At 68.3% G+C, this 57011-nt stretch carries 53 protein-coding genes and 1 tRNA gene (2 of these 54 cut by a window edge); 22 read left to right on the top strand and 32 right to left on the bottom strand.

Going from position 1 to position 57011, the window contains the following annotated elements:
* The 3 genes in view from kdpB to kdpF are tightly spaced (each overlapping or abutting the next) and all read right to left on the bottom strand, a layout consistent with a single transcriptional unit that may run on beyond the window.
* On the bottom strand, window positions 1-1777 hold the 5' portion of the coding sequence (gene kdpB, locus ABD768_RS23435; RefSeq protein WP_425558445.1) for a potassium-transporting ATPase subunit KdpB. 308 nt of this gene lie to the left of the window's left edge; only the first 1777 of its 2085 coding nucleotides appear in the window; its start codon is at window positions 1775-1777; its stop codon lies beyond the left edge, outside the window.
* Window positions 1774-3435 (bottom strand): potassium-transporting ATPase subunit KdpA, encoded by a 1662-nt coding sequence (kdpA, locus tag ABD768_RS23430; protein ID WP_344843992.1) that lies wholly within the window; start codon window positions 3433-3435, stop codon window positions 1774-1776. The genes kdpB and kdpA overlap by 4 nt, the downstream gene beginning before the upstream one ends.
* Entirely contained in the window at window positions 3435-3524 is a 90-nt protein-coding gene (kdpF, locus tag ABD768_RS23425) for a K(+)-transporting ATPase subunit F (RefSeq protein ID WP_344843989.1), read from the bottom strand. The genes kdpA and kdpF overlap by 1 nt, the downstream gene beginning before the upstream one ends.
* 250 nt (window positions 3525-3774) lie before the next feature.
* Between kdpF and ABD768_RS23420 the strand changes: the two genes are divergently transcribed.
* Entirely contained in the window at window positions 3775-4413 is a 639-nt protein-coding gene (locus tag ABD768_RS23420; RefSeq protein ID WP_343981584.1) for a hypothetical protein, read from the top strand.
* On the opposite strand, the gene ABD768_RS23415 is transcribed toward ABD768_RS23420, so the two are convergent.
* Window positions 4410-5243 carry a PhzF family phenazine biosynthesis protein gene (locus tag ABD768_RS23415; protein WP_344843985.1) on the bottom strand — a complete coding sequence of 278 codons (834 nt, stop codon included), beginning with the start codon at window positions 5241-5243 and terminating at the stop codon, window positions 4410-4412. The two genes, ABD768_RS23420 and ABD768_RS23415, sit on opposite strands and share 4 nt — an antisense overlap.
* Before the next feature lie 81 nt (window positions 5244-5324).
* On the bottom strand, window positions 5325-5720 hold the full coding sequence (locus ABD768_RS23410; RefSeq protein WP_343981590.1) for a RidA family protein: 396 nt from the start codon (window positions 5718-5720) through the stop codon (window positions 5325-5327).
* Between the two features lie 116 nt (window positions 5721-5836).
* Between ABD768_RS23410 and ABD768_RS23405 the strand changes: the two genes are divergently transcribed.
* The 3 genes from ABD768_RS23405 (at window position 5837) to ABD768_RS23395 (ending at window position 8245) form a co-directional block, all read left to right on the top strand.
* The gene (locus tag ABD768_RS23405) at window positions 5837-6949 is read left to right on the top strand and encodes a TIGR03118 family protein (protein ID WP_344843980.1); all 1113 of its coding nucleotides are present in this window, start codon (window positions 5837-5839) and stop codon (window positions 6947-6949) included.
* 116 nt (window positions 6950-7065) lie between these two features.
* Window positions 7066-7239, top strand: coding sequence for a hypothetical protein (locus tag ABD768_RS23400; protein ID WP_343981596.1), 174 nt, complete (start codon window positions 7066-7068; stop codon window positions 7237-7239).
* Between the two features lie 7 nt (window positions 7240-7246).
* A complete protein-coding gene (locus tag ABD768_RS23395; protein WP_344843977.1) occupies window positions 7247-8245 on the top strand; it encodes a hypothetical protein in 999 nt (332 codons plus the stop codon).
* On the opposite strand, the gene ABD768_RS23390 is transcribed toward ABD768_RS23395, so the two are convergent.
* From ABD768_RS23390 to ABD768_RS23380, 3 genes are read right to left on the bottom strand one after another with little or no spacing between them, the layout of a single operon-like run.
* Window positions 8235-9113, bottom strand: coding sequence for a GNAT family N-acetyltransferase (locus tag ABD768_RS23390; RefSeq protein ID WP_344843974.1), 879 nt, complete (start codon window positions 9111-9113; stop codon window positions 8235-8237). The genes ABD768_RS23395 and ABD768_RS23390 overlap by 11 nt on opposite strands.
* Window positions 9114-9126: 13 nt before the next feature.
* The gene (locus ABD768_RS23385; protein ID WP_344843971.1) at window positions 9127-9666 is read right to left on the bottom strand and encodes a hypothetical protein; all 540 of its coding nucleotides are present in this window, start codon (window positions 9664-9666) and stop codon (window positions 9127-9129) included.
* On the bottom strand, window positions 9659-10483 hold the full coding sequence (locus tag ABD768_RS23380) for a class I SAM-dependent methyltransferase (protein ID WP_344843968.1): 825 nt from the start codon (window positions 10481-10483) through the stop codon (window positions 9659-9661). The genes ABD768_RS23385 and ABD768_RS23380 overlap by 8 nt, the downstream gene beginning before the upstream one ends.
* A 201-nt stretch (window positions 10484-10684) precedes the next feature.
* Between ABD768_RS23380 and ABD768_RS23375 the strand changes: the two genes are divergently transcribed.
* Window positions 10685-10936, top strand: a complete 252-nt coding sequence (locus tag ABD768_RS23375) for a hypothetical protein (protein ID WP_344843965.1) — start codon at window positions 10685-10687, stop codon at window positions 10934-10936.
* A gap of 45 nt (window positions 10937-10981) precedes the next feature.
* Here ABD768_RS23375 and ABD768_RS23370 read toward each other — a convergent pair whose 3' ends face one another.
* Window positions 10982-11545 carry a cysteine dioxygenase gene (locus tag ABD768_RS23370; protein ID WP_344843962.1) on the bottom strand — a complete coding sequence of 188 codons (564 nt, stop codon included), beginning with the start codon at window positions 11543-11545 and terminating at the stop codon, window positions 10982-10984.
* Entirely contained in the window at window positions 11542-12456 is a 915-nt protein-coding gene (locus tag ABD768_RS23365) for an amidohydrolase family protein (protein ID WP_343981618.1), read from the bottom strand. Before ABD768_RS23365 ends, ABD768_RS23370 begins: the two co-directional genes overlap by 4 nt.
* 148 nt (window positions 12457-12604) lie before the next feature.
* Here ABD768_RS23365 and ABD768_RS23360 point away from each other — a divergent pair, with 148 nt between their 5' ends.
* Window positions 12605-13618, top strand: coding sequence for a LacI family DNA-binding transcriptional regulator (locus ABD768_RS23360; RefSeq protein WP_343981621.1), 1014 nt, complete (start codon window positions 12605-12607; stop codon window positions 13616-13618).
* Between the two features lie 132 nt (window positions 13619-13750).
* Here ABD768_RS23360 and ABD768_RS23355 read toward each other — a convergent pair whose 3' ends face one another.
* Complete coding sequence (locus ABD768_RS23355; RefSeq protein WP_344843958.1) at window positions 13751-15214, bottom strand: GAF domain-containing protein; 1464 nt, start codon at window positions 15212-15214, stop codon at window positions 13751-13753.
* A gap of 123 nt (window positions 15215-15337) precedes the next feature.
* Here ABD768_RS23355 and adh point away from each other — a divergent pair, with 123 nt between their 5' ends.
* Both adh and ABD768_RS23345 read left to right on the top strand, forming a co-directional pair.
* Window positions 15338-16861, top strand: coding sequence for an aldehyde dehydrogenase (gene adh, locus ABD768_RS23350; RefSeq protein ID WP_343981627.1), 1524 nt, complete (start codon window positions 15338-15340; stop codon window positions 16859-16861).
* Between the two features lie 6 nt (window positions 16862-16867).
* A complete protein-coding gene (locus ABD768_RS23345) occupies window positions 16868-17245 on the top strand; it encodes a DUF779 domain-containing protein (RefSeq protein WP_343981630.1) in 378 nt (125 codons plus the stop codon).
* A gap of 58 nt (window positions 17246-17303) precedes the next feature.
* On the opposite strand, the gene ABD768_RS23340 is transcribed toward ABD768_RS23345, so the two are convergent.
* Window positions 17304-17849 (bottom strand): hypothetical protein, encoded by a 546-nt coding sequence (locus ABD768_RS23340; protein WP_344843954.1) that lies wholly within the window; start codon window positions 17847-17849, stop codon window positions 17304-17306.
* Between the two features lie 249 nt (window positions 17850-18098).
* Here ABD768_RS23340 and ABD768_RS23335 point away from each other — a divergent pair, with 249 nt between their 5' ends.
* From ABD768_RS23335 to ABD768_RS23320, 4 genes are all read left to right on the top strand, one after another.
* Complete coding sequence (locus ABD768_RS23335) at window positions 18099-19295, top strand: S53 family peptidase (RefSeq protein ID WP_344843951.1); 1197 nt, start codon at window positions 18099-18101, stop codon at window positions 19293-19295.
* 99 nt (window positions 19296-19394) lie between these two features.
* Window positions 19395-20393, top strand: coding sequence for a hypothetical protein (locus ABD768_RS23330; protein WP_344843948.1), 999 nt, complete (start codon window positions 19395-19397; stop codon window positions 20391-20393).
* Between the two features lie 89 nt (window positions 20394-20482).
* Window positions 20483-23407, top strand: coding sequence for a M36 family metallopeptidase (locus tag ABD768_RS23325; protein ID WP_344843945.1), 2925 nt, complete (start codon window positions 20483-20485; stop codon window positions 23405-23407).
* Between the two features lie 126 nt (window positions 23408-23533).
* Complete coding sequence (locus ABD768_RS23320) at window positions 23534-26404, top strand: M36 family metallopeptidase (RefSeq protein WP_344843942.1); 2871 nt, start codon at window positions 23534-23536, stop codon at window positions 26402-26404.
* 232 nt (window positions 26405-26636) lie between these two features.
* On the opposite strand, the gene ABD768_RS23315 is transcribed toward ABD768_RS23320, so the two are convergent.
* A tRNA-Gly gene (locus ABD768_RS23315) sits at window positions 26637-26710 on the bottom strand.
* Window positions 26711-26945: 235 nt separating this feature from the next.
* On the opposite strand from ABD768_RS23315, the gene ABD768_RS23310 reads away from it, so the two are divergent.
* Together ABD768_RS23310 and dcd are read left to right on the top strand one after the other, a co-directional pair.
* Window positions 26946-27386 carry a MarR family winged helix-turn-helix transcriptional regulator gene (locus ABD768_RS23310; RefSeq protein ID WP_164601271.1) on the top strand — a complete coding sequence of 147 codons (441 nt, stop codon included), beginning with the start codon at window positions 26946-26948 and terminating at the stop codon, window positions 27384-27386.
* Window positions 27387-27544: 158 nt separating this feature from the next.
* Window positions 27545-28120, top strand: a complete 576-nt coding sequence (dcd, locus tag ABD768_RS23305) for a dCTP deaminase (protein WP_344843938.1) — start codon at window positions 27545-27547, stop codon at window positions 28118-28120.
* A 22-nt stretch (window positions 28121-28142) separates the two neighbouring features.
* Here the strand turns inward: dcd and ABD768_RS23300 are convergent, their stop codons facing one another.
* The 5 genes from ABD768_RS23300 to ABD768_RS23280 form a co-directional block, all read right to left on the bottom strand.
* Window positions 28143-29615 (bottom strand): hypothetical protein, encoded by a 1473-nt coding sequence (locus tag ABD768_RS23300; protein WP_344843935.1) that lies wholly within the window; start codon window positions 29613-29615, stop codon window positions 28143-28145.
* Window positions 29615-31183 carry a PQQ-binding-like beta-propeller repeat protein gene (locus tag ABD768_RS23295; protein ID WP_344843933.1) on the bottom strand — a complete coding sequence of 523 codons (1569 nt, stop codon included), beginning with the start codon at window positions 31181-31183 and terminating at the stop codon, window positions 29615-29617. The genes ABD768_RS23300 and ABD768_RS23295 overlap by 1 nt, the downstream gene beginning before the upstream one ends.
* A gap of 119 nt (window positions 31184-31302) precedes the next feature.
* Entirely contained in the window at window positions 31303-31521 is a 219-nt protein-coding gene (locus ABD768_RS23290) for a hypothetical protein (protein WP_343981657.1), read from the bottom strand.
* 50 nt (window positions 31522-31571) lie between these two features.
* Complete coding sequence (locus ABD768_RS23285; RefSeq protein WP_343981660.1) at window positions 31572-32399, bottom strand: DUF4097 family beta strand repeat-containing protein; 828 nt, start codon at window positions 32397-32399, stop codon at window positions 31572-31574.
* A complete protein-coding gene (locus ABD768_RS23280; RefSeq protein WP_344843929.1) occupies window positions 32396-33154 on the bottom strand; it encodes a hypothetical protein in 759 nt (252 codons plus the stop codon). Before ABD768_RS23280 ends, ABD768_RS23285 begins: the two co-directional genes overlap by 4 nt.
* Before the next feature lie 122 nt (window positions 33155-33276).
* Here ABD768_RS23280 and ABD768_RS23275 point away from each other — a divergent pair, with 122 nt between their 5' ends.
* Entirely contained in the window at window positions 33277-34071 is a 795-nt protein-coding gene (locus ABD768_RS23275) for an SDR family NAD(P)-dependent oxidoreductase (RefSeq protein WP_343981666.1), read from the top strand.
* Here the strand turns inward: ABD768_RS23275 and ABD768_RS23270 are convergent.
* From ABD768_RS23270 to ABD768_RS23255, 4 genes are all read right to left on the bottom strand, one after another.
* Window positions 34068-34841 (bottom strand): hypothetical protein, encoded by a 774-nt coding sequence (locus ABD768_RS23270; RefSeq protein ID WP_344843926.1) that lies wholly within the window; start codon window positions 34839-34841, stop codon window positions 34068-34070. The two genes, ABD768_RS23275 and ABD768_RS23270, sit on opposite strands and share 4 nt — an antisense overlap.
* Window positions 34841-35578, bottom strand: coding sequence for a hypothetical protein (locus tag ABD768_RS23265; protein ID WP_344843923.1), 738 nt, complete (start codon window positions 35576-35578; stop codon window positions 34841-34843). Before ABD768_RS23265 ends, ABD768_RS23270 begins: the two co-directional genes overlap by 1 nt.
* A 2-nt stretch (window positions 35579-35580) precedes the next feature.
* Window positions 35581-36411: an SCO4651 family lipoprotein gene (locus ABD768_RS23260; RefSeq protein WP_344843920.1), complete on the bottom strand. Its 831-nt coding sequence runs from the start codon at window positions 36409-36411 to the stop codon at window positions 35581-35583.
* Between the two features lie 110 nt (window positions 36412-36521).
* On the bottom strand, window positions 36522-38672 hold the full coding sequence (locus ABD768_RS23255; RefSeq protein ID WP_344843917.1) for a (Fe-S)-binding protein: 2151 nt from the start codon (window positions 38670-38672) through the stop codon (window positions 36522-36524).
* Between the two features lie 188 nt (window positions 38673-38860).
* Here ABD768_RS23255 and ABD768_RS23250 point away from each other — a divergent pair, with 188 nt between their 5' ends.
* Window positions 38861-40774 (top strand): protein-arginine deiminase family protein, encoded by a 1914-nt coding sequence (locus tag ABD768_RS23250; protein WP_344843914.1) that lies wholly within the window; start codon window positions 38861-38863, stop codon window positions 40772-40774.
* Between the two features lie 48 nt (window positions 40775-40822).
* On the opposite strand, the gene ABD768_RS23245 is transcribed toward ABD768_RS23250, so the two are convergent.
* Both ABD768_RS23245 and ABD768_RS23240 read right to left on the bottom strand, forming a co-directional pair.
* Entirely contained in the window at window positions 40823-41593 is a 771-nt protein-coding gene (locus tag ABD768_RS23245) for a DUF4097 family beta strand repeat-containing protein (RefSeq protein ID WP_344843911.1), read from the bottom strand.
* A 36-nt stretch (window positions 41594-41629) separates the two neighbouring features.
* Window positions 41630-42316: an SDR family oxidoreductase gene (locus ABD768_RS23240; RefSeq protein WP_344843908.1), complete on the bottom strand. Its 687-nt coding sequence runs from the start codon at window positions 42314-42316 to the stop codon at window positions 41630-41632.
* 125 nt (window positions 42317-42441) lie between these two features.
* Between ABD768_RS23240 and ABD768_RS23235 the strand changes: the two genes are divergently transcribed.
* A complete protein-coding gene (locus tag ABD768_RS23235; protein WP_344843904.1) occupies window positions 42442-44925 on the top strand; it encodes a polysaccharide lyase family 8 super-sandwich domain-containing protein in 2484 nt (827 codons plus the stop codon).
* Here the strand turns inward: ABD768_RS23235 and ABD768_RS23230 are convergent.
* Together ABD768_RS23230 and ABD768_RS23225 are read right to left on the bottom strand one after the other, a co-directional pair.
* Complete coding sequence (locus ABD768_RS23230; RefSeq protein ID WP_343981693.1) at window positions 44903-45355, bottom strand: hypothetical protein; 453 nt, start codon at window positions 45353-45355, stop codon at window positions 44903-44905. The genes ABD768_RS23235 and ABD768_RS23230 overlap by 23 nt on opposite strands.
* Before the next feature lies 1 nt (window position 45356).
* Complete coding sequence (locus ABD768_RS23225; RefSeq protein ID WP_344843901.1) at window positions 45357-47027, bottom strand: DUF8094 domain-containing protein; 1671 nt, start codon at window positions 47025-47027, stop codon at window positions 45357-45359.
* Between the two features lie 138 nt (window positions 47028-47165).
* Here ABD768_RS23225 and ABD768_RS23220 point away from each other — a divergent pair, with 138 nt between their 5' ends.
* Both ABD768_RS23220 and ABD768_RS23215 read left to right on the top strand, forming a co-directional pair.
* Window positions 47166-47753, top strand: coding sequence for a TetR/AcrR family transcriptional regulator (locus ABD768_RS23220; protein WP_344843898.1), 588 nt, complete (start codon window positions 47166-47168; stop codon window positions 47751-47753).
* Between the two features lie 4 nt (window positions 47754-47757).
* On the top strand, window positions 47758-48510 hold the full coding sequence (locus ABD768_RS23215) for a CPBP family intramembrane glutamic endopeptidase (RefSeq protein ID WP_344843895.1): 753 nt from the start codon (window positions 47758-47760) through the stop codon (window positions 48508-48510).
* Window positions 48511-48516: 6 nt separating this feature from the next.
* Here the strand turns inward: ABD768_RS23215 and ABD768_RS23210 are convergent, their stop codons facing one another.
* The 3 genes from ABD768_RS23210 to ABD768_RS23200 form a co-directional block, all read right to left on the bottom strand.
* Window positions 48517-48834 carry a hypothetical protein gene (locus tag ABD768_RS23210; RefSeq protein ID WP_343981705.1) on the bottom strand — a complete coding sequence of 106 codons (318 nt, stop codon included), beginning with the start codon at window positions 48832-48834 and terminating at the stop codon, window positions 48517-48519.
* A gap of 69 nt (window positions 48835-48903) precedes the next feature.
* Complete coding sequence (locus tag ABD768_RS23205; protein ID WP_344843892.1) at window positions 48904-50088, bottom strand: MFS transporter; 1185 nt, start codon at window positions 50086-50088, stop codon at window positions 48904-48906.
* On the bottom strand, window positions 50085-51146 hold the full coding sequence (locus ABD768_RS23200; protein WP_344843889.1) for a DNA polymerase III subunit beta family protein: 1062 nt from the start codon (window positions 51144-51146) through the stop codon (window positions 50085-50087). Before ABD768_RS23200 ends, ABD768_RS23205 begins: the two co-directional genes overlap by 4 nt.
* 75 nt (window positions 51147-51221) lie before the next feature.
* Here ABD768_RS23200 and ABD768_RS23195 point away from each other — a divergent pair, with 75 nt between their 5' ends.
* Window positions 51222-51695: an AAA family ATPase gene (locus tag ABD768_RS23195; protein WP_344843886.1), complete on the top strand. Its 474-nt coding sequence runs from the start codon at window positions 51222-51224 to the stop codon at window positions 51693-51695.
* Here the strand turns inward: ABD768_RS23195 and ABD768_RS23190 are convergent.
* The 3 genes from ABD768_RS23190 to ABD768_RS23180 are packed head-to-tail and all read right to left on the bottom strand — an operon-like array spanning window position 51685 to window position 55080.
* Window positions 51685-52590, bottom strand: coding sequence for an alpha/beta hydrolase family protein (locus ABD768_RS23190; RefSeq protein ID WP_344843883.1), 906 nt, complete (start codon window positions 52588-52590; stop codon window positions 51685-51687). The genes ABD768_RS23195 and ABD768_RS23190 overlap by 11 nt on opposite strands.
* A 10-nt stretch (window positions 52591-52600) precedes the next feature.
* Window positions 52601-53779 (bottom strand): anhydro-N-acetylmuramic acid kinase, encoded by a 1179-nt coding sequence (locus ABD768_RS23185; RefSeq protein WP_344843880.1) that lies wholly within the window; start codon window positions 53777-53779, stop codon window positions 52601-52603.
* Window positions 53779-55080 (bottom strand): MFS transporter, encoded by a 1302-nt coding sequence (locus ABD768_RS23180; protein ID WP_344843876.1) that lies wholly within the window; start codon window positions 55078-55080, stop codon window positions 53779-53781. Before ABD768_RS23180 ends, ABD768_RS23185 begins: the two co-directional genes overlap by 1 nt.
* 83 nt (window positions 55081-55163) lie before the next feature.
* Here ABD768_RS23180 and ABD768_RS23175 point away from each other — a divergent pair, with 83 nt between their 5' ends.
* Both ABD768_RS23175 and ABD768_RS23170 read left to right on the top strand, forming a co-directional pair.
* Entirely contained in the window at window positions 55164-55664 is a 501-nt protein-coding gene (locus tag ABD768_RS23175) for a SigE family RNA polymerase sigma factor (RefSeq protein ID WP_344843873.1), read from the top strand.
* Window positions 55661-57011, top strand: partial view of a hypothetical protein gene (locus tag ABD768_RS23170; protein ID WP_344843870.1) — the 5' portion only. It continues 32 nt past the right edge of the window; the window shows 1351 of its 1383 coding nt (coding positions 1-1351); it begins with the start codon at window positions 55661-55663; the stop codon falls past the right edge of the window. Before ABD768_RS23175 ends, ABD768_RS23170 begins: the two co-directional genes overlap by 4 nt.

Below are 57011 nucleotides of genomic sequence, written 5' to 3'. Positions count from 1 at the left end.
TCGCGATCGAGAACGTGGTCAGCGACCCGCGGGTGATCAGCAACTGCTTGCCGATCTCGACGATCTCGATCAGCTTGGTCGGGTTGGAGTCGAGGTCGACCATGTTGCCGGCCTCCTTGGCGGCCGACGTGCCACTGTTCATCGCGACGCCGACATCGGCCTGCGCCAGCGCCGGAGCGTCGTTGGTGCCGTCACCGGTCATCGCGACCAGCCGGCCGCCCTCCTGCTCCTTCTTGATCAGCGCCATCTTGTCCTCGGGCGTCGCCTCGGCCAGGAAGTCGTCGACCCCGGCCTCCTCGGCGATCGCCTTCGCCGTCAACCGGTTGTCACCGGTGATCATCACGGTCCGGATGCCCATCGCGCGCATCTGGTCGAAACGCTCGCGCATCCCTTCCTTGACGACGTCCTTGAGGTGGATGACACCCAGCGGGCGGGCCACCCCTTCCTTGGCGATGGCGACGACCAGCGGCGTACCACCGGAAGCGGAGATGCCGTCGACGATGTCGCCGAGCTCGGCCACCACGGTGCCGCCCTGATCGTGGATCCAGGCGGTGATCGCACCGGCCGCGCCCTTGCGGATCTGCCGGCCGTCCACGTCCACGCCGCTCATCCGGGTCTGCGCGGTGAACTCGACGAAAGTCGCGTGCGGCAGCTCACCGGTGTGCCGCTCCCGCAGCTCGTACTTCGTTTTGGCGAGCACCACGATCGAACGGCCCTCGGGCGTCTCGTCGGCCAGGCTGGACAGCTGGGCCGCGTCGGCCAGCTCGGTCTCGCTGACCCCGGCGAGCGGGATGAACTCGGACGCCTGGCGGTTGCCCAGCGTGATCGTGCCGGTCTTGTCGAGCAGCAGCGTGTTCACGTCGCCGGCCGCCTCGACCGCACGGCCGGACATCGCCAGCACGTTGCGCTGCACCAGCCGGTCCATCCCGGCGATACCGATCGCCGACAGCAGCGCGCCGATGGTGGTCGGGATCAGGCAGACCAGCAGAGCGACCAGGACGACGACGCTCAGGTCGATCCCGGCGTACTTCGCGAAGGTCGGCAGCGTCACCGTGGCGATCAGGAACACGATCGTCAGGCTGGCGAGCAGGATGTTCAGCGCGATCTCGTTCGGCGTCTTCTGCCGCGACGCGCCCTCGACCAGCGCGATCATCCGGTCGATGAAGCTCTCACCGGGTTTGGTGGTGATCTTCACGATGATCCGGTCCGACAGCACCTTCGTACCGCCGGTGACCGCGCTCCGGTCGCCGCCGGACTCCCGGATCACGGGCGCCGACTCACCGGTGATGGCCGATTCGTCGACGCTGGCGACGCCCTCGATCACGTCCCCGTCGCCGGGGATGATCTGACCGGCCTCGACCACGACGAGGTCACCGAGTTGCAGCTGAGCAGCCGGTACCTCCTGCTCGGTGAGCCGATCCGCGGACAGCTTGCGGGCGGTCGTCTCGGTCTTCGCCCGGCGGAGGGTGGCGGCCTGGGCCTTGCCTCGCCCTTCAGCGACGGCCTCGGCGAGGTTGGCGAAGACCACGGTCAGCCAGAGCCAGACCACGATCCACCAGACGAACACGCTGGAGTCGGTGAAGGCGAGGATCGTGGACGCGACCGCGCCCACCTCGACCACGAACATCACCGGGTTCTTCACCATCACCCGCGGGTCGAGCTTGCGCAGCGCGTCCGGTAGCGAGGTGAGCAGCATCTTCGGGTCGAACAGGCCCGAAGCGGCCTTCTTGGGAACCGCGTCCGCCGTGGGGGCGGGCGGGCTTACGAGCGTGGTCACAGTCCCTCCGCGAGGGGTCCTAGAGTCAAAGCAGGGAAGTAGGTCAGGCCGGTCACGATCAGCACGACGCCGACGAGCATCGTCACGAACAAGGCCTTGTGGGTGGGGAGCGTGCCCTCGTTGACCGGTACCGGCTGTTGCTTGGCGAACGAGCCGGCCAGCGCCAGCACGATCACGATCGGCACGAACCGGCCGAGCAGCATCACGAGGCCGAGAGCCGTGTTGTAGAAGGGGATGTTGGCGCTGATCCCACCGAACGCGCTGCCGTTGTTGTTACCGGCCGAGGTGAACGCGTAGAGCACTTCGGAGAACCCGTGCGGGCTGTCGGTGTTGAAGATCGACGCCCTCGCCGTCGCCAGTCCCATCGCGAGCGAGGCGCCCACGAGGACCACGGTCGGCGTGGCCAGGATGTAGAGCGAGACCAGCTTCATCTCGCGCGCGGTGATCTTCTTCTTCAGGTACTCCGGGGTGCGGCCGACCATCAGCCCGGCCACGAAGACGGCCAGCACCGCCAGCACGAGCATGCCGTACAAACCGGTTCCGGTACCGCCCGGGCTGACCTCGCCGAGCATCATGTGGAACAGCGTCGTACCGCCACCCAACGGGGTGAACGAGTCGTGCGCGGAGTTGACCGCGCCGGTCGACGTACCGGTCGTCGAGCTGGCGAAGAGAGCCGAGGCCCATTCGCCGAAGCGGGTCTCCTTGCCCTCCATCGCGGCTCCGGCCGCTTGCGTCGCAGTACCGGCGCCCTGGTTCTCGAAGAAGGTCGCGGAGAACGTGAAGGCGGCCCACAGGGTGCCCATCACGCCGAGGATCGCGTAGCCCTGCCGCTTGTCCTTGATCATCAGGCCGAAGGTGCGGGTCAGACAGACCGGGATCACCAGCAGCAGGAAGATCTCGAACAGGTTGGACAGGCTGTTCGGGTTCTCGAACGGGTGCGCCGAGTTCGCGTTGTAGAAGCCACCGCCGTTGGTGCCGAGCTCCTTGATCACTTCCTGGCTCGCGACCGGGCCACCGGGCAGATGCTGGGCCTGGCCCACCACCGAGGTGACCTCGTGACCGCCGGAGAAGTTCTGGACGACTCCCATCGCGACCAGCGCGAGGGTGCCGATCACGGCGATCGGCAGCAGGACGCGGACGACCGTGCGGGTCAGGTCGACCCAGAAGTTGCCCAGCCGGTCGGTCTTCGACCGTGCGAAACCGCGGATCAGGGCGATCGCGACGGTGATACCGACAGCGGCCGAGAGGAAGTTCTGCACCGCGAGGCCGGCGAACTGGACCAGGTGGCCCATCGTGACCTCGGGCGAGTAGGACTGCCAGTTCGTGTTCGCCACGAAGGACGCGGCGGTGTTGAAGGCCAGTCCCGGCTCGACGTTCGGCAGCCCCAGCGAGAGCGGCAGATGCGACTGCAGCCGCTGGAGGAGATACAGGAGAATCAGGCCAACGGCAGAGAAGGCCAGTAGGGACCGTGCGTAGACGGCCCAGGTCTGGTCGGCCTTGGAGTCGACCCCCAGCAACTTGTACGTTCCGCGCTCGATCCGGGTGTCCTTGTCGGACGTGTAGACCCGGGCCATGTAGCCGCCGAGCGGGCGGTACACGGCGGCCAGGAGCGCGACCAGCAGGCCGACCTGGAGCAGGCCGGCGGCAGTGTCGGACATCAGAACCTCTCGGGGTAGATCAGGGCGGCGATCAGGTAGAGGACCAGGGCCGCGGCCACGACCAGGCCGGCGATGTTCTCGGCGCTCACAGCTTCTCCACCCCTCGCAGCGCGAACCAGACGGCGGCGAACGTCGCTACACACAGGGCGAGGTACAGGACGTCTTTCACGGCCGCCCCCACCGCTCGACAAAAGTGCACATGTCTTCACTGAACTGCTTTGTTTGCGCAGTCAGGAGCGTTCTCGCACGTCTCTCACACCCGGCCACCCAGCTCTCACGCGTCTCTCGCATACTTACGCCTGGTACGAGCAGCCCCCACCAGAGTTAGGGAAGACCGCAGTGACTGAAGTGGACAACCAGGAGTTCTCCGCCACCGGGGAGCAGTTCTTCTCCGAGGAGAGCCGCAAGGCGCTGGCCGAGGCCAGCCGCCAGCTGGCCGAACGCCTGCAGGCCCACACCGAGGCCCTGCTGGCGATGACCGGTGACGAGGACCAGAACACCCTCTATGAGCAGAACGCCGCGCTGGAGGAGCTCGTCGAGGGCTGGAACGACGCTGTCTTCGAGCACACCGGGACCGCGCCGCTGCTGCTGGACGACGAGGTCGGCGAGGACGCGGACGACGAGGAGGATGAGGAGCGCGACCAGGTGATCAGCGTGGTGTCGCGGTTCGACCTGCGCGTGGTCGACCTCGACGCGTTGCTCGAGGCGGGCAAGTCGGCGCAGGAGCGGCACCCGGCCGAGCTGGACGAGTCCGGCGAGCGGGAGCCGGTCGAGACGGCCGAGCAGGCCATCTACGAGATCAGCCGCGAGGTCGGCGAGGCGTGGTTCGAGCTTCCGGGGGTCGACCTGGTCGCTGGGGCGCGCGCGTACGTCGTACCGGAATGGCCGTTCGAGCCGCTGGAGGCCGACGCCGAGGATGTCCTCACCGAATTGAGCGCCCCGAACGGGTCCATCACCCACGCGGAGACCTGGGCCTAGATCTTCAACTCGCCGTCGATGACCGTGACGGCGTGGCCGGTGAGGTGCACCCGATCACCGGCCAGCAGGACCTGAACTACCCCGCCTCGGGCGGAAGCCTGGTACCCCACCAGCCGCTCCCGCCCGAGGCGCTCCGCCCAGTACGGCGCCAGCCCGGTATGCGCGCTCCCCGTCACCGGGTCCTCCGGAATCCCGTGCCCGGGCGCGAAGAACCTGGAGACGAAGTCATACCCGCCGGCCGGCGGCTCACCGTCCCTCTCCGCCGGCGCGGTGAGGATCGCGCCCCGGAAGGCGAACTTCTCGGTGAGCTCCGCCACGGCGATGAGATCCGGGGCCGCCGAGCGGACCGCTGCCTCGTCCGGCAGGACGACGAGCAGGTCGCCCAGCGGCTCGGTGCGGTAGACCTCGACCGGCTCGATGCGCAGCGCCTCGCGCAGCCCTTCCGGCGCCTCGATCATCGCCGGCAGCGACACCGGGAAGTCGAGGGTGATCAGCTGGTCCTCGACCGACGCGACCAGTACTCCGCTCAAGCTGTTGAAGCGGATCCGGCCGTCCAGCAGACCGTCGGACGACATCGCGTGTGTGGTCGCGAGGGTCGCGTGGCCGCACATCTTCGCCTCGACCGTCGGGGTGAACCAGCGCAGGTCCCAGTCGGCATCGGGGTCGTCGGGGAGTGGGCGCGCGAAAGCCGTCTCGGACAGGTTCACCTCGGCGGCGATCTGCCGCATCCAGCTGTCCGCCGGCCAGGGACCGGCCTCGAGCAGGCAGACGCCGGCTGGGTTGCCGGCGAACGGCTGGTCTGTGAACGCGTCGACGATTCTGATCCGCATACGCCGACGCTAGGTGCACGCCCGGCGACGGATCCATAACCAATCCGGAGCGGGTGGCCCGGCCGGGGTTCGTAGTACCGGTCAGGAAGCGGCGACTGCTTCTATCTCGAGCAGCCATTCCTCGGCGTAGATGTCGCAGATGATGATCGTCAGCGCCGGGGCGTGCTCGCCGAGGATCTCTTCGCGGATCTTCGAGTTGAGCGCCCGGTACTGGCGGTCGGACAGGTACGTCGTCACCTTGACCAGGTTCGCGACGCCGAGGCCCGCCTCGGCCAGCACGGCGAGGATGTTGCGCCAGACCATCCGGCACTGGTCCTCGAAGGAGTCCGGGATCTTGCCCTGGTCGTCGCCCCACGGCACCTGGCCGCTGACGAAGACGAGCCGGCCCGCGCCGTCCACCTGGACGCCGTGTGTGTAGTTGCCGGTCGCGGCCGGCAACAGCCTCGGGTTGAGCGGCTTGATCGAGAGGTCTGGCATGTGGTGTTCCCCCCACGTTTTCGGTTTCGCCATGTCTATCGCGCGAACCGCTGAACCGGCCAGACCTTTCGCTCGTATGGGTGGTGTTCGACTTCGCCAACCGACAGGAAAGTGTCATGTCGCTTCGCTTCAAGGGACGCCCACTCGCCGCAGCCGCCGCTCTGGTCGGCGGGCTGGCACTGGTCGTTCCCGCCACCGCCAGCGCGCACGAGCCGTCCGAGCACGAGTCGCGCAACAACCTCGCCGTCCACCAGGTCAACCTGGTCTCCGACGTACCGGGTCAGGCCGCGCTGCTCGATCCCGACCTGGTCAACCCGTGGGGCCTGGCCCTCGGCGCGACCTCACCGCTGTGGGTGTCCAACCAGGGCACCTCGTCGTCGACGCTGTACTCCTCGGCGGCCGGCGCGACCACGGCGACCAAGGTGCCGACAGTCCGCGTCAACGTGCCGGCCCCGACCGGTCAGGTGGCCAACCCCAGTACCGGGTTCCAGCTGGCTCCTGGTGTGTCAGCCCGCTTCATCTTCTCGACCCTGACCGGTCAGATCGCCGCTTGGGGACCGCCCGCGACGCCGCTGATCGGCGACGCCCAGATCAAGGCCACCACTCCGGGTGCGGTCTACACCGGCCTGGCCATCGCCACCGCGACGAAGGGCGACCAGCTGTACGCCGCCGACTTCGCACAGGGCAAGATCGACGTCTTCGACAACGCCTTCGCCCCGGTCGCGCAGCCCGCGTGGGCCTTCAAGGACGCGTACCTTCCGAAGGGCTACAGCCCCTACAACGTGCAGACGCTGAACGGCCGGATCTTCGTCGCGTACGTCAAGGTCGACCCGGTGACCCACCGCCCCGCCAGCGGTAAGGGCCTCGGCATCGTCGACGAGTACTCCGTCGACGGCAAGTTCGTCGAGCGGATCGTCTCGCACGACTCGCTGAACGCGCCGTGGGGTCTGGCGATCGCGCCTGCTTCGTGGGGTAAGCAGGCGGGAGCGCTGCTGGTCGGCAACTTCGGCGACGGCCGGATCAACGTCGTCGAGGCCAAGAACCACGGCCGTTTCCAGCACAAGGTCGCGAGTCAGGTGCGCGACGCCGCGACCGGCAAGCCGGTGGTCATCCCGGGTCTGTGGGCCCTGACCTCCGGTACGGCGACAACTGGTGGCACCGACGCGATCTGGTTCTCCGCCGGCATCGCGAACGAGACGCACGGGCTGCTCGGCGTACTCCGTAAGTGACACCTGTTGGGTGAACGGGTGAGGGGCTGAGGATGCCAGGGGGATCCTCAGCCCCTTTCCTGTTCGTCACTCAGCGTGCATGCTGTCCGTGGGAAATCACTGTGGGGGTGACGCGGATGGCGGACGTGTACTGCCGGTGGGAACGCCGGCGCTACCAGGACTCGGAGTTCGAGCAGACCGACAACGGGGTGCTGGTGCATGTGGGCAGCAGCCCGCTGCACACGGTCAACGGCCGGCTCGTCGATCCAGGCGAACTGGAGACCGCGGACGCCGACCCGAATGAGGAGTAGCCGATTGTTGCGGCTCCCCCGTGGCCTGCCGCGACCCGCCAGCAGAGAGGAACGTACTGCCTTCTATGCGGCGCGGATCGCGCTGGCGACGAAGAGGTACGAGGCTGAGCTGGCCGAACACGCTGCGGTCGCGACAGCGGCTCGTGTGGAGCAGGCTGCGGTCACCAGTGCCGACCGGGCGGAGCAGGCCGCCGTACTGGCCGCTGATCGCGCCGAGGGCAAAGCCGATCTGGATGCTGATCGGGCGTCGGCCGCGGCCTTCAGTGAGGCGGTGCTGGCGGTTGCCAAGGGCGGGATCGATCGGGCCCGGGCGAGCGCCGAATTCGTCCAGAAGGGCGCGACGGCGATCTTCGCGCTCTACACCGGCGCGTTGACGCTCGCCTTCTCGGTCACCGACAACCCCTTGCCCGCCCGCGGCATCCTGCCCAGCCTGTTCCTCGGTTTCGCGATCCTGCTCGCGACCGCGTACCTGGCCTTCCTCACGCGTGGCGACCGGGTCAAGGACCCGGCGGACGCGGCCGGCGTACCGGAGGCGCAGCTGAACCGCACCCGAACCTTCGTGGAGTGGACCAACACCAGCGTCCTCAACCGCGCCCCGCTGCTCCGCTGCGCGGTCGTTGCCTTGGGCATCGGTGTCGTCGCGCTCCCCGCGCCCTTCCTCACCCCACCTTCACATCAGACCGTCGCAGCCATCACCTGCGCGGCCGGTCAGGAGAAGGACCCGACCACCGGGGTCTGTCTGACGGCCTGGCCGCCGGTCCCGACCGGTCCCGCGGCGGATGCTGCTCTGCGGCAGAAGCTCTACGAAGCTCAACTCACCGAGGTCACGGCGAGCCGCGTCTCGGCCCGATCCGGCGCGACCGCGGCGCCCGACGACACCGCGTGGGTCCTCGGCGCGGCCGGGGCCGGTCTGCTGTTGATCTTCCTTCCGCTGCTGCTGGCCGGCCTCAAGCGTCCTGGCCGAATGTCTTTCGGCGGCATCCCGATCTCGTTCCTCAACGAGTGAGCTGCTTCTCGAACCAGTGGTGGGCGTACGGCTCGTCGTTGAAGGCCGGTACTTCGGTGTAGCCGGCGGCCCGGTAGAGCGCGATCGCCTCGGTGAGGTTGCGGTTCGTCTCCAGTCTCAGCGCTGAAGCTCCGTGTGCGGCTGCCTGCTTCTCGAGTTCGGTGAGGAGGCGGCGGCCGAGTCCGAGGCCGCGGACGTCGGGTGAGACCCACATGCGCTTGGCCTCGGCCGGCTCGTCCTGGTGGAACTTGAGAGCGCCGCAGCCGACCGGCTCGGAGTGCAGGGTCGCGACCAGGAGCAGGCCGGCCGGCAGGGTGAGCTCGTCGGTGGTGGCCGAGATGGTGCGGGCGTGGTCGAAGCCGGCGTCGAAGCGAGCGCCTAGCTCATCGAAGTACGACTGCAGGCAGTACTTCGCGTCCGGGTGGCGCGGGTCGGCGATGCCGACGGTGACCGTCGAGGCGATCAGCAGGCGCTCGACCTCGGCCATCGCGGCGATCAGCCGGGCGCGCTGCGATTCGCTGAGCGGGTCGAGGATCGACGCGGCGAGGTCGTCGGAGCGCTGGTCGAGGACCGCGCGCTCCTTCAGTCCTTGGGCAGTCAGCCGGGCGGTGCGGACCCGGCCGTCGTCAACGTTCTGCTCGACCTCGACCAGGCCGTCGTTCTCGAGGATGCGGAGCAGGCGGCTCAGGTACCCGGAATCGAGATCGAGCCGGGACCGCAGCGAGCGCACGTCGCAGCCGTCCAGGCCGATCTCCCAGAGCACCCGGGCTTGTCCCAGCGGCCGGTCGCGCGCCATGTAGGTGTCGCTGAGCGCGCCGATCCGCTGGGTCACCGTGCGGTTGAATCTCCTGACGTCGGAAATACTCATTTTCTGACTATAGTCAGAGAAATGCCAGATCGATCGGATCCCGGCGCTGATACGGCCGCCATTCGGTCAGATACGGGTGTACCAGCCACCGGATCCGCCCCGTCTCCTCCGTCCAGGTCCCCGGCGCCGCCACCCAGTCCCGCACTCCGGACCGCAGCACCCCATCCACCCTCTCCACCTGCTCCCGAGGCACCGACCCCCGCACCACGAAAAACATCCACCGCCGGGTAGCCGGCACCATCGCCGTAGGACACCCCGACTTCACCCGATGATTGAGCACCGCCCCGTACTCCGCCGGCAGCTCCATCACATCAACCCACTCAGCCACCAACGCAATCTCCCAGGCCGGCTGATTTTCGGACCAGACCGCTGCCGCCCGGTAGCCCTCGCGGACCACCTCGTCTCCTACGAGGTGGGGCTCCGGGCAGGTTTTGCCGTTGCCGCAGGGGCACGCGCCATTGCGGGGTACTGCGAGGGGTGCGACCGGCCAGCCGTTGGCGGCGTAGCGGACTGCGTTCTCGTGGAGCTTGCGGCGGTGGTACCGGTTAAGCACGCTGGCCGACCGCGAACAGCAACGAGCTGGACGGCACGAGCTCGGGGTGGCGGTCGGCGAGGCGCGAGCACTCCAGCGCGGTGTCCATCGGTGGCGGCTGCTGGAGCAAGTCGGGTAGCTCGATCTCACCGAAGTACCGGTCGATCGCGATGGTCAGCCAGCCACCCGGGCCGGTCAGCCCATGGATGGTGACGGATGCCAGACCTGCGTTGACCAGCTCGGTCCGCAGCTGGGTGGTCGTGTGATAGACCGTCTCCGCCATCCGCTCGTTGTCCGGGCTGAACCCGGTCTCGAGAATGTCCGTCACCACCTGCTGCCTGGTCAGCAACGTGTTGGCGATGGTCGAGCCGATCAAGTTGGCCGCCCGGTTGATCGCCACCACCGCGACGAACCCACCCGGCCGCACCACCCGGATCGCCTCCCTCAGCGCCAGCCGCCGATCCGACGCCTCGGTCAGGTGATAGATCGGCCCGGCCAGCAACGCCGCGTCGAACTGCTCGTTCTCCCACGGCAACCGCCGCGCATCCCCTTTGATCGCACTGATCCCCGCCGCCGTCGCCTGCGCCACGTGCCGATCCACGGGGTCGAGCAACTCGACCGAATACCCCAGTTGCTTCAACCAGCACGCATGCGCCCCCGGCCCACCCCCGATATCCGCCACGTCAGCCGGCGCCTCCGGCAAGTACTGCCTCAACAGATGCTGCGTCCGCGCCATCTCGAACCGCCCCCGCCAAGTACTCCGCAGCCGAACCTCCTCGTTACACCGCTCCGTGTACTGCCCCTCAATCCCAACCTGTGCCTGCGCCTGTGCCGTCATACCAACCACCCTGCAGACCCCAAGCCCCCGACAGCAGGCCATCCCCAGGGCAACCTCGGGGCATCTCAGGGCAGATCCCCAATCCACAACCCCGACCTTTGCTGTGGACAACTTGACCGGCTCCGGCCACGCCGAAATCCCTGATCCACAAGGCCTTTCCGGCGTCGAAAACTGTCGGCAGCACTGTCTACCGTTGTGCTCATGGAGATCCCGCAGCTACGACCAGCGTGTCGACACAGTGACAGCGAACTGCTGATCACCATCGACACGGTCGAAGCTGCCCGCGACACCCTCGACTCCTACCGCCTCGAACTCCTCGCCGACCTCGACTCCCGCGGCCTGACCCGCGAACTCGGCGCCAAAGACACCACCGAGCTCCCCGCCCTGCGCTGCATCTGGTTGCTGGGAAGTTCCACCAGCACGACAGACGCTCCTTCACCCAGGTGGTGGTGAAGGAGCGTCTGTTCGAAGCCGCCCGGAGGCTGAAGGCTGACTGCGTCAGTCGAGGGGACGTAGTTCGTCGGCGTAGGAGACTGAGACTCGGCGGAGGACGCCTTCTTTTACTGAGTATTGGCCCATGCGCCAGAGTGGGGGGCTGTAGGCGTGGACGGTGACGCTGCCTTTGGCGGAGCCGACTACCCGGTGGATGTGTTCGGGGCCGAAGCCGTAGACGTCGCCGGCTTCGATGGTGGTTTCGATGGGCTCGGTGCCGATGGCGAGGTTGTGTTCGACGAGCTCGCCGCGGGCGACCGCTACCGCGCCGGAGGAGACGTCGTGGTCGTGCCAGCCGGTGTCGTTGACGGGGGTCCAGCAGATCAGCCAGACGTCGACGTTGGCGTCGCGGTGCAGGGAGGCGAAGACTCGTTCGTCGTCGCTGTAGGCGACCTTGTCCTCCCACAGGTGCGGCTGGGCGGCCAAGCCACCGGCCAGTTCGGCCAGTTCGTCGGGGGTGAGATCACGTCCCGGGAGGTTGTCGAGCGACAGACAGTCGTTGAGCTCCACGAGCCGGCTGGCCTGGCGCGCGGGTACGACGGGTGCGTCGGAAACGGGCTGAGCAGTCACTGCACTCCCCTCTCAGGAGGTGGCACCGGTCCGAACAGGAGCCGGTGCGGGTTGTTGTGTTGGATCACCGCGGTTGCGGCGTCGCCCTGCCGGAGGTCGACGGGTCCGGCGTACGGCCGGTCGGTGCCGTGGACGACCTGGTCGATGCCGAGGACCCGGGCGACCGCGTCGATTCCCTGCGGGCCGTAGCTCGAGGTGTCGACGTACAGGTTGGAGTCGATGGTGCCGAGACGACCGCCGCGGGCAGCGAGCCGCTCGTGGTGGACAGGCGCCAGGCCGGCCGCGGCGACGAAGCAGAGCCGGAGCAGCGGGTACGTCGTACGCCCGCCGAACGCGTGCCATGCCCACCAAGCGGCCTGGAGCTGAGTCGTGTAGTCGACCACCGGCGACCACCACCCGGGCAGCTCTTCACCTGGCGGCAAAGGGGTCCCGGGATGAACGAGGATCGGCTTGTTCAGCCGCTCGGCCAGCGCCAGCAGCGGGCCGACAGCGGCCCAGCCGGCAGGCGTAGCCAGAACTTGGGCCGGCAGCTGCAGACCGAGAAACCCCTTACCCAGAAGGCCTTCCAGCCCAGCCAGGTCAGGTTCCAACAAGTTGACAGCGGCCCAGGCCTTGAAGGGCTCAGGCAGTGACGCAGCGCCGACATGCCAGGCATCCAGCAGCAAGGAGTCACCGAGGTGCTCGATACCGAGCGGCGACGACAACGACACCCCGACCAGCGACGTCCCCGCGTCCAGTTCACCAGCGACCCGCTTGTCCACGGCATGCGCCGCCGGATCCACCTCGTACGGCGCTTCGCCGGGCGTATAGAGCGTCCAGCCGTCCAGATACGGCGCCGAAGTACGCGCCCGCAGCCGATCGACGAACTCGGCCGGCCAGAGGTGCTGGTGCACGTCGATCACATCACCCACGAGCCCACACCTCCTCCGCCGAGCCAATTTTGAAGCGCTTCAAGACACCTGTAGTGAAGCGCTTCAAAGCCTGATCTGTCAAGCGCCGTTCCAGCAACGCCCACTCTCCGACAGGTTTTTGTCCCCGCCGTGCCCTAGGGTCGATGCCATGTCCGGAACAGGCCGCAGGCCGACCCTCAAGGACATCGCAGCCGACACCGGCCTCTCGATGGCCGCCGTGTCGTACGCGTTGCGAGGTCTGCAAGGAACGCCGGAGACGCAACAGCGGGTGCAGGAAGCCGCCGAGCGTCTCGGCTACCAGGCCGACCCCGTGGCCCGCGCGCTCGCCTCCGGCCGCAGCGGCTCGATCGGCGTGCTGTGCGCCTCGCTCGAGGACCTCTGGCAGCAACGGCTGGCCGCCGCGCTCGGCCGCGAGCTGCTCGCCCCGGACCGTAACGCCTGGATCATCGACTCGGCCGGTGACGCCGACCGGCAGCTCCAGCTCGCCCAGCACCTGGTCGACCATCGCGCCGACGCGATCGTGGTGATCCCGATCGATCCGGGCGCCAAGGGCTGGGCCAAGATCGCCCAGCAGGCGCCGGTGATCGCCATCGGCGACGCACTGCCGGCCGCGAAGGCGAAGTCCGAGGTGCTGTTCGACAACGAGACCGGAGTCAGCACGGCGCTGCAGCGGCTGGCCGACGCCGGTCACCGCGACATCGTCGTACTGAGCCCGTCCCGCCGGTTCGAGGTGGAGCGGCCGGCCGAGGAGATCGCCCAGCGGATCGCCTTCGGGCTCAAGGTCAAGGTGCGGATCGTGCCCTGCCCGCACGACCTGGCCGGCGCCACCGAGGTCGCCCGCGAGGTGCTCACCGGGGACCGTCGGCCGACCGGCATCCTGGCGCTCGCCGACTCGATGGCCTTCGGCGTGTACGCCGCCTGCAAGGAGCTCGGCATCTGCGTCCCCGACGACCTGTCCCTGCTCGGGTACGACGACCAGCCGATGTCCCAGCTGCTCAGCCCGCCGCTGTCCACCTTCCACTGGCCGCTGGACGACCTGGTCGCCGACGTCGTGAGCCGCGTCACGTCGGCCGTCGACACCAACCGCCGGGTCCGCCGGACGACGGTCGAGCCGACCCTGATCGAGCGTGGCTCGGTCGCCGCCCCGCCCCCTGGCCAGTAGAACCGAGCTGGGGCGTGACGGCGACTCTGAGTCACCCACGACGGTCACACCTGCGAAACTAGACTAGTTCACTGCACTTAAATCCCACTGTCCAGATACTGAACGCCGGATACCGAACGTCAGTCGCAGCCCTCAGCCGGCGAGCCGATCCAGCCGGGCGGCAACCGCGGCCCGGCGATGGTCACCGGCCGGCAGCAGCCGATCGAGCACCTCGAAGATCTCCAGATCCTCGGCCCCCGTCGGCGTCTCCGCGAACCGCCACAGCAGCTCGGCATCAGCCGAACCCAGTACTGCGCGCCGCAACGTCGCATCCAATTCGTCCCGCTCCACCCGCAAGGCCGGCGCATCCGAGCGCCCGAGCAGCGGCCCGGAATACAACTCCAGAGCCCGAGCCAGGTCGCCAAGACGCAGAGCCAGCTGCACATCGGTGACGTCCCCCGACACCTCCGCGACGATCCGATACGGCTTGGTGTCGAGTACGCCCGGCCCGAGCAGGTTCCGCAGCCGATGCATCTCGGCCCGCACCGTCGCCGGATTGCCCTCGTCCCCATACAGGTGCAGCATCAACTGCTCAGCCGTGAGCCCGGCCGGATGGAGGAGCAGCAACGCGAGCACCTCGGCCCGGCGCAGCGTCAGCGCGATCTCACGAGTCCCGACGACAGCGGCGGGCTGGTCCGCGCCCAGCAGCCTCAACCGCAGGAGCGGGCGGCGTCGGCGTACCGGGCCTGGGATACGCAACAGGTAGCCCTCGTCCAGCTGCTCGACCACGGCCTCGCGTCCATCGCCGAGCTCGACGCGTGACGCGCCAGCGGAGACGTCGAGGCGATCAGGCAGCCAGGCCAGCGGCTGGACCGCCAGCACCCGTCCGGTCGGCGTGAGCAGCGCTCCAGGCGAATCACCAAGCGCGATCAGGTGCCGCATGTTGCGAGCGCGCAGCGTCTCGTCAGCCGCAGCCATCCGCACCCGGAGCTGCCCCTCGGCCAACTGAGCAGCAGCTGTCACCAGAGCCATCATCGCCGGATGGACCGTCCGCAACGGCCCGCTGACGTCGATCGCCCCGATCACCTTGCCGGTATCCGGGTCATGGACCGGCGCCGCGGCACACGTCCACGCGTGAATACGGCGTACCAGATGTTCGGCCGAGTGGATCTGGACCGATTGATCGGTAGCCAGCGCAGTACCCATCCCATTGGTACCGATCGCATCCTCGGACCACACCGCCCCCTCGGTCAGCGCGATCCGGTCGGCCTGCCGGCGAACATCGGCCGATCCCTCGCGCCAGAGGATCAGCCCCTGCGCGTCCGTGACGATCATGATGTGGGACGCCTCGTCCGCGATGGTCGTCAGAGTCGCGCGGAGGATCGGCAGTACCGCGTGCAACGGGTGGTCCTCGCGCAAGGACTCCAGCACGTCGGCCGGCAGGACCAGCGGCGGCCCGTCCAGCTCCGGATCGACGGATGCCGCCAGCGATCGTTGCCAGGACTCGGCGACCAACGGCCTCGGCGCGGCAGGGCGCGGCACACCAGGCACCCGGACTCCGCCGAACACCTCGTCGTACAGCTCACTGAGCCGCCGTGCCCTTTCGCCGGGGTCCACGCTCCAGCCTCACCCGGAACGGGCGGTCAGACAAGGGTGTACCAGGCCACAAAGCTATGCAACGTCCTTGCAACGTCGCCCGGCCTAGCTTGCGCAGCACCGCTCTTTTCTGCAGGAGGACCTATGACGATCTATGCAGCCCCAGGGCAGGACGGCAGTCCCGTCAGCTTCAAGTCCCGGTACGACCACTTCATCGGTGGTGAATGGGTGCCGCCGGCCAAGGGCGGGTACTTCGAGAACCCCACGCCGGTGACCGGCGAGACCTTCACCGAGATCGCGCGCGGCACCTCCGACGACGTCGAGGCAGCCCTCGACGCCGCCCACGGAGCCGCGCCGGGCTGGGGCCGGACCTCGGCGGCCGAGCGCGCGAACATCCTGAACAAGATCGCCGACCGGATCGAGGACAACCTCGAACTGCTCGCCGTCGCCGAGACGTGGGACAACGGCAAGGCGGTCCGCGAGACGCTGGCCGCGGACATGCCGCTGGCCGTCGACCACTTCCGGTACTTCGCCGGCGCGCTGCGCGCGCAGGAGGGCTCGATCTCCCAGGTCGACGACGACACCGTCGCCTACCACTTCCACGAGCCGCTCGGTGTCGTCGCCCAGATCATCCCGTGGAACTTCCCGATCCTGATGGCGACCTGGAAGCTGGCGCCCGCACTGGCCGCCGGCAACGCCGTCGTCCTCAAGCCGGCCGAGCAGACGCCCGCGTCGATCCATGTCCTGATGGAGCTGATCGCCGACCTGATCCCGCCGGGGGTGCTGAACATCGTCAACGGGTTCGGCGTCGAGGCCGGCAAGCCGCTTGCGTCCAGCAACAGAGTCGCCAAGGTCGCGTTCACTGGTGAGACCACGACCGGCCGGCTCATCATGCAGTACGCCTCGGAGAACATCATCCCGGTGACGCTGGAGCTCGGCGGCAAGAGCCCGAACCTGTTCTTCGACGACGTCGCCAGCTCCCGTGACGACTTCTACGACAAGGCGCTCGAGGGCTTCACGATGTTCGCGCTGAACCAGGGCGAGGTCTGCACCTGCCCGTCCCGCGCGTTGATCCAGGCCGGTATCTACGACTCGTTCCTCAACGACGCGAAGGCGCGCACCGAGGCGGTCAAGCAGGGCAACCCGCTGGACACCGACACGATGATGGGCGCGCAGGCCAGCAACGACCAGTACGAGAAGATCCTGTCGTACATCGACATCGGCAAGGCCGAGGGCGCCAAGGTGATCACCGGCGGCGAGAAGGCCGACCTCGGCGGCAACCTCAGTGGCGGCTACTACGTCCAGCCGACCATCTTCGAGGGCGACAACAAGATGCGGATCTTCCAGGAGGAGATCTTCGGGCCGGTCGTCTCGGTGACCAGGTTCGACGACTACGCCGACGCGATCAAGATCGCCAACGACACCCTGTACGGGCTCGGCGCCGGCGTCTGGTCGCGGGACATGAACACGGCGTACCGGGCCGGCCGCGAGATCCAGGCCGGGCGGGTCTGGACGAACTGCTACCACGCCTACCCGGCGCACGCGGCCTTCGGCGGCTACAAGAACTCGGGCATCGGCCGGGAGAACCACAAGATGATGCTCGACCACTACCAGCAGACCAAGAACCTGCTGGTCAGCTACAGCCCGAACAAGCTCGGCTTCTTCTAAAACGTCATGGTCGAAAGGGTTTCGTACACGGAGGAGGCGGCGGAGTTGCTCCGTCGCCTCACCGAGATCCATGGCCCGCTGATGTTCCATCAGTCCGGCGGGTGCTGCGACGGCAGCTCGCCGATGTGCTACCCGGACGGCGAGTTCAGGACCGGCAACGCGGACATCCTCCTGGGTGACCTCGACGTGGCCGGGCTCGACCAGCCGATCTCGTTCTGGATGTCGAAGAACCAGTACGAGTACTGGAAACACACCCACCTGACCGTCGACGTCGTCAAAGGCCGCGGCAGCGGCTTCTCCGTCGAGGCGCCGGAAGGCGTCCGCTTCCTGATCCGTTCCCGTCTGTTCAGCGACCAGGAGTCCGAGGCTCTCGGCCTGCTCTGACGTGGGACCCCAAGCGAGTGCCGGCCGCCCGGTGGCGTTGCCGGACGGCCGGCACTCTTCAGCTGCCCAAGTAGGCAGTCAATTCCTCGGTACTCCGTACGCCGTGCTCGAGCACCGCCGGATAGATGTCCGACCCGCCAACCGCGTCCGGGTACCCCGGATAGGTGCTCTTGAGCCGCAGAATCGCTTCCTTCTCCTCATCACTCGCCGCCCCGACCCGCAACGCGTCCGCGACATGCGGCCGGTCGACGGCGTGCAGCCAGACGGTCAGCTCGACCTTCCAGCCGGCGTACCCGAGTACCGCGTAGAAGCGCTCGTCGGTGAGCTGCGGCGTCGGCCGGCGCTCTCCCCGTTCGTCGCGGAAGTCGACCGACAGCAACTCGACCCGCGCCGCGAGGTCGGCAAGCCCGGCCAGTACCTCGCAAGCCGTTGCCGAGGGCGCCGTGAACATGACGTCCAGGTCGCGGAGCACCATCAGTCCCGAGCGCGCGCTGCCGATCAGCAACGGCGGCCCGAGGGACGGGAACGCGTGCTCCAGATCGAGCTTGCGAAGTACCTCGTGGGCCTCCGTCCGGAGTGCCTCCGCCGCGGCCAGTAGGTCCATGAGAGGGACGCTAGCCGAAAAGTCGGGGGGAATCCTTCAGATTGTGCGGAAGGGCAGAACTGGGCGGCACGGCGGGAAAAAACGTTGCACGACAGGGGTTCGCGGACCTGCCACCCATGACATTTGTCAGGGATCCGATCGCTGGATTCCGGTGTCCGCGCAGGCGCACGATTCCGAACACCAATCACGCCGGTTCCGCCCAGACCGAGATGATCAGGGCGGGCCTGCCCAGCTCGAGGAGTTCTGTTGATGCAACGGATTCTCGTGTCCGCCCTGGGCGTCGGCGCACTAGCCGTCGCAGGACTGACCGCGCAAGCACCGGGGGCCACCGCAGCCCCGTCCATCACCACCGGAAGGCACGTCGCGAAGGTCTGTTCGGCGACCGCGAAGTCGCACACGGCCGTCTGCCACGCGCTCAAACTGGTGAACGACGCCGGCGCCACGCCGGCCACCGCCACCCCACCGGCAACCGGTCTCACCCCGACCGGCCTGCGGGACGCCTACAAGCTGAACGGGCTGAGCGCGAACGGCCGCACGGTCGCCATCGTCGACGCCTACGGTTACCCGAACCTCGAGCGGGACCTCGGCGTCTACCGCTCCCAGTTCGGGCTGTCGGCCTGCACCGTGGCCAACGGCTGCCTGCGCATCATCAACCAGACCGGCGGCACCTCGCTGCCGCGGTTCAACGTGGGCTGGGCGGGCGAGCAGGCGCTCGACGTCGACGCGGTCTCGGCCGCCGCGCCGGATGCCAAGATCGTCGTCGTCCAGGCGAACTCCGCCAGCTTCGCCGACCTCGGCACCGCCGTGGTCACCGCCTCGAAGCAGCCGGGCGTGGTCGCGATCTCGAACAGCTACGGCGGCGGCGACGCATCCGACGCCACGTACGGGTCCTACTACAACCACCCAGGCATCGCTGTCACCGCCTCGACCGGCGACAACGGCTACCAGGGTGGCAGCTACCCGGCCTCGTCGTCCTACACAACGGCTGTCGGTGGAACCTCGCTGGTCTCGGCCGGCAACAGCCGTGGCTGGTCGGAGAGTGTCTGGAGTGGTGCGGGTTCGGGCTGCTCGACGTACAACACCGCGCTGAGTGCGGCATCCACCTTCGGCACCGGTTGCTCGAAGCGTGCGATGGCTGATGTCTCGGCGGCGGCTGACCCGAGCAAGGGCGGGATGGCGATCTACTACCCGACCAGCAAGACGGCCTCCACCTGGGCGCAGTTCGGCGGTACGAGTGAGGCCGCGCCGATCATCGCCTCGGTCTACGCACTGTCGGGCAACACCGCCGGTTACGCGAACGCACTGCCGTACGCGCACGCCAGCTCGCTGTTCGACGTGACCAGCGGCAGCAACGGCTCGTGCCCCACGACCCAGTGGTGCAACGCCCGGACCGGCTGGGACGGCCCGACCGGCCTCGGCACGCCGAACGGAGCCGCCGCCTTCTAAACCGGCGAACCCCACTCAGGGTTGATCCGGGGTAGGCCCAGGCCCAATAGGGGGCCTGGGCCTACTGTGCGGCGAGTCCGCGATCCCGACGATCGATACATGACAACTGTGGGGGAAATCCGAACCGAAGTACCGGTACTTCCGGCCAGGCCGCGACGTCTGCACCGGCCACTGATCGCGGTCGCGGCGGCGGCATCCGTGCTGGTCCTGATCGGCATCGTGGGCGCGCTGTTCGACGATCGGCAGCTGCTCGGGCATCCGATCTGGATGAAGCCGCTCAAGTTCTCGATCAGCTTCGCGGCGTACTGCGTGACGCTGGCCTGGTTCCTGTCGCTGCAGACCAAGGCGCGCCGGCTCGGCTGGTGGATGGGCACCTTCGTGGCGCTGGGTATCGCCGCCGAGCTGGCGATCATCGTCGGTCAGGTCGCCGTCCGGGGCCGCCAGCTGCACTTCAACCAGTCCACCCCGACCGACACGCTGTTCCACGACCTGATGGCGACGACGATCTACGTGGTCTACATCGCCGTCTTCGTGATCGCGGTCCAACTGCTCTTCGACAAGCCCGGCGACAAGGCGCTGCGCTGGAGCATCCGGCTCGCCCTCGGCACCACTCTGGTCGGGATGCTGCTCGGCTCGCTGATGTTCCGCGCCACCCCGGCCCAGGAGAAGGCGATCGCGGCGACCGGCCGGGAGGACTTCTTCGGCGCGCACTCGGTCGGTGTCGAAGATGGCGGTCCCGGGATGCCCATCACCGGCTGGAGCACCCAAGGCGGCGACCTGCGGATCGGGCACTTCCTCGGCATCCACTCGCTGCAGCTGATCCCGTTGGTTGCCCTCGGCCTCATTCTGCTCGCCCGCCAGTTCCCGGTACTCCGCCCAGAGGGCCCGCGGACGGCCCTCGTATGGATCGCCGCCGCGGCGTACGCCGGACTGGTCTGGCTGACCATCTGGCAGGCGCAACGCGGCGAATCCCTTGTCCACCCAGGGCAGTCGACACTCCTCGCAGCCGGATCGTTGCTCACCGCGACGACTGTGGCATCGCTGGCAGTACTGGTCCGGGCACGAAGGACAACCCTCGCTTCCGCGTCATTCCGCTGATATCCCTTCCCCGGGCCGACCGCCAGGCTTAAGGTCGGCCCGGACGGGTCGTGGAGGGCGATCCGCGCGACTTTCTCTGGAGCACAGTTGTGAGAGTTTCTGGCAAGGGACGGGGGCTGCTGGCGGTTACCGCCGTCGGCGCATCCACCGTCCTGGCTGTAACGGCCGGCGGTGGCGCGATGGCCGCCACCTCCGCCGCCCCGGACGCCAAGGCCCCGGCCGACGCCGCGAAGTCGATCACCGGCAAGGAGCGCAAGGGCAACTACGACGCCCGCACTCCCAGCGCCCGCGCGAACTACGCCCGCGCGGCGAAGGTGGTCGGCAAGGAGACCGCCGCGTCGGAGAAGTTCCGTACCTCCCTGGGCAGCCAGGGCGTGGTCGCGGTCGACGAGAACACCGGTACGCCGGCCCAGGTGACCAAGCTCAACGGCTTCCTCACCGCCAAGAGCACCAAGAAGGCCACCGAGATCGCGCTGGCCTACGTCAAGGCCCACCCCGAGGTCTTCAAGCTGTCGGCCTCCGACCTCGGCACCCTCAAGCTGAGCAAGGACTACGTCGACGACCTCGGCACCCACCACATCTCGTGGAGCCAGCAGGTCGACGGCATCGATGTGTTCGGCAACGGTCTCAAGGCCAACGTCACCAAGGCCGGCCAGCTGATCTCGCTGCAGGGCGCGCCGATCTCCGGCCTCGTCTCGCAGGCCCAGGCCCGCGAGAAGGCGGCCTCCTCGACCATCAGCGCCGACGCGGCCCGTACCGCGGCGGCCGAGGATGTCGACGCGAAGCTGGCGAACGCCACCGCGAGCACCACCGCCGGCACCACCAAGTGGAGCAGCGGCGACACCGCCAAGCAGGTCTGGTTCCACACCGCCGACGGTCTGCGCAAGGGCTGGCTGACCTATGTCAACGGCGGCGGCTCGAAGATCTACAGCCACGTGATCGACGCCCAGACCGGCGGCCTGCTGTACCGCAAGGACCTGGTCAGCGAGGGCAACGGCGACGCGCTCGTCATCGACAACTACCCGGGCGCTGCCAAGGGCGGCACCCAGCGCACCGAGAACCTGATCTACAACAAGTGGCTGCCGAAGAACGCGAAGACGCTGCTCGAGGGAACGTCTGTCGCCGCCTTCGCGGACGTGAACGACGACAACCAGCCGAACGCCGGCGAGACGGTCAAGGTGCCGGGCACGCCGACCACCTCGGAGTACAAGCTCGTCCCGTTCCAGGACAGCAGCCGGTTCTGCTCGGCGGCGTTCATCTGTACCTGGGACCCGGCCAAGCCGGACTCCTGGAAGACGAACCTGAACCAGGACGTCACCAACGCCTTCTACCTGGCCAGCAACTTCCACGACTGGCTGGCCAAGCCGCCGATCAGCTTCACCCCGGCGGCCGGCTCGTTCGACGCGGCGGGCGGCGACCCGGTGCACCTGAACGCGCTGGACGGCGCGGCGACCGGCGCCGACGGCGGACCGGACGCGAACCACGACGACAACGCGAACATGTCGACCCCGCCGGACGGCACCCCGCCGACCATGCAGATGTACCTGTGGCACTCGCCGGGCAAGTCCGACGACCAGGAGCGCTGGGTCCCCGCGAGCGGGGCGAACGACGCCAGCATCCTGTACCACGAGTACACCCACGGTCTGTCGAACCGGCTCGTCGTCGACGCCACCGGCAACTCGACGCTGAACAGCATCCAGGCCGGCTCGATGGGCGAGGCGTGGAGCGACTTCTACGCGATGGACTACCTCGTCTCGCACGGCCTGGAGAAGGACACCACCGCTCCCGGTGAGGTCCTCGAGGGCAAGTACGTCGCCCACGGCCAGCTGTTCCGGACCGAGGCGATCGACTGCCGCGTGAAGGCGATCAGCCCGAACTGCGTCGCCCGCGACGGCAGCAAGGGCGGTTACACCTACGGCGACTTCCCGCACATCACCAACCGCCCCGAGGTACACGCCTCCGGTGAGGTCTGGGCCCAGACGCTGTGGGACCTGCGGGAGCGCTTCGGCCGCGCCTACGCGCTGAGCATCATCACCCGCGCGATGGAGCTGTCCACCGCGGACCCGACGATGCTCGACATGCGTAACGCGATCGTCCAGGCCGACCTGGTCGCCAGCGGCGGCAAGAACGCCGGCATCATCTGGCAGGTCTTCGCCAACCGTGGCATGGGCTGGTTCGCCGGCGTGCTCGACGGCGGCGACGCGAACCCGATCGAGGACTTCCACGTTCCGCCGAAGACGGCCACCACGAGCATCACCGGTACCGTCACCGACAAGGACACCGGCGCTCCGGTGGCCGGCGCGCTCGTCTTCATCGGCGGCCACGCCTCCGGCTACGCGGGTGACTACTCCGCAGTGACCGGCGCCAACGGCAAGTACACGATCACCGGCGTACTGCCCGGCACCTACGGCAAGTTCGTCGTCACCGGCGCCGGCTACGAGGTACTGGGCGCTCCCGTGACGGTCAAGCCGAGCGGCACCGTCGCCAACCTGGCTCCGCGGCGCAACTGGGCCGCGTCGTCCGGCGGCGGCACGGTCTCGGACTACAACGGTCCGGACTTCTCGCCGCAGTGCGGTCCGCAGTACGCGAACGACTCCAGCCAGGGCACCGGCTGGGGCAGCACCACCGGCGACGACAACGGCACGCCGACCAGCGTGATGGTGCCGAAGTTCATCACCATCACGCTGCCGGACACCGTGAACGTCACCAAGTTCTCGGTCGACCCGTCGAACACCTGTGGTGACGACCCGACCGCCGCCACCGGCCAGTACAAGATCGAGACCTCGGCCGACGGCACCACCTGGGCGACCGCCCAGGAGGGTGAGTTCACCGCCGCCAACGTCGGCAAGTACACCGAACTCGCGCCGACCGGCGCGACGGCCGGCGTGAAGTACGTCAAGTTCACGATGCTCAGCCCGCAGGTCCCGAACTTCGCGACCACCTGTCCCGGTTCCACCGTCAGCGGCTGCTCCTTCACCGACATGACGGAGATCCAGGTCTTCGGCACCAAGTAACCGCACCGATCACCATCCGCGAGGGCCGGCCGAGTACCCACTCGACCGGCCCTCCGGCTTCTGTCTCGACAATATTCAGGAGTGATGTTTGTGAGAGTTCCCGGCAAGGGACGCAGGCTGCTCGCGGTGACCGCCGTGAGCGCCAGCACGGTCCTGGCGGTCACGGCCGGCGGTGGCGCGATGGCCGCCACGGCCGCCACCCCCGATGCGAAGACACCCCCCGACGCGGCCAAGCCGCTGAAGGCCAAGGAGCGCAAGGGCAACTACGACGCCCGCACCCCCAACGCCCGCGCGAACTACAACCGCGCGGCCAAGGTGGTCGGTAAGGAAACGGCCGCCTCGGAGAAATTCCGTACCTCTCTGGGCAGCCAGGGCGTCGTCGCACTCGACGAGAACACCGGTACGCCGGAGCAGGTGACCAAGCTCGACGGCTTCCTCACCGGCAAGAGCACCAAGAAGGCGACCGACATCGCGCTGGCCTACGTCAAGGCGCACCCGGAGGTCTTCCGGCTCTCGGCCTCCGACCTCGCCGGTCTGAAGCTCCGCAAGGACTACGTCGACGACCTCGGCACCCACCACATCTCCTGGGTCCAGGAGGTCGACGGCATCGAGGTGTTCGGCAACGGCCTGAAGGCCAACGTCACCAAGGCCGGCCAGCTGATCTCGCTCCAGGGCGCACCGATCGCCGGACTGGCCACCCAGGCCGCGGCCCGCCGGGCTGCTCCCTCGGTGACCGCCGCAGCGGCACGCACCGCCGCGGCCGAGGACATCGGTGGGACCGCGAAGAGCGCAACTGCCAAGGCCGCCGGTACCACCACCAAGTGGAGCAACGGCGACTACGCGAAGGAGGTCTGGTTCCACACCGCCGACGGCCTGCGCAAGGCGTGGTCGACGTACACCAACGCGGGCGGCACGCTGATCTACACCCACGTGATCGACGCCCAGACCGGCACGCTGCTCTACCGGCGTGACCTGTCCAGCAACGACAAGGGCGACGCGCTCGTCTTCGACAACTACCCGGGCGCGCCCAAGGGCGGCGTCCAGCGCACCGAGAACCTGATCTACAACAAGTGGCTGCCCAAGGGCGCGAAGACGCTCCTCGAGGGCACTTCGGTCGCGGCGTTCGCGGACATCAACGACGACAACCAGGCGAACCCTGGCGAGACGGTCAAGGTGCCGGGAACGCCCACCGGTTCGGAGTACAAGCTGGTGCCGTTCCAGTCGGTCCCGCTCTGCTCGCCGACGACCATCTGCACCTGGGACCCGGCCAAGCCGCAGTCCTGGAAGACCAACATGAACGAGGACGTCACCAACGGGTTCTTCTTCGCCAGCAACTTCCACGACTGGCTGGCCAAGCCGCCGATCAGCTTCACCAAGGCAGCGGGCTCGTTCGACGCCGACGGCGGCGACGCGGTCCAGCTGAACTCGATCGACGGCGCGGCCACCGCTGCCGACGGCGGGCCGGACGCCAACCACATCGACAACGCGAACATGAACACCCCGCCGGACGGCACCCCGCCGACCATGCAGATGTACCTGTTCGGCAGCGTCGGCGACGACGCGACGGTGGCGACCAGTTCGTCGAACTCGGCCGAGATCCTGTACCACGAGTACACCCACGGCCTGTCGAACCGGCTGGTCGTCGACGCGAGCGGCAACTCGACGCTGAACAGCATCCAGTCCGGCGCGATGGGCGAGGCGTGGAGCGACTTCTACGCGCTCGACTACCTGGCCTCGCACAACCTGGAGAAGGACACCACCGCCAACGGTGAGATGCGGATCGGCCGGTACGACACCGGCGGCGGCACCATCCGTACGATGCCGAACGACTGCCGGGTCAGGGCCAAGGAGCCGGCCTGTGTCGGCATCGACGGTTCGCAGGGTGGCTACACCTACGGCGACTTCCCGACCATCGGCGGCTCGCCGGAGGTGCACTCGTCCGGTGAGGTGTGGGCCCAGACGCTGTGGGACCTGCGCGAGCGGTTCGGCCACACCTACGCGCTGAGCATCATCACCCGCGCAATGGAGCTCTCCACCGCCGACCCGACGATGCTGGACATGCGCAACGCGATCGTCCAGGCCGACCTGGTGGCCAGTGGCGGCAAGAACGCCAAGGTCATCTGGCAGGTCTTCGCGAACCGCGGCATGGGCTGGTTCGCCGGCGCGCTCGACAGCGGCGACTCGCACCCGGTCGAGGACTTCCACATCCCGCCGACGGGCGCCACCACCTCTATCTCCGGCACTGTGACGGACAAGGACTCCGGCGCTCCGGTGGCCGGTGCACTGGTGTTCATCGGTGGCCACGCGTCCGGCTACGCGGGTGACTACTCCGCAGTGACCGGCGCCAACGGCAAGTACACGATCACCGGCGTACTGCCCGGCACCTACGGCAAGTTCGTCGTCTCGGGCGTCGGCTACGAGGTGCTCGGCAACGCCTTGACGGTCAAGGCCGGCGGTACGACCGCCAACTTCACGCCCCGGCGCAACTGGGCCGCGGCGTCCGGCGGCGGTTCGGTGGTGGACTTCAACGGTCCGGACCTCACGTCGCTCGGCTGTGGCCCGGCCAACGTGATCGACTCCAGCCAGGGTCCGGGCTGGGGCAGCACTACCGGTGACGACGACGGTACGCCGACCGGCGTAATGATTCCGAAGAACGTCGACATCGCGCTGCCGGTGGCCGTGAACATCAGCAAGTTCTCGGTCGACCCGTCGAACAACTGCGGCGACCCGGGCAGCTCGGCGACTGGTAAGTACCGGATCGAGACGTCCGTCGACGGCACCACCTGGGCAACGGCCCTGGAGGGCGAGTTCGGCGCCGCCAACCGCGGCAAGTACAACGAGGTCACGCCGACCGGCAACGTCACCGGCGTGAAGTTCGTCCGGTTCGTGATGCTCAGCCCGCAGGTGCCCGACTTCGCCACGAACTGCCCCGACGGCGGCTACGCCGGCTGTCAGTTCACCGACATGACCGAACTCGAGGTCTTCGGCTCGAAGTAACCACCGGCACGAGGGCCGGCCGAGTACCCACTCGACCGGCCCTCGTTCTGTTTCCGTATGGAATGGTTGTCACCCCTGGTTTGCAAGGACAAAGCGGCACCCGTTCGGCGGCGCCATTCGAATATGAAATGCCACCCCTGATCAGGCAGGCACCGGCCCGGACTACCCGCGCCGGCCGCACCCGAAACCCCCGGAGAAGGCAAAAACCCCAGGCCATCGGCCTGGGGTCTGCTGGAGCGGGTGACGAGAATCGAACTCGCACTGTCAGCTTGGGAAGCTGATGTTCTGCCATTGAACTACACCCGCGCGGCTGCCGGTTTCCCGGCGGACTCAGAGGATCATACCCGACCCCGCGGGCGGTTTGCACGGGGGGTTAACGGGCAGTTTTGAACAAAGGGCACGCTCAGGACTGGGCAGGCCGGTCATCTTCTGGCAGATTAGAACGCGTTGCCGGGGGCAACATTCGACGCAACGTGAGGATGCGGTCCTGACTGGGGCCGGACAAGATGGTTGCGGGGCAACTGAAAAGAAGGGGTGAACGGTGGCAACTGACACTAACGACGCACTCGAGAACCTGGAGAAGGAACTCGTCACGCTGGCACGCCGGCTGCGCAGTCTGCAGCGGACGCTGTCGGACGAGGCGCATCCGGATCTGGAGCCGGCCCAGTACGCCTTGCTGAACCACGTCGAGGAACTGGCGCCGGTTCGGATGGCCGACCTGGTCGCGGCGCTCGAGGTGGACAAGGGGCCGGTCAGCCGGGCCTGCGCCCGGCTCGAGGAGGAGGGCCTGCTGAAGCGGGCCGCCGACAAGTCCGACGCCCGGGCGACCCTGCTGACGCTGACGGCGAACGGCAAGCGCAAGCTCGCCGCGGCCCGCAAGAAGCGCCACAAGGTGATCGAGGACCTGCTCAAGGACTGGTCGCCGGCCCAGGTGAAGACGTTCGCCGGCCAGGTCTCGAAGTTCAACAAGCTCGCCAACTGAGCCGTTGCCGAAGGCCCGTAGCCGCGTCGACGGTCCGGGGAGCTGAGGGCTCCGGAACAGGTACGCGGCCAGGTCCGGGTGGCACCGGGCGCCGATCCGATCAGGATCGAGGCCCTGCAGACAGGCGGAGTTGCAGCACGCTGCGGTAAGTTGCGTTCGTGCTGCTCTCCGACCGTGACATCTTGGCCGAGCTCGACGCGAAGCGGGTCCAGCTGGACCCGTTCGATGCTGCGATGGTGCAGCCGTCGAGCGTCGACGTACGGCTGGACCGATTCTTCCGGGTGTTCGAGAACCACCGCTACCCGCACATCGATCCGGCCGAGGAACAGCCCGACCTGACCCGCCAGGTCGAGCCGGAGGGCGACGAACCCTTCATCCTGCACCCGGGCGAGTTCGTCCTCGGGTCCACCTTCGAGCAGGTGACATTGCCCGACGACGTGGCGGCACGGGTCGAGGGCAAGTCGTCGTTGGGCCGGCTCGGGCTACTCACCCACGCCACCGCCGGGTTCATCGACCCCGGCTTCTCCGGCCACGTGACGCTGGAGCTGTCCAACGTGGCGACGCTGCCGATCAAGCTCTGGCCGGGGATGAAGATCGGCCAGCTCTGCTTCTTCCGGCTCTCGTCGCCCGCCGAGCACCCGTACGGCTCCGAGAAGTACGGCTCCCGTTACCAGGGTCAGCGCGGGCCGACGCCGTCGCGGTCGTACAAGAATTTCCTCCGCGGCGGCATCTGAGCCGCCGCGGTCCGGCTGACCGTCAGCCGATCGCCTTCTGGACGACCAGGATCTTCTCGACCCGCGGCGAGACCTTGTTGGTGGGCTGCTGGAGATAGACGCTGCCGTACTTCGAGACCATCAGCGGCGACTGCTGACTGCCGTACAGCAGCGAGGTGTCACCCCAGCCACCGACGTTCCCGCTGTCGAACGTCGAGGTGTCGGCGGGCGTCGGCGTACCGTCGGTCGGAGTGGCGGCCGGAGTGGCAGCCGGAGCCTCCACGTCCTGGCCGGTCTTGGCGTCCAGCAGGACCGCCTTGTCGTCGGCCGTCCCGTAGACCAGCCCGTTGAACATCGTGGTGATCTTCGGCACCACCCGGTTCGACGACGAGTCGTAGCCCCAGAGCGGCTTCCCGGTGGCGTCGTCGAATCCGGCGATGGAGGTCTTCTGGTCGTCCAGCGAGCGGTTGCAGACCACCGAGGCCACATGGTCGGAGAAGCAGTGCACGTCGTCGGCGGAGTCCGCCGAGAGCGGCAGCTTGTTCTCGACCACCGCGCCGGTCGCGATCTCGACGGCGTAGATCGAGTTGACGTGGTCGACGCTGTCCTTGGCACCGTTCACATAGCCGGTCCCCGCGAGGTACGCGTATTTGCTGCCCGAACCAGCCGGGTGGAGGTAGTTCATCGCCGGCACCGGGACGGACTTCTTGACCGCTCCGGTGACGCCGTCGGCCTGGATGATCGTGTTGTCCTTCGCGCCCTCCTGCTGGCTGCCCTTGACGCCGACGACGACGCCGTTCTGGACGCCGGCCGCGCGGATCCCCGGGATCGTCGTCGCCTTCAAGGTGGCCGGGTCGGCGAACACGGTGAAGTCGCCGAGCTTCGGTGCGTTCTCGACGTACTGCGCCTCGAGGCCGACCGCGATCTGGCCGGTCGCCGGGTCGTACACCGGACTGGCCAGCCCGGAGCTGCCCCGGCCCGGCCCGAGCAGGGTGCTCAGATCGGCGACGACCGTGGCCAGCACGTCCCCTTCGGCCGGATCGATCCACTGGAACGCCACCTGATCGTGCGCCTTCTGCGTCCCGCTGCCCTGGACGACCTGCTTGTACGCGATCGCGACGACCTCTTTACCGTTCAGCTGCAAGGCCATCGGCGGGGTCAGGTCGGTGGTCTTGGTGGTCGGGTCGGCGGCGGCCGGCACCTCCCAGCTGTTCGCGCTGAGCGTGCGGGCAGTCAGCCCGGTGCGGAGCGCATACAGCGAGGTCTCACCGACCATGCCGGCCTCGACGTAGTACTGGTTCGGCATCCCGGCTTCGTCGCCCTCGGCCAGCGCCGAGACCGGCGCGAACGCCTTGGGCGGGTCGAAGGTCGCCAGGTTGGGCCCGGACGGTGTCGGCGAGGTCGATGTCCCGTCGCTCGACGGCTGGTCGGTGGCCTTGTCGCCGTCACCGCCACTGCAGCCGGCCAGCAGGGCGGCTGCGACGATTGCCGTGGTCAACGGACGCAGGGCGCGCATCAGCCGACCGCCTTCAGGACCTGCAGGATGCCGCTGGACTCGTCGGACAGGTCCAGCTTGTGCAGATAGACACCGCCGTACTCCGAAACGCCCGCCGGCGACTGGAGCTCGAGGTCCGGCTGGGCCGGCACCGGGGCGCCGGGGGTCTCCCCGCCGGACGGCGTCGTACCGTCGGTACTGCCGTACGTCGGCGTCGGGCCATCGGTCGACGTCGAGCCGTCCGTCGGGGTCGAGCCGTCGGTCGGTGTCGGGTTCTCACCGGGCGTACTGCTGGTGCCAGGGGTGGCCGAGTCGGTCGGGGTGGCGGTCGGTGTCGGCGCCGGGATGTCCTTGCCGGTCAGCGCGTCCATCAGGACCGTCTTGTGCTCGGAGGTGGCGTAGACGACTCCGTGGAACGCCGCAGTCACTTCCGGCACCGCCCGGGCCGCGTTCGCGGCGGTGTAGCCCCAGGCCTTCTTACCGGTGGTGTCGTCGAAGCCGATGATCTCCGCCTCGTCGTACCCGGGGTCGGCCGTGCAGACGACCGACTTCTGGCGGTCCGCGACGCAGGTGTAGTCGAGCAGGAAACTGGTCTTCTTCACCGCGGACTTGGTCTGGACGACCGTTCCGGTGGCCGGGTCGACCGCGTACACGCTGCCGACGTACTCACCGTCACCGAGCTTCGGGTCGTACTTCTGGCCGTACAGGTAGGCGTACTTCCCACCGACGCTGCCGGTCGAGCCGAGACCCCACAGTCCGGGCAGCAGACCGGACTTCGTGACCCGGCCGGTGGCGGCGTCGACGAGGGCCAGCGTCCGCCGGGTGTTGTCCTCGCCCTGGGCCCCGACCACTACACCCTTGCTGATCCCGGCCGGCCGCATGAACGGCACGCCGGCGCCCTTCTTGGTGACCGGATCGCCGGTCACGGTGATGATGCCGGACTTGGCGCCGATCAGGCTGGCCGGCGCGACGCCGACCGCCAGCCGGCCGGTGGCCGGGTCGGCGAAGAAATCGGTCAGGCCGCCGGGGAGGCCGCTGTTCACCTCGTCGTCGCCGAGCAGCGCGGTGGCGTCGACCGTTGCCTCGGACAACGGCTTGCCGTCGGCCGGGTCGAGCCAGCGGAACAGCACCGAGACCCCGGGCTTCTGCGTGCCGGTGCCCTTGACCCGCTGGTAGTAAGCGACCGCGACGGCCGGCTTCCCGTCGAGCTGGACGGCGATCGGGCGACTCGCGTCGTTGATCACCACGCTGCCGTCGGTGGTTTCGGTGGCCAGGGTCTGCCACGGCTTCTGCGTCCCGGTCACGCTCTGGCCGACGGCACCGCTGTAGCTGTTCGCCACCGCGGTCATGCCGACCATGGCGACCTCGGGCTCGGCGGTGCTGTGGCCCTTCTCCTCCGCCAGCGCGGACGCGGCGACGGCCTGGAAGGCCTTGGGTGGGTCGAAGGTCGCGAGTTCGGGAGTGGTCGGGGTGGCGGCCGGATTGTTGCCCTTGTCCCCCGATGCCGGGTCGGATTTCTTGTCGTCGCCACCGCTGCAGCCGGTCAGTAATACAGCAGCGGCGGTGATCGCGACCAGCGGACGCAACATCGTTTCTCCCCGAGTCTGGGCCTGGTTACGGCCAGCACGCTAGCAGCGTCAGCGGCCTCGGGAGGTCAATAAACCAAGGCGTTGCAGCAAGCTGCAAAGTGCTTGAGAAGTCATCGAAATCACCGGACGACGGACAGGCCGGTCCGGCGGTGGCGCGGCTGCGGCTCGAGCCGGTCGGCCAGCCGGCGCAGGACGCCGGCCAGCTCGTGCCGCGGTCCGGCGGGCTCACCGTCGGCCCGCAGCGCCTCACGGTGTTGCTTGCTCTGGGCCCGTAGTTCGGCGACCCGGATCTGTTCGGCCACCCGATAGCGGGCTACCTCTTGGTGTTCGCTGATCATGGCTGTCTCCCCTCACTGGTCCCCGTGCTGACTGGTGCTGTTCTGGTACTTCAGACCCGGACGACGGTGATGTCGCCGGAGACGGTGCGGGCCCGCAGCATCAGCGAGCGCTCACCCTCGGCCGGCTTCTCACCGGGCTCGAGGTCGCACCGGATCTGGCCGGTGACCGTCTTGAGGTCGAGGTAGGTCGGCACACCGTCCGGTACGCCGATCTGCACGTCGCCGCGAGCCGTCTCCGCCCGGACACTGGGTCCCTCGGCGGACTCGACCCGGACGTCGCCGGAGCCGGAGGTCGCGACCGAGTGGTCCCGGATCCGCTCGATGGTGATGTCACCCGAGCCGACCTTGACCGTCGTCGGCCCGGCCGCGTCGCCGACCCGGACATCGCCGGACCCGGTGGACAGGCCGGTCGTGCCGACCGCCTCGCCGATGTCGATGACGCCGGAGCCGGTCTTGGCCCGGACGCTCTGGCCCGCGTACCCGACCCGGACGTCACCGCTGCCGGTGTTGGCCGCGAGGTCGCCCTCGATCCGGTCGGCGCGGATGTCACCCGATCCGGTCGACAGCCGGGCCTCGCCCAGCGCCGCGCGGGAGCTGATGTCACCGGAGCCGGTCTGGATCCGGGCGTCCAGGACGTCCGGAGTGGCGATCCGGACCCGGATCTCCGGGCCGCGCCGCAGGTTCTTCGGGGTCTCGACGATCAGTTCGCCGTTGACCACCTCGAACACCACGTCGCCCTCGTCACCGCTGTCGACCTCCAGGTCGACGACGGTCTTGTCGCCGTCGGCCGGGCGGATCTCCACCAGGCCCGAACCGATCTCGATCCGGACCCGCTCGATCTCGCCGGCCTCGCCGATCAACTGGCTTGTGTAGCTCACTGTGCCCACCCCTGCATCCGTTGGCCCGGGCCACGTCCACCCCGGCGCTGTCCATGGTCGCCGCGCTCACCGCGACGCTCGCCTCGGTCGTTGCGACGGTCACCGCGGTCACCACCGCGGCGTCCCTCGCCGAACAGGCCGTCCGGTCCGAAGACTCCCTCCGGCCCGAAGACACCGCCCTGGCCGAAGATGCCGTCGGGTCCGAGCGGGCCCTCCGGTCCGAGCGGTCCGTCGGGGGCGAAGATGCCCGGCCGGGGCGCGCGCGGCGGCCGGGGCGGGCGGCCGTAGCCGGACCGGCCGGAGGTCAGCGCAGTCATCACGGTCCGCATCAGCCACGCGTTCGACGAGATGCCCTCGGCGGTCGCGGCCTCGTCCACCTTGTTCTTCACCGACATCGGCAGCCGCAGCGTGATCCGCGCGGTCGGCTCGTCGGCGTCCAGGGCGAGATCCGCGGCGGCCGGCTCGGCCACCTCGTCGTCCAGGTCGTCGTCATCGTTGCCGGTCAGCTGGCTCGGGGCCGGCGTCACGACGAACTCGGGGCGGCCACCGGCCATCCGGAGCTCGACGGAACCGGGCGACAGCTCACGGCTGATCTCACCGGCGGCGTCCGACAGGGCTGAGATGAGGGCCAAGCGGCCCGCGTCATCCAGCGTGGCCCCGAGGCGCTGTGCCACGGAGCGAGTTTGGTCGTCGGCCAGCGCGGTGGCGTTCTCTACGCTACGGCGGACCGACTCGAGGTAGTGGTCAAGTTCCATGACGCAATACTGACGTCATAGTGACGTCACTGTCAACCCTTCTGATGTCACCAATGCCGCCATGGCGATGTCAGGGCCTGCTGGCAGGGCAGAATGAGGGCAGCCGAGGAGAGGGGATCGCAGTGTCCAGAGGAGTGCTCGTCACAGGCGCGTCGCGCGGGGTCGGAGCGGAGGTCGCGCGGGTCTTCGCGGCGGCCGGGGACCGGGTCGTGCTGCATTGCCGGGGTGCTGTCGACAAGGCGAACGCAGTACTGGCCGAGCTGCCCGGAGAGGGGCACGCGGTACTGTCCGGAGACCTCGGCGATGCGGCCTCGATCCCTTCACTGGTTGAGGAATCGGCGAAGGCGCTCGGACGGATCGACGTACTGGTCAACAACGCCGCGCTGTTCGTCGAGGAGCCGGTCGCGGGGTCGCGGCGGCTCGGTCACCCGCTGCTCGAGACGTCGTACGACGACTGGGTGGCGGCCTGGCGACGGACGCTGGCCGTCAACCTGGAGGCGGCGGCTCACCTCACCTGGTGCGTGGCCCGGCAGATGCTCGAGGTGGAGCCGGCCGATGGCGTCAAACGGGGTGCCGTGGTCAACGTCGGGTCGCGTGGCGCGTATCGGGGTGAGCCGGACGTACCGGCGTACGGGGCGAGCAAGGCGGGGTTGCACTCGTTCGGGCAGTCGATGGCGATCGCGCTGGCGCCACATGACATCACCGTGACGTCAATCGCCCCCGGTTTCATCGCCACTGACATGACGGCGCAGAACCTGGACGGCCCCGGCGGCGACGCGATCCGCGCCCAGAGCCCGTTCAACCGGGTCGCCACCGCGACCGAGATCGCCAACGCCGTCCACTGGCTGGCCTCCCCCGAAGCCACCTGGTCCAGCGGCGCCGTCCTCGACTTCAACGGCGCATCGTACCTGCGCTAACGCCCGGTCTTGATGACCATCTTCGGCGAGGGGGCCCTGATGGCGCCAACGGTGTCGTACCCGGTGATGGTGATCTGGGTACCAGCCGACAGCGACTTGTAGGTGAGGCGGTCGGCACCGATCCAAAGCGACTGGACCGAGGTCTTCGGCATCCCGGCCGGACCCTTCATACCGAGCACCCGGAGCATCGCGGCGTTGTTCATCGTGAGGTCGTACCGGTCCACCTTGCGGAAGCCGACCGTCTCGCTGGCCACGAACTTCACCTTGACGAGCGCCTTCCGCAGCACCTCGTTCCCGTTGGTGGGATCGGCCGCGGCGAACAGCTGCGCGAAGGCGGCCGCCGTCGGGTTCCTGGTGTCCTGCGAGTCAAATTTCAGGTACCTGCCGCGGGCCTGCGGAATCGGCAACTGCAGGTAGAGCACACCGTTGATCAGGACCGCGTGGGCGACGCCGCCGAACTGCGGACCACTCATGTCCATCCGCATCGCCAGCGGCTTGTAGGTCTGCGCGATCGTCGCGGTCATCACCTGGCCGTTGAGGCTCATCCGCATCACCCCGGCCCAGGACTTCACCTTGGCGTTGGCGGCAAGCGTCACCGGCGCGAAGGTCGCGGTGGTCAGGCGGGCGGGTGGTTTGGCGGCCTTCTGGTTGGCGGCCGGCTTCGTCGTACTGGCCTCGGGCTTGATCGCCGCGTCGTCCGTGCAGGCGACCAGGCCGAGTACCAACGGCAGGGTGGCGGCCAGTGCCGCCACCCTCGACCGGATGTTCATCAGCGCTGCTTGACGATCTCGCTCGCGGCCGGCGCCGCGATCGGAGCGACCGTGTTGTAACCGGTCATCGTCATCACGTAGTCCATGCCCGAGAAGGTGTACGCCATCTTGTGCAACAGATTGTCGGCGCCCATCCACAGGTCGAAGACGATCGGCTTCCCGCCCAGGACCGTGCTCACCCGGTAGTGCTCCACCGCCAGATCGTCGAGCTTGTCGGTGCCGACGAACTCGACCTTCTGGCCGCCCGGTTTCCAGCTCTTGAACTGCTTCAGCGGATCGGCGTTGGCCAGCATCCGGCCGACGGCCCGGACCTGCGGATTCTTGTCCTTCGTCAGATCGAGCACCACGTACTTGCCGGCCGGCGTCACGCCCGGCGCCGACATGTAGACGACGCGCTCGACCATCAGCATCCTCACGCTGCTGCCGCCCAGCGCGGCGCCGCTCATCTCCATCGACATCGCCAGCGGCTTGGCCGTCACGGCGGCGGTGAAGGCCAGCGTCTGGCCCTGCGCCGTGATGTGCCCGACGCCCTCGAAGGAGGTCACCTTGGCGGTCGCGCGGTTGAGTGCCGGCGCGAAGGTCGCGCTGGTCAGGCGTAGCGGCGGAGCAGCCTTCACCGGCGCGGCCGGTTTCGTCTGGGCCGGCTGCTCGGCCGTCGGGGCGGCGCCACAGGCGGCCGCCCCGAACAGCAGAGGCAGGGTGGCGGCCAGTGCCGCCACCCTGGTGCGAGTCGTCATGACTAGCGCTTGCCGACGATCTTGCTCGCCGGCGGCGCGGCGATGGCGACCGGCTTGTTGTAGTCGGACATCGTCATCTGCATGTCGACGCCGGCCATCGCGAACTTCATCTGGTAGATCAGCTTGTCGCTGCCCATCCAGACCGAGTAGACCAGCGACTTCGGCACGCCCTTCGGGACCGGCTGGCCGGCCGCCTTCAGCGACTTGGCGGTGTCGACGGTCACGTCGTACCGGTCGAGCTTCTGGCCACCGACCGTCTCGGACTTGACGAACTTGACGCTGCTCAGCGCCTTCTCCCAGCCCTGGTACGACTTCGTCGGGTCGGCGCTCTCGAGCATCGAGCCGAACGACTTGACCGTCGGGTCGCTGCTGTTCTTCAGGTTCAGCTGGATGAACTTGCCCGCGCCGGTCTGCTTCGGGATCGAGATGTACAGGTTCGACTTGACCAGGATCATCTGCATGGCGCCGCCGGCCATCGGGTTGACCATGTCCATCTTCATCGCCAGCGGGTTGGTGCTCTGCGACGAGGTGGCGGTGATCTTCTGGCCGCCGACCGTCATCACCATCGTCGACTTGAAGGACTTGGCCTTGCCGGTGGCCGACTTGAGCGTCGGGATGAAGCTGGCATTGGTCAGCCGGGCCGGCTCCTCGACCGGCGGCGGCGCCGGGGTGCTGGGCTCCGGCGTGGTGCTGGTCTCCGGTGCGCTGGTGGACTGCGTCGGCGTCGGCTGAGTCGCGCCGCCACCGGCAGTGTCCTTGTCGCCACACGCGGCGATGCCGAGAATCATCGGCAGGGCGATGGCCGCGGCCACCGCCCGGTTACGGAACTTCACGAATTTCCCTCCCCATTGGAACAACCAACGGAGCCTAAGGGGCAGACCCACTGACTGGGAAGGGAAATTGCAGGAAGTTGCAGTGAACTGAAGGTCGGCTGCGGTGAACCTCAGTCGCCGCGCTTGACGGACGCGAGCAGGAGCTGGGCGACGTCCTGGACCTCGACCGATTCGCGGGCCGAGCCGTCGGCCTGCTTGGCGGTCAGCCCGTCGGACAGCATCACCCGGCAGAACGGGCAGCCGGTGGCGATCTTGTCCGCGCCGGTCTCGACCGCCTCGGTGGTCCGGTTCAGGTTGATCCGGCTGCCGGTCTTCTCCTCCATCCACATCCGCGCGCCACCCGCGCCGCAGCAGAACGACTTCGTCTGGTTCCGCGGCATCTCGGCGAACTCCGCGCCCGGGATGATCTCGAGCAGCTCGCGCGGGGCGTCGTACACCTGGTTGTGCCGGCCCAGGTAGCACGGGTCGTGGTAGGTGATCTTCTGCCCGTTCAGCGAGCTGTCGGCCGGTGCGACCGGGGTCAGCTTGCCCTCGCGGACGAGCCGGTTGAGCAGCTGCGTGTGGTGGATGACGTCGAGCTCGACGCCGAGCTGGGAGTACTCGTTCTTCAGCGTGTTGAAGCAGTGCGCGCAGGTGGAGACGACCTTCTTCGCGCCGGTCTCCTTGAACACCTCGGCGTTCTGCATCGCCAGCTGCTGGAAGACGAACTCGTTGCCGGCCCGCCGCGCCGGGTCACCGGTACAGGTCTCGCCATCGCCCAGTACGGCGAACGAGACGCCGGCGATGTTCAGCAACTCGGCGACGGCCTGCGTCGTCTTCTTCGCGCGGTCCTCGAAGGCGCCGGCGCAACCGACCCAGAACAGGTACTCGACCTCGGCCAGCGTCTCGACGTCGGTACCGACCGTCTTGACCTCGAACGGCAGGCCCTTGGCCCAGTCCATCCGGCCGGACGGGTTCATGTTCCACGGGTTGCCCTTGTTCTCCAGGCCCTTGAACAGCCCGTTGAGCTCGGACGGGAACGACGACTCGATCAGCACCTGGTACCGGCGCATGTCCATGATCGCGTCGACGTGCTCGATGTCGACCGGGCACTGCTGGACGCATGCGCCACACGAAGTACAGGCCCAGAGGGCTTCCTCGTCGATCACGGCGACATCGGCGGGACCGACCAGCGGGCGCTCCTGCTCGGCCAGCACCAACTCCGGCAGCGACTTCCGCGCGTCGTCGTCGGCCGCCAGCAGGTACGGCGCTTTGGCGTACGCGTGCTCGCGCAGGTTCATCATGATGAGCTTGGGCGACAGCGGCTTCTCGGTGTTCCACGCCGGGCACTGCGACTGGCAGCGGCCGCACTCGGTGCAGGTGGTGAAGTCGAGCAGGCCCTTCCAGGTGAAGTCCTCGATCTTGCCGACACCCAGGGCGGCGTCCTCGTCGAGCTCCTCGATGTTCTCGAAGTCGATCGGCTCGCCCTTGACCATGATCGGCTGCAGCGCGCCGAGCGCCGTACCACCGTCGGCCTTGCGCTTGAACCAGATGTTCGGCCAGGCGGTGAAGCGGTGCCAGGCGACGCCCATCGTGGCGTTCAGCGAGATGGTGATCATCCAGGCGAACGAGATCAGGATCTTGACCATCGCGGTCAGGTAGATCGCGTTCTCCAGCCCGTGCTCGGACAGCCCGCCGAAGATCCCGGAGCCGATGAAGAACGTGCTCGGGAAGTGGAACTTGGAGGCGCCGGTCAGCTGGTACTCCAGCCCGCGCAGCGCCAGGATGCAGACCAGTACGCCGAGGATCGTGTACTCGACGTAGTACGCCTGCCAGGCGGTCGAGCCGAAGAACCGGCTGTACCGGCCCTTCTCGCCGCGCGGCAGGTTGCGCAGCCGGATCGCCATCAGGCCGATGATCGAGACCAGACCGGTCCAGCTGAGGAACTCGCTGACCCACTCGAAGACGAACCAGTGGCCGATCACCGGCAGCACCCAGTGCGCGCTGAACAGCTGCCCGAAGGCGGTCACCAGGCTGAGGAACAGCCCGATGAAGCCGAACGCGACGAACCAGTGCAGCACGCCGATGTGGCTCCATTGGAGCATCCGGGTGTGCAGCAGCGACTCCTTGGCCAGCGTCGCCGTGCGCTGACCCGGGTTGTCCGTTCGCGACACCGGCTGACCGAGCTTGATCACGCTGATGATGTGCCCGATCGTCTTGCCGAACAGCGCGACGCCGACAGCGGCGATCGCGAGCGAGACGACGATGGCGAGGATCTGCATACCAGCGATGTTATTGGTTGGTTACCGGTCAGTCATGTCGGTGTCGGCCTCATCACGCCCCGCGTGTTGCGTCTCACTTGCCGCGGCGACCGTTCGGGGACCGGAGAAGGACACTTTCCTGACAGCTTGCCGACATCGGCTGGGGAGTCTGGGGACAACCTGTTCCCGGCTGTGAAGGATCTGTTCGGATGAGAAGTCCCCTTGCTCGCAATCTGCTGCTGGTGGGCGCGGTGACCGCCGGAATGCTCGGCTCCGCCGTTGCACCGGCCGCAGCCGCCGGTACGCCGTACGCGCGACTGTTGACCGGTCAGCCGGCCCTGTTCCTGGCCAACCTCGATGACGATGCCGGCCGGTGCCAGGCGCCGGCGCGCGTCATCGCGGCCGCGGCGGTGGACCGGGAGGCGGCCAACGACCAGGCGTTCTACAAGAAGAAGGAGGAGCTGGCGCAGCGGCCTGATCAGGACCAGGCGCAGAAGGAGTACGAAGTACTGGTCAAGGCTCATCAGAAGGAGCAGAACCTGGCCGACCGCGAGATGGCTGCCTGCAACGACGCGGCCGACACCGTGGTGAACGGAGCCCAGGACGCCAAGGACCTGGCCCGGATCCATGTCGCGCCCTGGGCCTTGGCACCCAAGGACGCGAGCGGCCGGCTCACGGTGAGTCAGGCCGATCGGTTGCATTTGTTCGTCCAGCGCGCGCAGGGCTGGCAGCTGGTCGGGCCTTCCACCCGGCTGACCGCTGACGAGGTTCGGCATGGGGTCGAGCTGGGTCTCGAGGGCAAGGACATCATCCGCGACTCGGCCGTTTGGGACGGACGGGTCGACGTGACGCTGACCGTGACGGGCGGTGGGAAGACGGCGACCAACCGGGTGACGCTGAAGGAGGCGCCGGTACTGACCCAGCTCAACACACAGCGACTGGAGCAGGTGTTCTCGTCGTTGAGCGACGACGCCGAGACGAAGGGGTGGCAGGACGTCGTACGGTCGCAAGCCCGGGCGTCGGGCGCGTCGCTGAAGATCCTCGACCAGAGCGGTGACTCGTGGACGCAGGACATCTTCGAGCCGGCCTCCATGTCGATGCCTGGTCCCGGTGGTCAGCAGCAGAGCATGAAGGTGCTGCTCGGCTCGGTCAACGACAGCCGCCGGGTCGGCTCGCGGGTGATCTTCACCGAGCTGGCCGGGCATGACGTCGCGGCGGTGCATACCGAGCACGTGCCGGTCCTGGATCCCTTCGAGAACGAGAGCTACGACTCGATGGGCAACCTCGAGACGATGCCCCCGACCCCCGGCCACCCGAACGGCCAGATCGTCATCGGCGGCGACGGCCACAAATCCGGTCCTGCCACCGAGATGCTGACTCTGCTGAAGTCGCAGGGCGTCCAGAACCCGATCGACGTGGACACGTCCTGGCTGTCGATCGGCCACGTCGACGAGTTCATCCAGTTCGTACCGGTACCAGGCGGCTGGAAAGCCGTCGTCGCCGACCCAACCGCCGGCCTTCAGCTCCTGCACGACGTGGTCAAGGCCGGCCACGGCGACGACATCATGCACGGCGGCCTCCCCAAGCTCGAATGGCCCTACGACGAACGCATCGACCAGCGCACCACCAACGAATTCCTCACCGACGACCAATTCGTGGAAACCAACACCCGCGCCGCCACAAAGATCGCCGCCAACCTGTCGGTCCTCCGTCAGCACGGCCTGACCGACACCGACATCGTCCGGATCCCCGCCCTCTACACCGCCCGCGGCCTCGACTACGGCATGCTCGAAACCCAGATCCGCTCCACCCCTGACGGCCCCGAGAAAGACAAACTGACCGCCCGACTACACGCCATGCGCGACGCCGTGGCCGAAATCCCCGGCACAGTCAACGGCCTGGTCCTCAACGCCGGCCGCTACGTAGCCCCCAAAACCTACGGCCCCGTCCTCAACGGTAAAGACCTCTTCGCCACCGCCATCACCAAGTCCTTCGCCTCCATCGGCTACCAGGTCACCTACGCCAACGACCTGACCTCGGTCCACATCTCCGAAGGCGAACTCCACTGCGCCACCAACACCCTCCGCACCACCCCCACCACCCCTTGGTGGAAGACGCACTAACCACCGCCACTGCGCACGCTCCCACGCGGGGCGTGCGCAGTACCGCGTCTACGGCACTGTTACCCGGCCGGTGGCGGTGGTGGTTTTCAGGTTGAGGGTTTTGGTGGCGGTGATGGTGATGTCGCCGGAGATGGTGGCGGTGTGGATCACTGCGTTGGTGGTGGCGTGGACGGTGATATTGCCGGTGGTGGTGTCGGCTTGGAGCTTCTGGCCCTGGAACTCGCGGAGAGTGAGGTTGCCGCTGACCGACTTCGTGGTCAGGTCGCCGGTGATGGTGCCGAGGCGGAGGTCGCCGGTGGTGGTGCGGGCGGTGACGCGGTCGGCGGCGATGATCGCGATCGTTCCGGAGTGGGTGGTGATGGCGGCGTCCGTGGCTTGCTGGATCGTGACGTTGCCGGAGGCTGATTCGGCGTAGACGCGGCCGGCTGACGGCACGGAGATGTTGCCTGAGGCGGTCGTCAGGTCTACCTCGGCGAGGCCGAGCGCGCCGATGTGGGCGGTGTCGGTGCGGGCCACCAGTGTGCTGCCGGGTGGGGCGATCACGGTGATCTCGACTGGTGCGCCCCCGGAGCCGCCGCCAGCGCCAAAGCCGGTGCCGGTGCCGTGGATGGTTGCGATCAGGCGGCCGTCGGGGGCGGATTCGACGGTGGCTGCTTGGACGGCGGCGGCTGATGGGCCGTCGTCGTCGGGGGTGGAGAGGCCGATCATCGCTGTGGTGCAGTCCGCCTGGACCTGTACCTTCACCCAGCCGTCCTGGGCGAAGAGGCCGAGGTCGATGGTGATCGGACCCTCGACGGCTGCCGCGTAGCCGCGTCGCACCAGCAGCCTCCTTGAAGTCCGGGCCCCCAAGATAGGTCAGGCGACGCGGATGCCGCCGTCGAGGTGGAGGTCTATGGCGTTGGCGGCGCCGTTGCGGAGGAGGAAGTCGACGGCGTCTACGACCTCGGCGGTGGTGGTGGCGCGGCCGGTGGGGGTGCGGTCCGCGACGTATGACTGGTCGCGGTCGGCCCACGCGGGGCTGTCGCCGACGACGCCGGGGTGGAGGGCGTTGACGCGGACGGGAGCGAGCTCGACGGCGAGGGTGCGCATCACGCCGGAGACCGCGCTGTTGGTCGCGGTGATCATCGTGGAACCCGGGTACGGACGGACCTTGCCGAGCCCACCGAACAGCACGATGGACGCGCCCGGACGCAAGCGATCGTGCAGCACCCGCGCGACCTCCGTGTACCCGACCAGCTTCACCGTCGAGGCGCGCACCGCGTCGGCGATGCTGAACGCCTTGACCGTGTTGCCGTACTGCTCGATCGCGGTGATCACCACATGGTCGACCTCGCCGACCTCGGCCAGCGCCTTCTCGATCGTCTCGGGCTCGGCCAGGTCGACGGCCAGCCCGCGGGTGTCGCCGCCGATCTCGGCAGCGGCCTGCTCGGCCCGCTCGGTGGAGCGGCTGGTGACCACGACGGAGTCGCCGCGCTCCGCGTAGTACCGGGCGATCTCTCGGCCGAGGCCACCGCTTCCCCCGACGATCAGCACTGACGACACCCTGAACCCGCCTCCCATAAAGTTTAAGATTCACCTAAAGCATACATGGGTAAGCGGTTGCCGTAACTAACTTTCTGCTGATTGACTCGCGGCGTGAGGTTTTTCCCCTTCGCCCGGGAGTACCAGTGGACATCACCCGTCGCCGCCTGCTGTCTTTCGTCCCCGCCGCCGCCCTGCTGACCGCGGTCCGCCCGCTGCCCGCCGGCGCGGCGAGCACGGACTCAGAAGCACCGAAGCTGCTCACCAACACCATCGCCATCTTCACCGGTACGCCGGAATCGAACGCGCGCCCCGAGGTCAGGGCCAAGCTCAACGCCATCGACCAGACCGCCCGCACCTGGCTGGCCAACCTGGACCGCGCCCAACCCGGCGAACTCTTCGCCGGCCTCCCCCTCGGCACGAGCGACCCGAACCTGAGCGCCTCGTTCCAGCACCTCTACGAGATCGCGCTCGCCACCCGCCGACCAGGCCCGGCGTCCGAGTTGCAGGGCAACACCGCAGTACAGGCGCGGGTGCTCGACAAGCTGCGCTGGCTGCATGCCAACTACTACGGCGACCAGTCGAAGGGGTACTACGGCAACTGGTTCACCTGGGAGATCGGCATCTCGGGGTACGCCGGGAAGACCCTCGCTCTCCTCGACGCGCCCGCCGACCTGATCACGACGTACGTCGCCTCCATGGACGCCTACCTGCGCAATGGCAAGGACGGCGACGTCGACCTCGACTCGCGCTTCCACACCGGCGCCAACCTCGCCGACATCACCGCCAACCGGATCCTGCAAGGCGCTCTGCTCGACGACGACGCCCGGATCCGCAAGGCGCTGCAGGACCAGTTCACCGTGTTCGCGACAGTCGATCCGTACCACCTTCAGCACGGCGTCACCGACGGGTACTACGCCGACGGCTCCTTCATCCAGCACGACTCGGTCGCCTACACCGGCTCCTACGGCAAAGCCCTGCTCAGCCGCGTCGTCCAGACCGTGAAGACTCTCGACGGCACCGCCTACGCATCGACCGACGAACTCGTGAAGGTCGTCCAGGGCTGGGTCGAACACGGCTTCGCGCCGCTGATCTTCGAGGGCTGGATGATGGAGATCGTCAAGGGTCGCGCGATCTCGCGACCCGCGACCGGGTACGACGATGTCGCGGTCGTCGTCGAGGCCATCGTCGACCTGGCCGACTATGCGACAACCGCCGACGCCGCCGAGCTCCGCAGCTATGTGAAGTTCACCGCCCGCCCGACGCTCAACCCGAACAGCTTCGTCTCCCCGGTCAGCATCGCCCGCCTCGCCGACATCGTTGCTGATAGCAACATCACTCCAAAGGATCTCAACCCGGCCGAAAGTTCCGTCGCCTTCAACTCGATGGACCGAACCGTGCATCGACGGCCCGGCTACGCGTTCGCATTGGCCCGGAGCTCGGACCGGATCAGCAAGTACGAGTACATGAGCGGCGAGAACCTGATGCCGTGGTTCCAGGGCGACGGCGCCTACTACCTGTACCTGAGCGGCCAGGACCAGACGCAGGCGTACGGCGTCGACTACCTGACCACTGTGTCGCCGTACCAACTAGCTGGCGTCACCGCGCCGGTAGAGCAACGCAAGTCGATCCCCGAGCTCTACGGGACCGCGTACTACGACAACCCACCCGACTTCACCCCGTCGTCGGAGCTGCAGAACAAGTACGTCTACTTCCCCGTCGGCACCAACCAGTACTCCGGTGGCGCCACCCTGGGCGCCTATGGAGCCGCCGGCTGGGTCCAGTCGAGCGACCAGGCCTATGCCGACCGCATGCAACTCCCGGCCGACTTCGTGACCTACCGCAACGCAGAGTCGACCAAGTCGTGGTTCCTGCTCGACAACGAGATCGTCGTACTAGCTGCCGGAGTCGGCGACTCAGCCGGCCGCGCTGTCACCACCTCCCTCGACGCCCGCATCGCCGCGCCCACTGACGCAGTACAAGTGACCGGCGTACTACGCAACGGCCGCCTCTGGTCCGGCCCCGGCCACGCCGACCTAACCTGGCTCCGCTACGCCAACACCACCGCAGGCACCGCACTCGGCTACTACCTCCTCCAGCCGACCCCCGTAGCTGTTGGCCTGGAGCAAGTCACCCGCAGCCGTCGCATCGTTCGCACTGCGAACCCAGACACCCAAATCACCAAGCAGGTCTTCACCCTCACCCACCAGACCCAGCGACGCGCCTCCCTCGCCTACGCCCTCATCCCCCATGCCACCGAAGCCACCCTGCGCTCCTACCGTGGCCGCGTTCACCTGCTCTCCAACACCCCACGCCTGCAGGCGATCCACCACCCCGCCCTCAACCTGACGGCTGCCAACACCTTCGCCCCCGGCCGCCACCAGGTCCTCGACTACACGATCGACGGCCCCGCGTCCTTCCTGACCCAACGCCAGGCCGGTACCACCACGATCGCCATCTCAGACCCCACGACGAGACGCCCCACCATCACCGTCACAGTCCTCGGCCGCTGGCTGACCAAAACCGGCGGCGCCGGCGTCGAACTCCGCCACACCCCCACCGGCACCCGCCTGACCTACGACACCCACCAGACCTACGGCCGGACGATCAGCGCCACATTCCTTCACTGACCAAGCTCGGCGGATCAGCCTCGACCGGCCACCGGTACCCGTCCAGCGCAGCGTCCGCCGGGCGGCCGGCGCCGAGGTAGTCGGCGTACTCCACCTCCATCAGCCCGACGTTCGCCCAGCGGTCCGTGGCTGCGCCCACCAGCCGTTTCGCCAGGTCCAGCGCGACCTCGGGCTCGTCGGTCCGCGCGATCAACCGCCCGAACTCGTCCTCCTCCCGCCGCTCCAGCGACGGGAATTCGCCGACATCGAAGAACTGGTCGTGACCGATGTCCTCAGCGCAGTACAGATACAGCTCGTACTTCCCGGCCGGCCGGATCTCGACGTACCGGATGCCGGGCAGCTCGAAGCCGGTCGCAGGCCCGAGGAACTGCTGGATCGACCGGCCCCGCCGCAGCGCGCCGACAGCCAATTGCTTGGCCAGATAACGCATCTCAGCTCCCCCCGCCGCCGACGACCTGGGTGCGGATCGCAAGGACGCGCGTCTTGCCGGCGGGTGGGATGACCAAGGCAACTTCATGGAGATAGTCCTGACGAAGAGTTTGGTAGTACTTGACGTTCTTGCTGTACGCCGAGACCGCGCCGCTGGTCCAGTTGGCGTAGTTGCCGGGCTCGACCTGCTGCAGGAACTGCTCGGTGAGGTTGAGGAACACCAGTGCCTCACCGTTCGACGCGATGAAGACGGTCGGCTGGCCGTCCGGGCGGAACGTGTCGGTGACCGTCGAGATGTAGTCCTTCGCGATCTGGCTCTGCTTGTCCTTCGCGCGATTGGCGAGCACCTGGGTCAGGTCCGTCGACGTCGCGAAACGCGTTGCCTGCTTGGAGGTCGGCCCCTCCGACAGGTACTGCGCCAGGTTGGCGCCAGCCGCTTGCGGCAGCAACGGCAGCTTCGCCATGTCCGCCTTGTCCGGCATCCGCAGACCGTCCATCGGTGGCACGTCCTCCGCGGTGAGCGGGAAGACGGCGTGGGTCAGCAGCCACGGCGCACCGGCGTTTCCCCGCTCCCACACGCCGAGTTGTCCGCGCGTCGGGTCGGTGGACAGCTTCGCCGTACTGACGAAGCGCATCGGGTACGCCGCGAACTCGGGCGCGCCGATCTCGATGTCCTCGAAGCTGTCCGACGTCGCCGGGTCCTTGCCGGCCGGATCGAGCTTGCGGCCGATGAAGGCGGCCGCGCGGGACTGCCGCAGCCGCGCACCGGCCTCGATGGTCTCGTCCAGCTTGGCGTCATAGGTCTGGTTCACCCGGGCCCGGACCTCGGCGTACCGGTCGAGGACCGCCTGGCCGTCGGCCAAGGTGACGGCAGGCTTGGTGGTCACTTCCTGGCTGACGTTCTTCGGCGGTATCGCCGTGCAACCGGTTGCCGTGAGCAACACCACCGACGCGACCCCGACCGCCCGGCGCACCGAACTGGGCTGGGACGACGCCTTCGGCGGGGTGTAGGGCATCACGGGCTGGAGGTTCAGCGGTTTGACGACCGGGACCGGCGGAAGCGGTTGCCGACGGCGCCGGACGAACATCAGCAGCAGACCGATGAACGTCAACAGCAACCCGCCGCCGAACACCATCAGGCAGCTGCCGAACAGGCCGTCGATCTCGACGCCGAGGGTCACCCTCGCGTCGACGTCCGGCGATCCGTCGGCATTCATCACGACCACGTCGTACCGGCCGTCGACGATCGGCCAGGCCAGTGACTGCTTGCCCTCGCCGCTCGCCTTGACCGTCCACCAGTCGAGCCCGGCCGGCGCGGCCAGCGGTGCGACCTTGCCGGTCATCTCCTGGCTGTCGAACGACGAGGGCAGCTCGAACCGGATCAGCCGCGTGTACTGCGAACGGCCGAGGTAGCTGGCCACGTCGATGTCCTGCCCGATCCCGACGAAGACCGGCCCGGCCGCCGCTGCGGTGAGGTGCAGCGTCGGGCCGTGCCGGTCGATCAGGTCGGGCGCGGTCATCACCGCGAGCCCCTTGCTCACCAGCGACTGCTCGCCGGTGTCGACGGTGTTGTCAGGACCGACCAGCCAGAACGCGGCGGCGCCTCCCACCGCCGTGACCACCAGTCCCACCACAGCCAGCACCAAGCCGGAGGCGATACGGGCGAAACGCATGAAAACACTCCCCGTTGGAACGACAATTCGGCCCTGGACGGAGGGCCGGCCGTAATCCGATAACTGCTCCGACAGCGATCTGTTACTGTTCCCGGAGTTAGTGAATGCCCATTCGCTAACTCCTCGGAGGGAGCTCCCATGGCCAGACCCCGGCTGATCAGCGACGACGCGATCCTGGACGCGACCCGCCAGGCGCTGGCCGAACTGGGCCCGACCGGGCTCACGCTGGCAGCGGTCGGAGCCCGGATCGGGCTCGCGCCGCCCACCCTGATGCAGCGGTTCGGGTCGAAGCGCGGGCTGCTGCTCGCCTCGGCGGCCCGGTCGCCGTTGATGGTGCTCCGGGCGGTCGCGGAGGCAGAGGCGAGGAACACCTCTCCGCTGGCCACCCTGCGCGACTTCGCGCTGTCGAGCGTGGCGCACATCAAGCACCGCGAGGAGCTCGGCAACGGGCTCGGCTTCGTCCAGTTGGATGTCGCCGACCCGGAGTTCCGGACCCATGCGCTGGCCTACACGGACGCCATCGTCGACAGCTCAGCCCGGCTGCTGACGGCGGCCCAGGAGGCCGGCGAACTCAAGCCGGACGTCGACACCGCCGCGCTGGCCCGGCTCACCCTGGTCTGTTTCAACGGCGCCCTGCAGGTGTGGGCCGTGACCGGCTGGGGTTCCCTCACCGACTTCCTGCGGGACCAGCTCGATCTGCTGCTCTCGCCCTACACGACGGAGTAGACGGATGTTCCTGCGAATACTGGTGTTCTACCTGACCACCATGGTCTTCTCGGGCGGCCTCGACGCGCTGCAGTCGGCAGTCGGCCCAGATCCCGACCTGATCCAGCTGGTGCAGTTCGCGCCGGCCCTGGCGGTCGGGGTGATGTTCCTGCTCTTCAGGCGCAGTACCAGGGTGCTGGTGCGCTTCACCCCGGCCGCGGAGGTCGCCGGGCGGTCTGCAGTCATGGTCGGCATCGTGCTGGCGGCGATGGCCGGCTCGATCGCCATCCACGCGGCCACCGGACACAGCTGGTGGAGCGGCGGCCTGCCCTTCCCGGTCTGGGCCATGGTCCTGACGATGGTCGTAGGCGCCGCGGGCGAGGAGCTGGGCTGGCGCGCCTACCTCCAGCCGTACCTGCAGACCCGATTTTCGGTACTACGTTCGTCGCTGATCGTCGGCCTGCTGTGGGGCTTCTGGCACATCGGCGGCTTCGAGCACGGCCCGGTCTACATGGGCCTGTTCGTCGTCATGACGGTCGGCCTGTCGGTCGTGATGGGGGCACTCCTGCAAGCAGCCCGTGGCGCCAACCTGGCGATCGCCACCGCTGGGCATGCGGCGGTGAACCTCTGTCTGTTCGCGCTCTTCGACGAAGAGAACGGCGACGAGTTCTCGATGGCCGCCCTGGCCGCGGTCTGGGTGATCGCGGCAATCGTCACCCACTACGTCTACCGCCGTCCGCGGACGTCCGCCGACGCCAAGGCAGCCGCCTTGGTCTAGTACCGGCTAGTTGCGGCCGCGGGGAGTGTAGAGGGCTCGGCGGAGGCGTAGCTCGTCGCGGATCGACGGTGGGATCGGCAGGTTGCGCTCGCCCAGGGCGGCCGCGCAGGCCTCCAGGCTCTGCAGCAGGCGGTCGGCGCGCGGGCCGCCGACCGCGCCGATCCGCGGCGCGCCACGCTCGAGCTGGTTCGCCGACCGGGCGGCGTTCAGCTCGGCGAAGATGACGCCGAGCGTGATGTCGGATGGCCGGAGCCGCAGCGGCTCAGCGGGGCCCTGGGCGGATGGCGTGAGCTGAGCGGACGGCAGGAACAGGGGTAACGACATGTACATCGCCTCGTCACACCGGAGGTTCAAAGGCGCGCTCGACCTTGAGGCGCCGCTGGCTCCGATGTCTCAAGGTACTCCTACTACTGCTCGACGGACGCTTCGTACGCTCAGCAGGGTGGCGCCTGCGACGGTGGTACCGGCCGCGCAAGTCAGTACTGCGAGACGCGGACCGGCGGTCGCCAGGCCGCCCAGCAGGTTCATGGACGCGATCAGTGGGAGGGTCTGGGCCAGGGAGAGCAGCGACTGCAACCGGGTGAGGTGGGAGCGCGGCGTACTGGCGACGAACAGCGGTGCGAGGTGCGACGTGAAGAGGCCTACCCCGACCCCTTGGACGAACCCAGACAGCACCGCCGCGTAGCCGACTGACGACAGGGCTAGACCGGTGATGCCTCCCGCGGCCACCAGGCATCCGAGTGCTGCCGCAGTACCGGGCAAGGCGAACCCACCGAGCCGGGCGACGACCAGCGTGACGAGCAGGCTGCCGGCGACTGTCGCCCCGACGATCAGCCCGGCCTGCGACGCCGGCCAGCCCTGCGAGCGGGCGAGGAGCGGGACGCAGAGTGACGTCACTGGCAGCACGAAGGCGGCTGTCAGGCCGACGGTCAGCAGCAGCGCCCGCAGTACCGGCTCGGACCAGGCGAGGCGGATGCCGTCGAGGGCATCCTTCATCACTGACTCGCCGGGAGTCGTGTCGATCGTCAGTGGAGGCCTGATGGCCAGCAGGCAGGCGAAGGCCATCAGGAAGGTCAGGCCGTCGATCACCAGGGCGCCGACCAGGCCGGCAGCGGCGACCAGGACGCCGCCGAGTGGGCCGGCGGCCAGGGTGACGACCTGTTGGGTTGAGGTGCGCAGGGCCATCGCCTTGGGCAACTTTGCATCGTCGGCGAAGAGGCGCGGGAAGGCGCCCGCTGCGGGTAGGGCGAAGGCGTCGACTGTGCCGATGACGGCGGCTGTCAGTAGGAGCAGCGTGGCCGTAGTACCGGTCAGGTGGAAAGCTGCGGCGAGTAGGAGAGTCAGGGCGGCTAGTAGGAAGTAGCAGGTGAGCAGTACGCGGCGTGGGCCCCAGCGGTCGCCTAGGACGCCGCCGGCGAGGAGTAGTACGGCTCTGGGCAGGGTGAAGCCGGTCAAGACCAGCCCGGTGACGTGCGGGCCGAAGGCCGACGCTGCCCAGCCCAGGGCGAAGAACAGCGTCGCGTCTCCGAAGGTCGAGAGTGTTGCGCCTGCCAGCCAGCCGTAGAAGGCCCGGGTCACCCGTCGAGGCGGGTCGGCATCACCAGCGTGGTGAACGTCCCCTGGTCGGCCGAGCGGACTACTACCGGCCGGTCCACGGCAGACAGCTCCAACAGGACGTCCGGCCCAACGCTGACGCTCAGCGCGGCCGCCAGCAGCGAGGCGGAGAAGCCGAGCTGCACAGCCCCCGACCCAATGCCTTCCAGTACTCCGAGCAGCTCGCCGCGCGCATAGCCGACCGGCTCTACCGCCGTCACGGTGACCTTGCCCGAGTCGATGTCGAGGGCAACCGTCTCACCGGTCAGCACCGCGAGGAACTGCTGCCGGTCCACAACCACCCGGCACGCGGGCGGAGTGAGCCCGTCGAGGATCGACTGGTACGCCGGGAACTCCTCGTCCACCACCGGTACCACCCGGGACTCGCCGTCGACCACAAGCGCGGTACCGCCCGGCCCCGTCTCCAGCCGTACCTCGACCGCAGCACCGACCCACTTGGCCAGGGCAGTCAGCTCGGACGCCCGGACCAGCAAGTTGCGCGGGTACCCGGCGAACCCGAGCGGCTGCAGCTTCCGAACCGACAACCGGTAGCGGTCGGTCGCCACTACCGCCACCTCGTCCTCACCAAGCTCAAGGAAGACACAAGCGAGCGCAGGGATCTCATCCGACTCTGAGGCCGCAGCAGCCACCTGCCTGATCGCCGAAGCCAACTCGGCCCCACCCAACGTCACCGCGCACTCATACGGCACAGCCGGCAGCGACGCGAGGATCCGCGCAGTAGCCCGCCGAGCTGCCTCCGCCTTCCCCTCCACCGTCTTGAGATGCGCCTGTACGACGGCCACCCCTTCCGCCGCCCCCTCGTCCAGCACCACCCGTACCTCCGCCAGAGGCAGGTCGATCTCGCGCAGATCGCGGAGCAAAGCAGCCCGTGGCTCCTGTGACGGGGCGTAGTACCGGTACCCGTTCTGCTCGTCCACGGAGGCCGGGCGGAGCAGCCCGCAGTCGTCGTAGAAGCGCAGCGCGCTCGGGGTCAGCCCGACCTGGCGGGCGAAGGCGCTGATCGTCAGCAGCTCGTCTGTCATGCCGCCGATCCTGGGTCTTCGACCAACCTGAAGGTCAACCTGCCGAGGCTTGACGAGGGAGGTGAAAATGGTGGCGTGACGAGGTTGTTCGTGGTGACCGGCGCGCCTGGCGCGGGCAAGTCGACCGTGGTCCCGGAGCTGCTGCGGCTGCGCTCGAAGCAGCTCGTCGTGATGGACATGGACGAGTTGCTCGACCACGAGGGCCGGGTGCTCGGGATCCTCATCGCCGACAAGTCCGCCGAACAGAAATGGCCCGCGTACAACGCGTTGTGGCTGCGCATCACCGAGCTGGTCCGCCGCTCCGGTACGCCGGTGTTGCTGCTCACCCCGGGAGTCCCGACCGAGCTGCCCGAGGGCCGCTGGCTGCACCTCGACTGCCCCGACGCCATCCGCCGCAAGCGGCTGGCCGAGCGCGGCTGGCCGGAGGAGCAGATCGCCGACGCGCTCGAGGACGCCGCTGAGCTGCGCAAGCTGGTTCCCCGGTCGGTACCGGGTGACGGCACGCCCGAGGAGTCCGCGCAGCTGATCCTTGCCTGGGTCAACGAGTGAACCAGTCGCGCAGGATCGCGCTGTAGTCCTCGCTGATCCCTTCCACCGAGCGATCCGGCGTACCCGGCCAGTGACCGACCCCTGGGATCCGCACGCTCTCCACTCGGGTGTTGCCCGATGCAGCCGCGGCCCGGCGCCAGACCTCCAGCGTCTCCGGTACCGGCAGGTTGGCCTCGTCCTCGCCGTGTATCAGCAGCACTGGGCACTTCACTGTCGCGTAGAGCGGCTCGGACGCGAAGTCGATCTCATGCCACACCGGCAACTCGTCACCCAGATCCACCGGGATCCCGGCCAAGTCGAACCACGGCTCACCCGACTGCCGCTGCAGCAGCTCATCCACGGCCACCCGCTCCGCCGAGTCCCGTGCGACCTCACCCCGCCCCTTGCCGCGCAGTAGCTCAGCAACCTCGTCCCGGATCTCCAGTGCCCCGGCAACGGCCTCGTCGCCATACCCGGCCCGCCGGACCGACAGCTCGGTTGCATGCCGCATCTGCTCGGCAGGACTCACGCCTGCGCACCCGAGCAGCAGCAGAAACGCCGTGTCCGGCAACTGCTGGGCAGCCAGCGCCGCGACCCACGTCCCCTGGCTGACCCCCCAGAACCCGACCGGTACGTCGTAATGCGCCTTCAACTCCTGATACGCGGCAACAGCACCCTCGGCCTGTACGCCGAACGGGATGTCCACGTCGTCATACGGCCACGGCGCCCGCTCGAAGGCCAGTACCGCAACACCCAGCGGCGCCAGCGTCGAGGCCAGGTGCTCGAAGATCGGCTGCTCGAACGACGAGCTACTAGACCCGTGCAGCGCGACAACCCCGGACCGGACCGGTACCTCGGTAGGCACGGTCAACAGCGCCGGCCGCCCGTCAACGACGATCTCCTGAGCCTTGATCACCGCTGGATCGTCACACGACGCCCGGGTCAAGGCGCAACCCCACTGGCGCCCACTTCGGCCGCGGCGACACCGGCAGCGGCCCAGCCCCAGGCGTAATCGACCCAAGCACGCTGGTGTGCCGTGCCCCGGTACAGCTCGGCACAGTCCCACCAAGCCCATTCACCGTTAGGAAGCCCAGTACTGCGAACGCATACGCCTCCTTGGCCGCCGACGGCATCCCCAGCTCATCAGTAGCCAGCAGCCGCACCCCGCGAAGCTCCTCGGCCAGCAGATGCATCAGCACCGGATTGCGGATCCCGCCCCCGGCCGCGATGACCTCTGTCCCGCCATAGGCGCGTACCGCGTCCGCCACCGTCCGAGCCGTCAATGCGGTCACCGTGGCGACCAGGTCGTCCGGTTCGATCGGGGGAAGCCCGGTCATCGCCTCGGCCAGGTAGCCGAGGTGGAACAACTCCTTGCCAGTGCTCTTCGGCGCGGGACGCGCGTAGTACGGCTCGGCCAGCAGCCGGTCGAACAGCTCCGGGTGGATCTGCCCCCGCCCGGCCATCACCCCGTCGGCGTCGAAGGCGAACTCCCCGGCGGTGACCTCCCGCACGACCGCATCGATCAGCGCGTTGGCCGGGCCGGTGTCGAAGGCGATCGGGTCATCCACAGCCGGGACGACGGTGATGTTGGCGATCCCGCCGAGGTTGAGCGCGACCGGCGTACCGGGGCGGCCGCGCAGCCACAGGACGTCGACGATGCTGACCAGCGGCGCGCCCTGCCCGCCAGCGGCGACGTCGCGGGTCCGCAGGTCGGATACGACGGCGGTACCGGTCGCCTCGGCGATCCAAGCGGGCTGCCCGAGTTGCAGCGTGCCACGCACAGAACCCTCGTCGACCCAGTGGAAGGCAGTCTGCCCGTGCGAAACGATCAGGTCGGCCTGCCCACCACACAGCTGCTCGACCGCCTGCACGGCAACGGAAGCGAACGCCTGCCCGATCCCGGTGTCAAACCGGCAGACCTGTTCGAGCGTTGTAGTTGCTGGCGGCAATGATTCGGCCAGCGACGCTCGCAAGGCAGCAGGATATGGCTGGCTCAACAGGCCCAGCGGGGTGAGCACGAGCTGCCCGTCCTCGATCCGCAGATCGGCCGCCGCGGCGTCGATCGCGTCGTACGAGGTGCCGGACATCAGGCCGATGACCCGCATCAGTCGCGCAACTCGCGTTCGTGGTCGTCACCGCGGAGAGTCAGCAACGCGATCACGGAGACCGCGCAGGTGGCGATCACGTAGTACGCCGGGATGTCGACGTTCTTGGTCCGCTTGATCAGCTCCGTGATGATCAGGCCGGCCGAGCCTGAGAAGACCGCGTTCGACAGCGAATAGGCGAGTCCGAGTCCGGTGTACCGCGCTCTGGTGGGGAACATCTCTGCCAGCATGGCCGGTCCCGGCCCAGCCATCAACCCGACGACGAGTCCCGCCGCGAAGACCGCGGCCCCCTTGGCCGCATTCGAGCTCCCGACATCCTGCAGCAGGTTCATCAATGGCAACGCCAGTACTACGACCAGCGCCGCGCCGGTCACCATCACCGGCCGCCGCCCGATCCGGTCACTCAGCCAGCCCGCCGGCATGATCGAGACCGCGAACCCCAGATTGGCCAGCACGGTCGCGACCAGCGCCTGCTGGAAGCTGGCATGCAACGTCGCCTGCAGGTAGGACGGCATGACGACCAGGAACGTGTACCCGGCCGCAGACCAGCCCATCAGCCTCCCGATGCCGAGCGCGATCGCCTTCGCCACCTCCACCCGGTCCGCGGGCGGCGCTGCATCCCCGCGAGCCTGGGCCTTCGCAAAGCTAGGCGTCTCGTCGAGCCGGAGCCGCAACCACAGCGCGACCAGCCCGAGCGGCAGCGCGAGCAGGAACGGCACCCGCCAGCCCCAGTCGTTCAGCGCCTCCTTGCTCAGTACGGTCGCCAGCACCGCCGCAAGCCCGGCCCCGACGAGCAGGCCGAGCGCGACGGTCAGCGACTGCCACGCGCCGTACAGGCCGCGCTTGGTCCGGGGCGCGAACTCGGTCATGATCGACACCGCTCCGCCGAACTCACCACCCGCCGACAACCCCTGCAGCGCCCGCACCAGCGTCAGCAGCCACGGCGCCGCCGCCCCGACAGTCGCGTACGTCGGCAGCACGCCGATCAGCGTGGTCGATCCGGTCATCAGCAGCAGCACCAGGATCAGCGTCGGCCGCCGCCCGATCCGGTCACCGACCCGCCCGAAAACGGCGGCCCCGATCGGCCGGAAGAAGAACGCCAGCGCGAACGAGGCATACGTCTTGATCAGGCTCTCGGCATCGCTGGTCGAGGTACTGCTGAAGAAGTTCGCCGCGATCACCGTCGCGAAGAACCCGTACGCGCCGAACTCGTACCACTCGACGAAGTTCCCGACCGTGCCCGCGACCAGCGACCGCCTGGCCCGGCGGGTGTCGATACTCGTACCAGCTGCAGTACTCATCGCTCTCCTTCGGTAGCCGTCTCCAAGCAACCTTCCCCATCGGGCCGGTGTCATTACCGGTAACCAGAACAGAAGGGGGTCGAATGGTCACCCGGGGCGACGACTTCGACGACTTCGTGCGGGGGACCTCGACGAGGTTGCTGCGCACCGCAGTACTGCTCACCGGCGACCGTCCGGCCGCGGAGGACCTCGTCCAGGAGGTCTACGAGCGCGTCTACGTGCGCTGGCGCTGGATCCATACCGCCGCGGAGCCGTACGCCCGCAAGACCCTGACCAACCTGGTCGCGAACCGCTGGCGACGCAAGGGCCGCCGGCCCGAGTCACTGGTCGCCGAACACACCGATCAACCGAGCCCTGACCGTGCCGACGACATCGTCGCTCGCGACCAGCTGGTGACGGCGCTGCAGGAGCTGCCGCCCCGGATGCGAGCCGTGATCGTGCTCCGGTACTACGAGGACCTCACCGAGGCCCAGACCGCCGAGGCGCTCGGCTGCTCGGTCGGCACGGTCAAGAGCCAGGCCTCGAGAGCCCTCGACAAACTCCGCCTCATCACCGGGCCGGCGATTCTGGAAGGACTGCGATGACCGACACCGAACTCAAGCACCGGCTGACCGCGGCGGTCGACCACATCGACGCCCCCTCCGACCTCGTCCATCGGGTCCGCAAGGGCGGCACCTCCCGGCTGCACCGTCGCCGGCTGACCGCTGTGATCGTGGCCGGGTTGACCCTGGTCGCCATCGCCGGCGCGAGCACCGTGATCCAGTACCTCCCGACGCCGGCCCCCGCCCACCCGAACATCAGCGACTCCGGCGGAATCGGCAGCGGCGACCCGTACGGCTTCATGATGAAGGGCAAGACCCGCGGCGACCTGGCCGGCGACAAGACCTTCCTCGCCGAGGCGGTCGCCGCCTGGGAGCAGGGCCGGATGAAGACCTACGAGAAGGAACGCGGCATCTACGACGACCTGCGCGGCGAGTCGAAGGTCTACTGGGCCGGCAACACACCGGCCGGCAAGGCAGCGATCATCGTCCAGAACTCCTTCCTGCACGAGCACGGCAACATGCAGATCGACCGGGAAGGCATCCACACGCTGGTCGGGTACGTCGGTACGGACGCCGCCGGGAAGACCGTCTACATCACCGGCAGCTACCCCACTCCCGGCCCCTCGCTCGACGCGGCGTTCGTGACCGGCCCGTCCAAGCAGCAGCAGGCGATGGTGGTGATCGACCTGGGCAAGGACATGGGCTGGGCCTACAAACGCGAGTACACCAAGGTCGGCGGCAGCATCCAGAAGTTTGCGCCACTGAGGTTCGCGGACGGCGTCAGCGTGGTGAAGGTCCCGCTCGGTACCGACCCGTACGCCCTCCAGGTCAGCCTGATGCCGCCGGACGACAAAGTGAACTACCAGGTCGTCAACGGCCTCCCGCCGGCAACGAGCACCGAGGACTTCGACAAGCGGCTCTGGACCGGGGACAAGCAGGCCGATGGTTCGGTCAAGGAGGTCGCCTGGCCGATGACGGACGGCGCCGACGCCCTGGCCGCGAGTGCGAACGACAACTTCGTCCTGGCCCTCGTGGGTGGGAGCGATCCGGGCACCCAGGGCACCTACCTTCCGGCCTGGGTCGGCTACGGCCTCACCCCGAACGGCTCGACGGTGCTGCTGAGCGAGCTCCAGCTCGATCCCGATCCGACCCACGTCTACGCGGTGGTCATCCCGAAGGGCAAGCAGGCGACCATCGTGCAGGGCGGCGTACCGGACCCGAAGGCGCCGCTGCCGGTCAAGATCAAGCTGCCGGGCGACCAGGGCTGGGCCGTCGCGGCCAAGGACGCCGGCCTGTCCTACCGCTTCGGCACGGGCACGTGGAGTGCGCCCCGCAAGAACGCACTACTCGTCCCGGCCGGCTCGAAGCCCTCGGTGCGGGTCACCCTCG

It is taken from the genome of Kribbella ginsengisoli (assembly GCF_039537185.1).
In the GTDB taxonomy this organism is placed as follows: domain Bacteria; phylum Actinomycetota; class Actinomycetes; order Propionibacteriales; family Kribbellaceae; genus Kribbella; species Kribbella koreensis.
Note: the sequence above shows the minus strand (reverse complement) of the source record. Positions and strands in the feature narration are given on the sequence as shown.

Coding starts and splice junctions, on each gene's coding strand:
- kdpA (WP_344843992.1), bottom strand. CDS start 3,435: ATGTCCGACACTGCCGCCGGCCTGCTCCAGGTCGGCCTGCTGGTCGCG.
- ABD768_RS23415 (WP_344843985.1), bottom strand. CDS start 5,243: ATGCGGATCAGAATCGTCGACGCGTTCACAGACCAGCCGTTCGCCGGC.
- ABD768_RS23410 (WP_343981590.1), bottom strand. CDS start 5,720: ATGCCAGACCTCTCGATCAAGCCGCTCAACCCGAGGCTGTTGCCGGCC.
- ABD768_RS23405 (WP_344843980.1), top strand. CDS start 5,837: ATGTCGCTTCGCTTCAAGGGACGCCCACTCGCCGCAGCCGCCGCTCTG.
- ABD768_RS23400 (WP_343981596.1), top strand. CDS start 7,066: ATGGCGGACGTGTACTGCCGGTGGGAACGCCGGCGCTACCAGGACTCG.
- ABD768_RS23390 (WP_344843974.1), bottom strand. CDS start 9,113: ATGAGTATTTCCGACGTCAGGAGATTCAACCGCACGGTGACCCAGCGG.
- ABD768_RS23380 (WP_344843968.1), bottom strand. CDS start 10,483: ATGACGGCACAGGCGCAGGCACAGGTTGGGATTGAGGGGCAGTACACG.
- ABD768_RS23375 (WP_344843965.1), top strand. CDS start 10,685: ATGGAGATCCCGCAGCTACGACCAGCGTGTCGACACAGTGACAGCGAA.
- ABD768_RS23360 (WP_343981621.1), top strand. CDS start 12,605: ATGTCCGGAACAGGCCGCAGGCCGACCCTCAAGGACATCGCAGCCGAC.
- adh (WP_343981627.1), top strand. CDS start 15,338: ATGACGATCTATGCAGCCCCAGGGCAGGACGGCAGTCCCGTCAGCTTC.
- ABD768_RS23345 (WP_343981630.1), top strand. CDS start 16,868: ATGGTCGAAAGGGTTTCGTACACGGAGGAGGCGGCGGAGTTGCTCCGT.
- ABD768_RS23340 (WP_344843954.1), bottom strand. CDS start 17,849: ATGGACCTACTGGCCGCGGCGGAGGCACTCCGGACGGAGGCCCACGAG.
- ABD768_RS23335 (WP_344843951.1), top strand. CDS start 18,099: ATGCAACGGATTCTCGTGTCCGCCCTGGGCGTCGGCGCACTAGCCGTC.
- ABD768_RS23330 (WP_344843948.1), top strand. CDS start 19,395: ATGACAACTGTGGGGGAAATCCGAACCGAAGTACCGGTACTTCCGGCC.
- ABD768_RS23300 (WP_344843935.1), bottom strand. CDS start 29,615: ATGCGCGCCCTGCGTCCGTTGACCACGGCAATCGTCGCAGCCGCCCTG.
- ABD768_RS23295 (WP_344843933.1), bottom strand. CDS start 31,183: ATGTTGCGTCCGCTGGTCGCGATCACCGCCGCTGCTGTATTACTGACC.
- ABD768_RS23290 (WP_343981657.1), bottom strand. CDS start 31,521: ATGATCAGCGAACACCAAGAGGTAGCCCGCTATCGGGTGGCCGAACAG.
- ABD768_RS23280 (WP_344843929.1), bottom strand. CDS start 33,154: ATGGAACTTGACCACTACCTCGAGTCGGTCCGCCGTAGCGTAGAGAAC.
- ABD768_RS23270 (WP_344843926.1), bottom strand. CDS start 34,841: ATGAACATCCGGTCGAGGGTGGCGGCACTGGCCGCCACCCTGCCGTTG.
- ABD768_RS23265 (WP_344843923.1), bottom strand. CDS start 35,578: ATGACGACTCGCACCAGGGTGGCGGCACTGGCCGCCACCCTGCCTCTG.
- ABD768_RS23255 (WP_344843917.1), bottom strand. CDS start 38,672: ATGCAGATCCTCGCCATCGTCGTCTCGCTCGCGATCGCCGCTGTCGGC.
- ABD768_RS23250 (WP_344843914.1), top strand. CDS start 38,861: ATGAGAAGTCCCCTTGCTCGCAATCTGCTGCTGGTGGGCGCGGTGACC.
- ABD768_RS23230 (WP_343981693.1), bottom strand. CDS start 45,355: ATGCGTTATCTGGCCAAGCAATTGGCTGTCGGCGCGCTGCGGCGGGGC.
- ABD768_RS23225 (WP_344843901.1), bottom strand. CDS start 47,027: ATGCGTTTCGCCCGTATCGCCTCCGGCTTGGTGCTGGCTGTGGTGGGA.
- ABD768_RS23220 (WP_344843898.1), top strand. CDS start 47,166: ATGGCCAGACCCCGGCTGATCAGCGACGACGCGATCCTGGACGCGACC.
- ABD768_RS23215 (WP_344843895.1), top strand. CDS start 47,758: ATGTTCCTGCGAATACTGGTGTTCTACCTGACCACCATGGTCTTCTCG.
- ABD768_RS23210 (WP_343981705.1), bottom strand. CDS start 48,834: ATGTCGTTACCCCTGTTCCTGCCGTCCGCTCAGCTCACGCCATCCGCC.
- ABD768_RS23200 (WP_344843889.1), bottom strand. CDS start 51,146: ATGACAGACGAGCTGCTGACGATCAGCGCCTTCGCCCGCCAGGTCGGG.
- ABD768_RS23185 (WP_344843880.1), bottom strand. CDS start 53,779: ATGCGGGTCATCGGCCTGATGTCCGGCACCTCGTACGACGCGATCGAC.
- ABD768_RS23180 (WP_344843876.1), bottom strand. CDS start 55,080: ATGAGTACTGCAGCTGGTACGAGTATCGACACCCGCCGGGCCAGGCGG.
- ABD768_RS23175 (WP_344843873.1), top strand. CDS start 55,164: ATGGTCACCCGGGGCGACGACTTCGACGACTTCGTGCGGGGGACCTCG.